Raw genomic sequence first — 57,671 nt, 5'->3', positions numbered from 1 at the left:
CGCTACAGGAGTATCTCCGTCCCCTTCCCATGTCACCAGTTCCTGACCATAGTTCAATAATATGCGTATGATTTCTCTTTCCTGCAATATGTCGGAGGTAAACGAAGTGGCCACTGTCGGCTCGTTGCTGCTTCCCACTCCTCTTTCTTCGTCCGTCAGGAAAAGATCCGCCGGAGACTCCTGCGGGCTGACAGTCACCGCCCCCTGTTTGGATGCAGCCTGCGCCTTTTTCTCTTGCGAACGAGCCTTGCTGATACGCATCTTGTTGAGCTCTGACAGCAACACCCGTTCCTCAATATCCAACAGCGTACTACACTGACGTATAAATAGAGAAACCTTGATTTCATCAGGAATCAAAGCGATGCTTTGCACAACCTCTCGGATAACTTCCGCTCTTTTGATAGGATCGTCATGTGCATCCTTAAGTAGAATATGAGTCTTGTAGAAGATAAAATCTTCCTGATGCTGTTCTATATACTCTTTGAAGGCTGCGGAGCCTACTTGCTTGACATAAGAATCGGGGTCATTGCCATCCGGGAAAAGCAAAACTTTTACGTTAAGTCCTTCCTCCAAAAGCATGTCGGTACCCCGCAAGGACGCTTTGATTCCCGCCTCATCCCCATCGTAGAGGATGACAACATTTTTCGTAAAGCGTGAAATCAGCCTTATCTGCCCCGTAGTGAGGGAGGTTCCCGAGGAAGCTACCACATTTTCTACGCCGGCCTGATGCATGGCTATGACGTCGGCATACCCTTCCACCAGATAGCATAGGTCGGCATCCATAATAGCCTTCTTCGCAAAATAGATACCGTAAAGGACATCCGATTTATGATAAATCTCGGACTCTGGTGAATTGACATATTTCGGAACAGACTTGTCGGTCTTGAGCGTCCGCCCGCCGAAACCTATCACCCGCCCCGTAAGATTATGGATAGGGAAAATAACACGCCCTCTGAATCTGTCGTACAGCGAATGGTCGTCTCGCTCTATAGCAAGGCCTATCTCTTTAAGATACTCACTCTGGAAGCCGGCCCTCTTAGCCTCATCTACCAAAGCCGTCCATTGGTCAGGAGAGTAGCCTAGCTCAAACTTCTTTATTATATCTTCTCTGTAACCCCTCTCCTTGAAGTAGGACAACCCAATAGACTGTCCTAACTCCGTCTCCCATAGATTTTCTTTAAACAACTTGCTTGCCCACTGGCTTAGCACAAAAAGGCTCTCACGTTTATCTTGCGCGGCAATCTGTTCCGGCGTACGTTCTACCTCCTCAATTTCGATATGGTATTTATTGGCCAGATAGCGGATAGCCTCCGGATAGGAGAACTTCTCCAGCTCCATGACAAACTTCACTGCATCACCTGCCGCGCCACACCCGAAACATTTGTAAATACCTTTAGAAACGGAAACGTGAAAGGAAGGCGTCTTCTCGTTATGGAAGGGACATTTCCCGATTAAAGAGGTGCCCCGTTTCTTTAAATCCACAAAATCTCCTACTACCTCATCAATACGGGCGGTATCTAGCACTTTATCTATGGTTTCTTTTGCTATCAAGATAATTCTCCTTTGATGTTCGACGCGCTTTTCCTCAAATTTAGAAATTATCCCCCATATTTAGGGCGAAATAACATTTTATAACACTTCTATGTGAAAAGTACTTACAAACATTTATTACTTTTGTTAGTAATATCAAAAACAACAAAATGGCTTTTCAAATAAAGAAAATATGCTGTATTGGTGCCGGTTACGTTGGTGGCCCTACCATGTCCGTTATCGCTAAGCAGTGTCCTGATATACAGATCACATTAGTGGATGTTAACGCTGCACGTATAGCGGCCTGGAACGACGACAATTTGGACAACATTCCGGTGTACGAACCAGGACTGGCTGAAATCGTAGGAGAGTGCCGCAACAGAAACCTCTTTTTCTCAACCGACATCGACAAAGCCATAGATGAGGCCGATATGATTTTCATCTCCGTGAATACCCCTACCAAAAATTATGGTAGAGGAAAGGGGATGGCAGCGGACTTGAAGTATATAGAGCTCTGCGCAAGACAGATTGCTCATGTAGCGAAAAACGACAAAATCGTCGTAGAAAAATCTACCTTGCCAGTACGTACGGCAGCAGCACTAAAAAGTATCTTGGACAACACGGGTACCGGCGTAAACTTCCACATTCTGTCCAACCCCGAATTTCTGGCAGAAGGAACAGCCATCAAAGACCTGCTCGAACCAGACAGAGTGTTGATAGGAGGTGAAAACAAAGATGCCATCCAAGCGTTGGTGGACATTTATGCCCGCTGGGTGGATAGAGATAAAATACTGACCACCAACCTTTGGTCTTCAGAACTTTCCAAGCTTACGGCAAATGCCTTCTTGGCACAGCGCGTCTCTTCTATCAACTCCATTTCGGAGCTGTGTGAAAAGACTGGCGCCAATGTGGACGAGGTTGCCAAAGCCATAGGTATGGACTCGCGTATAGGCCCTAAATTTTTGAAAGCATCTGTAGGGTTTGGTGGCTCTTGCTTCCAAAAAGATATATTGAACCTTGTATATATCGCCAGAAGCTATAACCTTCACAAAGTGGCGGACTACTGGGAACAGGTCATCATCATGAACGACCACCAAAAACACCGATTCGCCGACAACATTATCCAGACCCTTTTCAACACGGTCAACGGTAAAAAGATTGCCATATTAGGCTGGGCCTTCAAAAAAGATACTAACGATACCAGAGAGTCTGCATCTATCTACGTGGCGGACTATCTGCTCAACGAATTGGCCAACATTTCGGTCTATGACCCTAAGGTGCCGGCAGAAAAAGTTTTTATTGACCTAGACAACCTGAACTCTCGTCCTTCGGAAGAAAATAGAACCTTAGTAACCGTAGAGAAAGACCCTTATCTGGCCTGCAAAGATGCGCACGCCATAGCCATCCTCACTGAATGGGATGAATTTAAGGATTACGACTGGAAACGTATTAAAGAGCATATGATGAAACCGGCCTTCATCTTTGACGGACGTAAGCTGCTCAACCGTAAAGAGATGGAAGCTCTTGGATTTATTTATTATGCTATTGGAGAATAAAAAACATAAAAGGTCGAGAATATTTCCTCGACCTTTTATGTTTTATCCCTTAACAACCTTTAACCCAAAGCCTTTGAAGAATCATGTTTGATATGATCCAGCAATGTTGGGTTTAAGATATTACAGCTTTTCAGCATATCCCGGACAGGATATTTAGCTACCACTTCCTGCAAGGCTGCTAGATGTCGATCATGATGCAAATCCGTACCCACAAAATCATACATCCCCGATTTCAGAAGCGTCAATGCTGCCGATTTGACCTCTACACCGTAATAACGACTGATAGAAAGCAAATTCAGCTGCATAAGACATCCAGCATCACGGATTTGGTGATACATGTTGAAATTATAATGATAATAATTATAACGTTCCGGATGAGCAAGCACGGGCTTATAGCCTAATTTTTGAATATCTTTAATCGTTTGAAACAACGCCTTGGACTCGGAAAGATATGACATCTCAATCAGCACATATCCCCCAGGCATGACACATAAGTTATCACGCTCGATCAACGGCACAATGCCATCGTCAATCATATGCTCTGCGGCAGGAAAGATTTCCACTTTGGAATTTTGCTCCGCAAGAGCTCCTTTTAAAGCTTGATATGCCGTCTGTATAGTACTTTTGGTATTAGGATGTACACCATCCATTATATGTGGAGTACAGATAAATTTACTGAATCCTAAACTGTTAAGACCTTTTATCAACTCTAACGATTCATCAACAGATTTACTTCCATCATCAATGCCCGGCAACAAATGGTTATGAACGTCCACTTCTAAAAAGGCTAGCTTTCCAAGCAATCTCACCTTACTATCCGCCTCGCCTCTTTTTCCAAACAGTCTAGAGAAAAAATTCATACAGTTTTACATTTTCTTTATTCATATATCTTATTAACGACAACAAAACTCGTTTTGCTACATAATTTATTTTATTTATCTTAAGATATATATGGACAAAAATACAATTTTCATGCCATTGCTTCCCATAGGTTTTGTAGCAATATCTTTACAAAAGAGATAAAATTGCATAAACAAGTGTTCTTAGATAATCTGAGATGGATATTGAGTATATTTGCTCCACCATAAAATAAAAGAAATATGATTATAGCAGTAGATTTTGACGGAACCATTGTGGAAAATAAATACCCCGAAATCGGAAAACCTTTGCCTTTTGCCTTTGATACATTGAGACAGCTGCAAAATGAAAATCATATCCTTATTTTATGGACCGTCCGGGAAGGTCAATTGTTGCAAGAAGCTGTTGATTTTTGTGCCAGACATGGCCTCATCTTTTTCGCTCATAATGCCAACTTCCCTGAGGAGGACAGAAGCACAGCTCCCCGTAAGATCAATGCAGACCTCTTTATTGATGACCGTAACTTCGGAGGCATGCCTGATTGGGAGTTTATTTATCAAGCCATACACCAACACAAAGGTAAAAATTTGATTTTCGCAGAAGAATTAGTAGCAAGAGAAAATAAAAAGAAGAAAAAATGGCGATTATTTTAATGAAATGCCTATGAATAACAAACTTCAGCGTTGGGCTGCTTTGCTCTTTATACCATTTGCAGCCTGTAATAATATATCTAACACCAATACGAAAGTAGAAAAAAAAGATACCGTATCTCAACAAAATATCTTGACCAAAGTAGAAGATTTTTGGGAGAATTACGATTTTACTGATACTGCAAAAATCAAAGATCCCGATTATGGCGAACAAGCATTTGTAGATTTTATTAACCTTTTTCCTAACAGCTCTGAAGAATCTATTACAAAAGGTATTGACAGATGGATAGAAAAGTCTGTGACGGCAGGGAAGGAGGTTTTCAAATCCTTCGATAGCATTGCGGACAAATATCTTTATAATGTCAACTCACCTTATTATAACGAAAAATATTACGCCTTAATCCTCAAACAGTACATCCAGTCACCCGTAGTAGACAAACTACGGAAAGAAAAATATAAAATCCTATTGGATCTTATCAATAAAAACAATGTGGGTACTCCTGCCACAGATTTTACTTTCAAAACGCAGGAAAATAAAAACTATTCTCTTTACCGAATAAAATCCGACTATATCATTCTATTCTTCTACCAGCCGGGATGTCCTGTCTGTGAACAACACATTTCCTTGTTAAGGGAAAATACCCTATTCCAGGACTTATTAAAGAAAAATGTAACTATGTTGGCTATATATCCTGATGGAGACGAGAAAAAGTGGGAGAATTACAAAGAGAATATTCCTGTAAGCTGGATTAATGGGATGGACAGCAACAAAGACCTCTTGAATAAAAGATTGTATGATCTTAAAGCTTCGCCAACCATTTATCTGTTGGATAAAGACAAAAAAGTGATCTTCAAAGACGGAAACATTTCCGATATTCTGACGTATCTCCAAAGAAGATAATTTCCTTTTATAAAAAGATAAGGCCAACATAAAAAGTTGGCCTTATCTTTTATCTAAGAATAGTTCTTAAGCCTTTTGAAAGAAGGCTTTTAACTTTTTCCATATTGACTTATTATCGAGATGCTCTCCGTAACCATAGCCATAGCCGTAACCATAACTATAACCATACCCATATTTAAGCTTTTTAAAGTTCACTCCATTGATGATAAGATTCATGTTGGTCAATGTTTTCTCATCATGTACCTTTTGGATGGTTGCCAATTCTCTTTTATCCATTACACCGGAGCGAATCACAAACACTGACACATCTGAGACTCTGTTTACTATAGAACCATCTGCAACTATTCCTAGAGGCACACTATCTATCAATATATAATCATACTGCTCTCTTAATTGCTCTATAAGACTATCCAGACGTTTGCTCAACAGCAGCTCAACGGGGTTCGGAGCAATGATTCCCACAGGAATAATATCTAACCCAGGAAATCCCAAGCGGTCTTTATAGATAATCTGATCCGCTGTAATCTTAGAATCTGCCAGATAATGTGTCATACCCGTAGGCATCGGTACATTAGTACGGTTGGTTAATGTTCCTTTACGCAAATCTAGATCAATAAGGATTACCTTCTTTTTCAGGAAGCTTAAACTAACGCCAAGGTTAAGGATGGAAAAAGTCTTCCCTGCTCCTACATAAAACGAACTAAAAGTAATAACTTTGGCGTCTCTCTCACCAGCACTTAAAAACCCTAAGTTTGTCCTAAAAATACGGAATGCTTCCGAAATCTCGTCGACTCCCTGTTCAGAGACTATAATTCCCCGTGATGCAGACTTAACACTTTTCGACAATGGAATTTCGGCAATAACCGGAACAGAAGTACTGTTTTCCACATCACGTCTGCTATAAATCTTATTGTTAAAAATTAAGTCCAATAAGAAGATAATGGTAGGAATAATCAATCCTAATCCAAGACCTAATGCCACCTTAGTAAGTTTTGTTGGACTAACAGGAACATTAGGACCATATGCTGCATCTATAAATCGAATATTGTCATCCTCCATGGCTTGACTTATGGCATTCTCTTCCCTTCTGTTCAGCAAGAGGATGTATAGCTCCTCTTTAACTTTCTGCTGTCTTTCCGCAGACAGCATCATACGTTGTTTAGAGGGAAGACTTCTAGCTCTGTTGATAGCCTCATTTTCTTCTCTTTTCAGATTGGCGATTTTTATGTTGTAGCCCATGATGACATTGTCAAATGCCTTCAGGATGCCTTCGTGTATGATTCTTAAGGTCGTATTAAGCTCCTCGACCACAGGATTGGAAGAACTTCCTTCCATTAGCCTATTTCTCTTTAACAATAAGCTGTTGTATTCAGCTATCTGTGCTTCAATAGTTTGATCAAGAAGTCCTGTATTAGAAGGGATTAGTTCATCTTTGTTGGAAGCAATAAAGCGTTGACGCATATCTTCTACCAACTTTTTGGAAATTTCCAAATCCTTACTGCTAGATTTATATTCCCGCGTTTCTGACCAATACTGTTGCCCTGCTTCCTTAACATCGAGACCTAGATTGGAGGTTTTTATATTCTCTATACTTCCTTCTATGGATCCTAAATCTTGCTCAATAATCTTTATTCGTTCTCTAATAAAGTCCGCCGTGACTTCAGCTATTTTATTTTTATCTCTGATAGATTCATCATTATACATCTGCACAAGCCCTATCAAAATGTCTGCAGCTCTATCTGGAGACTGGTCCTTCAAGTTCATATCCAGCATAGCCACATCTTCCATTTGCTCAACTTGCAGATTAGCTAAGTACTTGTTGACAGCAACATCCAACGGAAGCTTCTCAACTATAATTTTTTTGTTGATGAACTTATTAATAGTTCCTGCATTGTCGGATTTTCGGACAATAATATTTCCTGCTGGTGTCTTCTGAATCTTATTTAGCTCGAGGTCCTGCTCAAACAATTCAGACTCTGTCTGTTGGCTAAAGCGTACTTTACCATTTGGCTGTATCTCTAATCCAAACTTGGTATAATTATCGGAATCGTTTACAAAGTCTACTCGGAGAGGAGAGTTCTTATAAAGTTCATTCATCCGCAGACCTTCCTTAATTCCATAATTAATGTGGGCATTAAGTTTTTCTACTGTCATACCCATTAAAGTTTTGGACTTCAACTGCAGGATTTCTGCATTTACATTTATCGTCGGCGCATAATAATTTTGCCGAGTAAGCTTCGCTACAGATAGTGTATTGCTAGTATTCGTTTTTACTAAGACTGTTTGTCTTTTTACATATGTAAAAGGAGAAGCACTGTAATTATAATAATAATAGCCACAGAAAACTATTAAAGAAAGCAAATACCACTTCCACTGTCTGGACAAATATTTCAACACATCCAAGACATTCAAACCCTTGTTATCCGATATCTGATTCATAAATGATTATTTAGTAGAAATTGCCCAAACTGTTGTTGCCACACTAATAACACTTAACACTGTACTAACTATTCTCCATGAACGCTCCTCATCTCCTCTAGGAAGCGCCGCTTTCGGCTCTACATACACGATATCATTTTGTTTCAAGTAGTAAACAGGAGAGTCGAAGAATGTAAGACTCTGGATATCATTCTTATAGATTTTTCTTACCCCATCTTCTTCTCGAATTACAACAATCTTATCTGCTGCGGCATTTCTGCTTAAGCCTCCTGCATCCGTGATAGCCTCTAACAAAGTTATTTTACCATCAGGAGCACTAATAATCTTATTTCCCGCTTCTCCTACTACAACAACTTTTAGATTCATCAATTCCACCTTCACAACAGGAGAGTTAATCAAATTGTTTGCAACCAATTTCTCTTTGATAAAATCTCTTAAACCATCCAATGTCATGCCTTCCACATGCAAAGTTCCCAACACCGGAAAATCAATATTTCCAAACTGATCCACCAGATATCCTCGCTCCATAGTTGAACTATTTACTGCTCCGCTTTCTGAAACAGTAAAAGCTCCTGCCTGATTATTAAAAGGTATAGCCAATTCAGGATTTCGAGCGCTCACTTGCACACTTATCCTATCATACTTCTGAATTTTCAATGGCGGAATGGGAGTTGCTTTGTATATAGAATCATACTGCACATCCTTGAAATAGACCACTTTCTTTGAATAAAGACAAGAGTTTAAACACATCAACAACGAAACTCCTATAAGTAAAACTAAACTTCTCATAGTTTATTTGTTATAATTCTGAACATGACTAAAGCATATTTGGGCGGCTTCCTTATCCGGAAGACAATGTAATTCTCCAATTTTAACTTTATCAATAATTACTACTAAAATATTAATTAATGTTGAATATAAGTTCAAATTCCAACGAATTGCCGAACAGCTTGGCAACAGTGCCAATAAGGCGTCCTTATCCTCTTTGACATAAAAAATATTGTGAGGAGCTTGTCTTAAACGAACCAAAGCCTTCAAAGGCCTACTCTCTGCTCGATAACATGGAGTCTTTCCACTCCATGGTGTGCCATAAACCCTTACCTCTTCATCCACTATACGTAAGGCTGGGTTGTCATCATTCAACAATTCAAAACCTTCATTATGTGTAAGCCATAGTTTGCTGTGTGTACTCTTTCCTGTACCACTTTTACCTAAAAAAGCATACCCTCCTTCGTCATTCATTACCACCGATGCATGAATCATCACACATTGATGCAACAAAGCCGATTGAGCAAAAGCCACCATACAAAACCAACTGATAAGTTGATTCTTAGGCTTATCTATTGGTCCGCAGTATATAACATTCTTTCTGAAATCTTTACTACTACGCATTTTCCACTGGATGGATGGATCGTTCTCTGTCTTGATAAGGATATAATACGCCTCCTCTGTCTCATAAAAAGTAAAATTATCTCCCCACACAATAGAAATATCACTCAACAATTTAGCTTTATCTCGCTCAAAAGGGAACTCTTCCTCCGTCACCGTCACACTGCAAGAAATAGGCTTATCAGACTGAAAACTTACTCTGAACGGCTCAAAATTGGGTAGCAACTCAGGCAGATTACATTCCGACGGGAAAGTAATATTCAACTGTAAGTCTGCTATACTGTAATATATTGATTGTGTCGTCACAAGCCTAAAATTTTAATTAAAGATTAATTTAACATAATATGTTTATTACAAAACAAGGTAACTTTTTTATCGTGTGTCACAAAAATAGCAATCTTCTTTTCTAACAAAGGATTGATTCTCTCTAAGAATAAATCAGTAGTCTCAGCATCCAAAGCCGAAGTGGCCTCATCAAACAACCATATTTTTTTGTCTCTCAAGATAGCTCTAGCTATAGCTATGCGCTGAGCCTGTCCTTCAGAAAGACCTAATCCAGACTCCCCTACGTAAGTTTCCAACCCCTCTGGTAAATCATAAACAAACTCGGCACAAGCATAATGAAGCACCTCTCTGATACGCTCTTCACTTACCATCTCATTCGTTGCGACAATATTCTCTCGGACCGTTCCTTTTAGCAGAGTATTTCCTTGTGGCACATAAGAAAAATTTTCTATATGCTCTATAGCTAATTCACTAACCGTACCGTCACCTGAAATTTTCACACTCCCCTGATTAGGTTTCAGCATGCCCAACATCAATCTGATCAGGGTCGTTTTTCCCTTGCCGCTAGCACCCGTAATCGCTACCTTATCTCCTAATTCAAAACGAGCATTAAAATCGTCAATGATACGTTCCTCACCGTAGCTAAAGCTTACCTCTTCAAATGATACATAATCGATTTGACCGAATTCGACCCCTTTCCGTTCTCTCTGAAATTCTACATTATTGAGATCCTTAACACGTTGTATTGCTACCTTGAAGCGGATGAAAGCAGGCACAAAAGCTCCCAAAGTCAAAATAGGGCTCTGAACTTGGTTCACCAGCTGCAAAAAAGCTGTCATCGTACCATACGTAATTACCCCCTGTTGAAGACGATAAACACCCCACACAAATGCCACCACATATCCAACACTCATAGCGGTACGCATTGCAGTCTGCGACAATAAAGAAAACCTTAGATGGGCAAGCTTAAGGCTGCTAAACGTATTTTGCTTTTCTATCACTTTACGAAGTCTTTTGGCAAGAATTCCCAAAGAGCGCAACACCGTCCGATAGCGTAGATTTTCCTGCATCACTACCCCCAACTCACTTTCCGAAGCTTTTACATCTTCGTTGAGCTTCTTCATTTTCCTAAAATAAATTTTGCTCAAAAAAAAGAGTGGTGTTATACACAAAATAATTATTGCCAACGACTTATCCAGCGTAAACAAAAAAATGAATGAAGCCAGAAGTTTTATAACGGTGATGACAAAAGCAATCCACGTAGAACTCAGCATCTGCACAATTTCCACACAGTCCGTATTAAGGCGAACTAGAATATCTCCTGTATCCCAGCGCTTTATAACACGCCAAGTGGAAAGCATCTGCCGCTGCAAAATTTTATACTGCACACCTTGCAACATCCGTATCTGCGTCTTCTGATTAACCCATTGACTAGAAGTTCGAAAGACTATGCCCAGCAAAACCAATCCTACCACGTAGCACAAATTCCATTGTAAAGAGCCTTCTTTAACGCCTAAAGCAATATCTATGGAATTTTTTGAAAAGAAAACAAAAAATAACGTACTTATAATGTTCAGTATCTCCAAGAAAAAATACAGCATCATCTTTCCTCTATATGCATTAGCTATAGAGAAAAGCCACCTGTTGTCTGTAAAAGAAATACCGAACATCCTTATCTTGCAAAAACTTTTGTGTACGCCTTATATAGAGGATACCAAAAAACTTCCTGAGGTACGATACGTAACAGAAATACTAAATGCGGCATTATTCTCTTAAAGACCGCATCACGCTTGGAATATCTCTCTGAACGCTTGACCTCGCCTTTTCTATAACGTATGTCATGAAAGCCAAAATTTCCACTATGTAAGATATCTTCCAACAACTTCTCTGTGCTCTTCTCCTCTGTTTCAGTATAAGGACTAAACTCTTTAGGAAGCCCCAACTTCAACACCAAGAAACTGTACATCAGCCGCATCCATCTTTCTAAGCCCAACTGTTTATAGATTTCTCTAAGCTTCTGTGCTTCTCTTTCATCGGGCTGGGTGATACTAAGCCTTGCCACATCACAAAACTGACGGAGCCCCACCCCAAAACCCATATAATGCTTTAGAATATGAGAGCTTGCCTGTACATGCGCCATAACAAAAGAGGGTGTCTGCACCTCTACATCTTTAATTCGAAAGCTCCTTCTCTTCCCTCCCTCTTCTTCCATTAACACAGCTAGGCGCTCCTGCACGAAAGGATTAAAAATATCTATCATCTTGGTGTGGTGTTCTACCTCAACTTTTCGGAAAAGATAGATCCTGCTATTATGGTCTCCTTTCTTTACCCTAATACCTTTGGAGGCCACCAAGGAGTTGGCCTTATGGAAATCTTCCTCCGACGCAAAATAAAGATCCAAATCGCCTCCTACACGCACCGAAGGTTTAATATAATTATTGCCTAGCCCTAACCCTTTTAACAACATGAAGTCTATGCCTTCTTGTCGAAATCCTTTGGTTAGGATATATAAGGCTTCCGAAAGCTTATTATTATTTCTTTCTATGGAATCTATGCGTGCCACCCACGACATCAAAAGTGCCTGTGGTGGATAATATTGTTCCGGCAGCAATAGTATACCCTCATATACTATTCCCTCAACCGTCTGTGCCTTAGCTACCTCCATAACAAGAGACCACTCCTCCGCCTGCAACGGGAATACAGACAAATCCTCTTGAGAGTTGTGCCACAACCCCATCCGAAGGAGCGTTAGGAAAGCTTCTCTTACTACGGACGTCATGTTGTTTATTGGATTATGAGTGCATTATCTTTGAAAAACTGGATAAGGTCAAGCATATCCTTCTTCAATTCATCATCCGACAATGCATCGACATCGTACTGCTCTCGCACCAATGCAATCATATCGTCCACCTCAAAATCCTTACCGTCCAACTGCTCCCAAAGCCAAGCGGCAGTTTCATTGAGAGTGTAAACCTTTGACATGTCGACCATGCCCTGTTCCGGAGACACAATCACATAATCTTTACCTACCTTACGGACTGTAAGTCCTTCCTTTAATCTCATAGCAATGAATATGTTAGAATATTTTACGAATCTTGAAAATCAACCAACGCAATGGCCGCAACAAAAACCAGCAAATCCCCATAAATACCTGTCCATTGCTGTTGACATCGACCTTTCCTTTCACTCCCTCAGCATATTTCACATATCCCAAGATGCTGGTACGCTCCACCTTTTCCACTTGAACTAAATTATTATCTCCCGCAAGCCAAACGTAATTGCCTCTCTTCCATACCAGCCTATGCAGGACATAACCCCAATCAATTCTAGCTAAGACAATCCTTCCCAATTTCAGGTCATCAGCAGTGATAGCAGACAACAACACCTTGTCCCCATGAGATAAAAAAGGCAACATACTATTTCCCTTGATGTGAAACATAACGTCCTTTCCCGACGCTAAAAAAACCTGCACCTCTTGGAAAAAAATGTCATTTTCTATTACCTTCTTTCCTATCCCATTTTCCTTGTTGTCCATATCAATTGTGCCAAATTAACAATTATTTTACAATATATTAACTGAATAGCCTGCTTCTTATGTCTAATTGTAGCTGTATCTTGATTTAATAAACTTATAAGTAATTCTATAGGATAGTATTATATATATTTAATGTCTTATCAATCATGGCATCCATGGTAAATACCGTATCGAAGCGGGTTTTGGCGCCTTTGCCCAACACCATACGTAAAGATTCGTCCTCACCTATTTGTTTGATTTTTTTCGCGAGATCTTTTGGATCTTCACGTTTACATAACAATCCGGAAACGCCATCCTGATTCACCCAGCTAACACCAGAACCCGGGATATCTGCCGTCACCACAGGTTTACCGCATGACATAGCTTCAATCTGCACTATCGCAAATGCTTCTGTCTTCATGATCGAACTCAGCACATATAAATCACAGGCATGGAAATAAGCGTGCGCTTCCTCTTCCGATAAAAAGCCTAATAGCTCAACCTTATCTTCTACCTTTAGTCGTACAATAAGATCTTTCAACGCTTCATGCAAGGGTCCCTTTCCGGCAATAATTACTTTATAATTGACCGGAAGATGTACTGCCGCCTTTATAAGATACTCATAGCCCTTATATTCCACCAACCGACCAATAGAATAAATCAAAAATTTATCCTTATACTTTTCCCGAATAGTTCTAATCTTTTCCTCCGGACAGGTTAAAGGATCTATCCCAATAGGGATATAGTCCATCTTGGATTGATAATCTTGGAGAAACGGCGATTGCTGTACGTATATTGGTGTAGTCCCTACGATATAATCAGCCCTTTTAATCAGCCAGTCTTGTAGCGGCTTATAAAGTTTCATCAAATTTTTCTGCTTCACAATATCGCTATGCCAATGAAGCAATACTTTTCCTTTGTAACCCGATAAGAAAAGCGCCAACGCCGCCATAGGATCCGGATGGTGTACATGGATAATATCATAGTCATTTGCTATACGTCTCAACCGCCAAAGCATGGAAGGAGCCAGCATCGTAGCAGCAACCTTCAACGCCGTAGGCATTACGAACACATTAGCATATGCATTAATTCTAATATCTCCCGCGGGATAATCTTCGGTAGAAGCACACAACATATCGCATTGAATTCTTCTTCGCGACAGCCCACGCATAATATCATACATCACCTTTTCCACTCCTCCGCGAATAGGATAAAACTTTCCTAACTGCAATATTTTCATTTCTTATCAGTCAATAAAAGGTTAAATAATTCTGCCCACGTATCTGCTTTAGGTTCGGCATATTCAATCTTTGGTTGAGCCTTCAAAAAAGAGTAGTCTCCAGTAATAAGTTTCTTCATCTTAAAAGCCAACTCTTCCGCAGATTCCGGATCAAAAAACGAAACTTGGACGGCTCCTGCAGAAGTTTCATAGGTATAAGGTAAATCCGCCAGAAGCATAGGCTTGTCATATGTTGCAAATTCCGAAATAGGAAGCCCCCAGCTTTCCACCTTGGAAGGGAATATAAGACAATGGCTTTTCTGATAATATTCTATAAGCTTATCTTTCGGCAAAAAACCTAAGAAATGTAGACATTTCAGATGTCCCCATTTCTTTTTAAGCCACTTTGCATACTTGTTTTCACTACCTTCCACTGTTATATATGCATCGAAGTCGGTAATTCCTTCTTTTTCTAACAGCTCTACGGCTTGGCAAATTACTTCAAAGTTCTTATGACTGTTGGGTGATCCCGCAAAGACAAAAGAGTAGTCATCAAAAAGATTACTACTTTCAGATTTCAAGGTCAGCGGTTGTCCTGGCTTGGCTACGATAATCTTAGCTTCGTCAATATCAAACATTGTGGACAACGCCGTCCTAAACCATTGTTGTTGGACTATAAGATACCTGTTCTTATGAATATTAGGTTTATAGATATATTTCGTGAATAAAGCAAACAAGGCAATTTTAGGAGCGAAGATGAGGTCATGCAACTTCCACTTATAGAAAGAATAGGCATTGTGACAATAAACTGCGCGACGCTCCGCAATAACATTCGGAGTCGTGTCATGTAAAGACAGCCACAGATAGACCGGGGCAAGCTCCTTAGAGATCTTTCGCATACTCACATACTCGTACCACAACCTATTGACCCATCTTTTCTTCGGCCACTTAGTTTCTATATACTCTATGTTAGGAAACAATGCCAAATTACGGTCATATACTATTGCAACAATACGATATTGTTGAGCTTTGTTAAATGCCGAAAGGTACTGAAGACACTCCCTCAGTATAGCCAATGTACCGGCTTCCAATAGGTTTACCGCAGAGACAACAATAGTTTTCTTTGTCATAATCAGTTCATCAAACCCTCAAAAAGAGATATCCATCGTTGCATAATTTTTTCCTCACCATAATTTTTTGAATTATCTATCGCTGCAAGCCCCATCCTTTTGCGCAAAACATCATCTTTCATAAGCAGAAGAAGCTTATCCGCAAATTGGTCTTGATTACCCTCTTCCACCAAAAAACCATTTTGGCCATCCTTAATTACATCTTTAGGCCCACATTTACACATATAAGACACCATGGGAACACCACACACTTGGCTTTCGAGAAGCACCATCGGCAACCCTTCATATCGCGATGTCATCACCAAAATTGAGCTGTTCAGATATGCCTCTTTAATGTTGCGCACCGGAGCAGCCAGCTCTATACTTTCTTGTAACCCCAGTCCATCAATCAATGCTTCAAAAACTTCCTTTAATGGCCCATGGCCATAAATCTTCAACTTCCAACCCGGTGCTTCACTGATTACACGTTTCCAAATATGGATAAGGTCATCAAAGCCTTTCTGATAATCATAACGGCCTACTGCAATAACCTGCTTATGCATCAGAGAGGATTTTTCATCCGACTCAAAGCTGTTGGCATTCGGAATCACCACAATATTATCCAATGCCCCCCAATAATTCTTGTCTTCTTCCGTCAGTACGACAAATCTGTCATACCGCTTTACTATTTTCAAATCTCTGCCGCTGCGAACCTTGTCAATCCAACCCATCAATCCCTTCCGCCCATATTGCAAACGCTTGAAACGTGAGAAATGTATCTCTACAACTTTCTTACTGCCATCCTTAATCTTTGGGACAAAACCAACATCATTATCAAACATCGAAACCACAATATCTGCCCTCAAGGATTTAAGATGAGACTCCAGAAGGCGGCGATGTTTCTTCTGCTTAAAAAAAAAGGACATAATGCGGAACAAAAGGCCTTTGTCCAAATCCTCTGTATAGTTTATTCCCAGGTCGATGCACTTTATGTCGGGATGCAAATCATAGAATGAAGGTCTTCCCTTCTGGTCAGTAGTAATAATAGTGACTTCATGTCCAAGCCGAACCAAATAATTAGCCTTGTTGGACAGCACGCGCTCCATCCCTCCCGAATTGAATGTTCCTAATATGGTGTAAACTATTTTCAAGATACTATAATTGAAATTTTCTAAATTCTAACTTCAATATTAACTATACCAAGCTTACTTGTTTTTCCGGAATAACTTGTTCTTCGTCCAGAAACTTATCTATAGAATAAAAAAGGGCATATATGAAAAATATATCCGTCGAAACTTTCACCCAGATTAAAAAGGTAAGAATCAAAAGGATTACAAAAAATTTCCACAAGTTAGGAACCTTATACATAAAGGCAATAGCGTTATACACAAAAAGCAGGGCAAACACCGAAAATCCGGTCAAGCCACAATACAATATAAACCTACAGTATCCAATGTCTGTCCCAAATTCAAAGTTTCCAAAAATACCCGTTCCTATTATCCAGGTTTTTGTATCCTCCGGCCATATCCACATTTCGTCGTTCAATTTATCTGTAGAGTCCGTACGCCACTCTCCGGTTTCAACCCAGTTAAAAAAACCTTCAAAAGCAAAACGTATATTCTCATAAAAATCTACATCTGTATAATATAAATAAGCTGTGATGGCTATAGCCAAGGTAAGTACAAACGCAAAGTTCAACCCTAGCTTTATCGAATCAAAGAAAACACGAACCTTAATAAGTCCTGAGAAAAAAAAGAAGTATAAAAAAGCAGGGAGAAGACCGACAAAAGTAGTCCGTGAAATGATATTTCCTACCAAAGCAACAAAGAAAAAAGCTACTAATATGAGAAGAGTTTGCTTTGTACTCTTTCGTATTTCGGTATCCTCACTAAGTAATACTCCGGTCATTAATAACACCACAGCAAAACGAACACCAGCAGAATCCAAAGCAGCACCAATACCGTATAGACGATTAATCTTCTTATAGAAGGATTGTCCTTGACTCACAACACTGTCTACGACCTGTTGTACCTCGGGAACAAAGTCAATCAGCAATGCCATAATGCACTGAAAGACACATACACCTAACATATAAAAGGTCAAATACTTAAAACTAAACACGCCATAATATGCACGAATGCATGCCCCCACAAAATATGCACTAAACATCCATATAGCATAACTCATAATGTAGGAAGCATAGGAATAGTCCTTTGTATTATTTATATCAGAAGAAATTAGACAGATGATGGAAAAGATCAATGCAATTAAAGAGGAGACTAGAACACTTATATTTAACTTCATTGAAACCACCTTATGGTCAAAGATAAACCAAAGCCCCCCCAATGCTGCCAAAATTATCTTTGTATTAATTTGCGGCGCAAACGAAAAACTTATCGGAAACAAATAAAAACTTGTAACAACCCCAAGAAGAAGCTTTATTATAATCCCCATAATTTTATCTATATATTATTCCATACATCACTCTCTGTACTAAAAAGTGGTAAAGTCTCAAAAACCAATATTGTCTATGATAAGCCATATATTGTAATAACTTAATCTTTTTTGATACTCGATTATTTTTCAAAATAAAGGAGTTAGCTTCACTATACCACTGCCCCCATTCTTCATAATTTTCTCTTTTATCCGAAATGAGCAAGGGTAACTTTATATTAAGCTTTAAATAGTTAACCCACTCTCTCCACTTTTCCTCCAAATAGCCTCGGCTCTGTGAAAAATAACTGTCTAATGCTTCCAAATTTAACGAAACTTCCTTCTTGTGTTTGTCACTATATATATTGGTAAGTGAATTTTCATTGGACTTGTCATAGAAATACATTGCCCTATCAATCATTTTGACCGAAGATGCATGACTAAACAACTTAAACATAACCAACATATCCTCCCCCATATTTATTCCATCCAGAAAGCGAATAGCATTTTGCTCATATAACTGACGGTTTACCATAAATAACCATAGATTCCACCTCATCACGCCCTTGGCCATCATTTCTATGGCACCTATTGGATCACACACCTGCGGCTGCTTCATCTCCCTTGCGTCTTTTTTCATCTTCAGCCACCAATTACACCCCACAATATCTATACTTTCTCCTTCCATTGAAGCAATAAACGTAGAAATACAATCCTCTACAATATAATCATCCGCATCCACGAAATATACGTACTGTCCTGAAACATGCTCGAGCCCCGTATTTCTGGCACTGGCAACCCCCTGGTTATACTCGTGAGTAAGCACAACATAGGAATAACCTTTCGCATGAAACCGCGTACTATATTCTTCTAAGACAACTTGCGAATTATCTGTACTGCAGTCATTTACTACCACCACTTCAATATGTGGATATGATTGATTCAAAATTGAATCCAACGATATAGACACAGATTTTTCTGCATTGTATACCGGTATAATTATAGAAACCGTTAGCTTATTCATTTCTATTTCTACCATGTGATCCAATCCTTCCTCCTGTTACAAATGCCAGAGAATTAGGACTGATTTTTTTCCAAACTTTAAATATTACAACACACAATATGGTACATACTACCGGAATTAAGAAATATCCAAGAAATTTCATGACTATTAAATCCTCTCCTGCTACCCTCACCCAAAAACCTTTTAACCAGTTGATTATATAAATTTCATGGATTACATAAACAAGGAAAGAAGCTTCAGCATACAACAACGAATACTTCTTTACATACTCATTTTGAGAAAGTTTTGAAAAAATATTAAATAAGCTCCAAACAGCGCAAAGAGCATAAATATTAAGTATATAGGGATGTAATGTTTCTCCATTCAAAAGAGTTGAGCAGAACAGCAGCACAATAGTCAAAAAACCAAAGATCCACTTATATCGTTTAGAAAAAGCCAATACATCCAAACGCAAATAAGAAAACATTGCCCCCATCCCAAAAAAAGCCATAGCGGTGGAACTCAGCCCAGGAATACCCGTATCTGGAAAGGCAACTAAAAGCAGTAAAAGAGGAATGATCCCATATACTTTTAAATAACGAAATAGATAGTAAAAAAAAGGCCAAATACATATCATGACTATTAAATCCCTCATATACCATAGAGGAAAGTTGACAGGATCTTTCCAATACCAATCAAAGAAATTTGTTTCTTTTAAATATAGAAAACCATAATCCACCTCTTTTCCCCATTGAATAAAGATTCTATTCTTTATCCAGAAGGCAAAAATTAGCATGGTATTCCAAAAAAAATAAGGAAAGAAAACTGTTCTAATCTTTTTTGAAAGGACACTTTTGTATATACTGAAGTTTAATTTATCAAGTCCCTTGAATACGTTGAAAAAATAATATCCCGAAATAAAAAAATAACAAGGTACTGCTACCGCACCAAAATTATGCGAAATCAACTCTGTAATAAAAACATACAACATGTTGCCCTCTGTAAAGTCCAAGCTAACGCGAGGATAATAAAGAGGAGTCATATGAATCACGACAACAAGATAAATCAAAGGAAACCGCAACATGTCTGCGATAACCGAAAAACTTGGTCTATTAATAGAATTATTATCCATGGGGATTATTTGCCTTCTATCTTGTTCATTAACTTAAGCCTCATAACTTAAGTTTTTATTACATATTAATTTCTCACAAAGAGCATTATTATATATGTTTTTTTACGTTGATTTCTAAAGCCTATTAAGTTATTGCATGATAGATTCTTTCTACTACCGCTATTTGATCTTCATTAAATTTCCTTGCAAATAGATAATCACTATCCATTAAGATATTGTAATCTTTCTCCTCCCAGATATGTATTCTTCCGTTATCCCACTGTATTTTTCTCATGCAGCCTATAGCTTCATCCGACTTATGGTAAATTTTATCCCTGAAATGAGAATTCCAACATATTGTATGTTTATATATTTCATCACTACAAAAGGTATAACGACAAAATGCTAATACCTCCGCCTTGTGGGCCAAAAGACACTTCACAAAATCATGTGTGACACTAACCCATTGAACTCCTTTCTTGAAAGAAATATCTGTATTTCTTAAATAATTTATCCATTCTTGAAATTTGATGAAAGCAGCTCTTACCCCTCTTTTTAACCAATATATAAAATTTTCATCTTCTGCTCTAAAGCTTCTTGGAAAAAGATGTATGCGATTCATCTTACGCTCCACCTCTTTGGCATAATCATATTGAGCAAATCCTATAAATTCCTTGCCGAAATGTTTGGCAAAAAAGGCATGAATATATTCTTGCGATTTTAGAGGCATATCCACGCCGGAAAGCAGATGGTAATAGCCATAATCTCTAACGACTGCAGCCTCGAACAACTTATATTCTGCCTCCACGATAGATTTATCTCCCCATCGAATATCTACACGGTCATCTAAAACAAATAGCTTTGCTTGATATGTAGTAAAAGCAGGAAGTTCTTTTATTTTTTTATCAAAGTGTATATAGATATCATTTCTAGAATCGTCTAATGCAGCAATAAGATATCTTGTCACTTCGAAATTATTATGGGCTAAAATCAAATACGCATGTCGCTTCATATCCTTGGCTCAACAAAATTTTCAAAGACTAAGTATTCACATTCTTATATCTTAGGAATCTATAAATATTCTGAGCTAACAGAAAAAACTCTCTACATATATTTATCTTCAAAAGTTTATACAAAAAATATATCCTTTGGGATTTAGAAAATAAACTATTCTTTTTCAGCACTGCAGGAAGACGCTCATAATAATCCCACCATTTGTCAAATTGTACGGTATACATTTTCCACGGTTTCCCTCCCGTATAATGGATATTACCATAGGATTGTATAGCTTCCCAATCTTCCTCCTTATAGTACTTCAAAAAGGTCTTTTTATATTGAGGCAGAAAAAATGTCCTAATACTATTATATATAGGTTGAATAGGCAAAATCTTACCTTGACAAACTTTATTAATTGCATCCTGATCAGGAAACAATAATCCCTCTACATTCGATTCCTCCAATAATTTTCTTACGACATTCTCTTCTCTTAGCTTTTTTAAATTTAGTATCAGAAAGCCAGAATTGATATATTCTCCAGGCTTTAATCCTAAATTGTTAATATATTCTTCCTGAAATGGAAGAGTGGCTTCTACCACTGCTGCCAAGTAATATCCATCTAAATTCGCTTGAAAAAAGAGCTTGGAAAGATCCGTCCTTACAATTACATCACTATCTAGATAAATAACCTTATCCTCATAAGGCAGTAAGTCCGGTAAAAGCAACCTATATAAAGCCGCTTCCGTAAAACGATTATTTATATTGACATTAAGATGCTTTTTTGATAGGTCTATAAAACTAAAACTCAATCTTTCTTTACTTATAGTATATAACATCTCTTTTATCTCTTCTGAAAGCGGTTGGGAAGAGAGACATATCACTTTCAGCTTGAAGTTCGGAGCAAGATTATCCAAGACAGAAAGTATGGTTGTTGCTGCCGGAACCACATAATTAGGAGTAAAAGCCAATACTATAGGTATATATGGAGGTATCATGTATTGCTGGATTATGATGATTTATTTAAATATTCTATCGAAAAAATAACGAACAATCATCATCATCCTATCTTTTAAGGATAGAAATCTGAATCTTTTAATCAATCCTAATTTAGTTAGTGGAAGCCATTTATACACCTGATTATAAAAATCATATCTGCACTTTATGTAAATCTCCCTTCTAGTAAAACTCTTAATCATAAAAGCCTCATCTCTGGAGGTTGGTGATGGAAACTTCAAATCAAATAACCATTGATAAAACTGATTATTTGCTTCAAGTTTTTTCTCTAACTGCGTGTTACTGCCTGAGAGGTGAATATTTGATCTACGAAAATTAAAAACAAACTCCATCGTACTGCAAACCCCATTGGTTGAAATATTATAAATCGAAGTAATATCGGTGCAAAACGCACTAGGAAAATCTACAAATCCTTTTTCTTGTATTACTTTAGTTCTAAACATATAATTTCCAATACATATAAGTATTGTTGCTCTTTTCCAATGATATAAAAATTCGGTGCTAGTACAATATTCTGGGATTAGACCATCTAACTCTAAAATATTATCGTGCTCATCAATCTCTCTCACCCTTCCCCTGAAAACGTCTACTTCAGGAAACTTATTTGCCAATTGTATCATTGTTGATAAATAATTTGGCGAGTAAGTATCATCATCTGCCGCCAAAACCAAATAATCTCCTTCTGCATGACGAATAGAATGATTCCATTGCTTTACCAAGCTTTCCCTTCCTATATTCTGTTGATTCCTATAATATTTTATCCTCGGATCATTATAGCTATTGACTATTTCCAATAAATTCTCCGGAGAGGCATCATCCACTACTATAAGTTCAAAATTGGTGTAATCTTGACGCAGAATACTTTCTATAGCCTGGGGCAAAAACTTAGCTTTATATGCAGGCAAAACAAACGAAACCTTCATCCTACTAGAATAAATATTGTTCTTTTCTAGTTACAACATCTAATATTACACAAAAAGACGCACTCCTTCTGCCTTCTATTTAATCTTAACTACCTATCAGTGCATTTCTCTTATTTTATTGAAATATCTTATACTTCTCCTTTAAAGGAAATGGAGCAACAGATAACAATTTCTTCTGCAACTCCATAATGGAAACATGCGGAACTGCTATGTCCTTATTTTTCTCAAATAGTTCCATCCATTTCTCTTCCGACTCCAAGATACTTTCGAAGTTTTCAAAACCAGAATAATTTGGAATTCCTACAGAAGCAAAATAATCCTCAAATTTAAACCCATCCGTATCTATATATCCATGTTTTATCCATAATGCAGGCCTATTATAGGCGTGAGGTACGATTAATCCATGCAAGGAGGACGAAAGAATATATTCACAGTCCAAAATCTGATTCATCACAGATTTTACATCTCTGGTCCTGAGATCAATTATATTGTATTTGCTCCCAAATCTTTCCTTAAAAAATTCGGTCTCCTTCCAATGTGGAATTATACCTAACTTATATCTTTTGTGTTTCTTCTCCGGAATCCATAAAGGCAATAATAATGCTGGATCGCCATAAACATCCGTCCCCCTGCCTCCCAATTCTTTCAACTTATTATTTGTTAAAGGCCCTCGTACAGCATACACTTCACCGCCGGAAAACTTTTCATGGTTATTCATAAAACCTGCCCCCCAAATCTTCGAATGTTTATCCGCCCAACAAAGTATAGAACCTACGCATACGTAAGTCGTCTGCCAAGGAAATACTACTTTAGAAATCAACTTTGGATTAACCTTAATTATAGCAGATAGAACAAGACGCACAAAATTCTTCAAAAAAGGGCCTCCCTCTTTATGTACAGTTTTCTTACCTGTTAACTCTTCAATTAAGTCTTTGTTCAGAATATCTCCGAAGTTATCAGCCTCCCAATATATTAAGTTGATTTTGTCCTTACCTAAGATTTTAGATATCATTATATTGAATTGTAGGTTAATAATCAATCAAATATTCCTATTTACCAATAGCATAGAAACTATTCATATTAGCTCCCTTTCAGAATCTACTCTATTTTGTTCGGCAGAATTACATTCCCTGCAGCTCTGTTAATCTTCTAAAATATTCAGACTTGTTCTTTAGCTCTTCGAAATTTCCTTGCGCAACAATTTTTCCTTTTTCCAAGAGATACAAACAATCTGCGGATTTTACCGTAGACAATCGGTGTGCAATAGAAATGATTGTTACCTTACCCTTGATAGACTCCAAACTTTCCTTAATTTCATTTTCAGTTTCCGAATCCAAAGCGGAAGTCGCCTCGTCCATCAATAAGATTTCCACATCTCTATACAATTCTCTGGCTATAGCTATACGTTGCTTCTGACCTCCTGAAAGATTGATTCCGTTATTTCCCAACATAGTATCCAATCCCTCCGGCAAGCTGTCTATAAAAGATCTAAGAGCACACATGTCGATGATCTTTTCCAGCTTGGCTCTTTTCTCCGGTGTAGGCTCATCCCAAAACGTTATATTTTCAAAAATATTTGCATTAAACACTGCCGATTCTTGAGAAATATATCCAATCTTGGACTTGAACCTTTGATTGTCGAAAGTTTTTATGTCTTTACCATTCAACAGATATTGCCCTCCATCAAATGGCAACAAGGTACATAGCACATTAATCAATGTTGTCTTTCCCGATCCGGATTCTCCTACAAAAGCTACTGATTGATTCTTCAGGATAGTAAGCGAAACCCCATCCAATACAATAAAATCATCATATTGAACCTTTATGTTTTGTAAATCTATACGCTCTATTTTATCTATAGGGTCTTGTCCTATATAAAAATAATCTTTATTTCTATCAAGATATTCCTGATAGTTCATGATATTCTCTATAGAGCCTGTAAAACCAAGATAGTTGTTCCAGTTATTTTGCGTGTCAATAACTTTATTCATGACTCTATAGAACAATAGAAGAATGATGATAACTCCAGAAAGAGGCGCGTCAAATACAGTTACGTGCAAAAGAATTACAACACATATAACAAGTACGGTCATTGGTTCTCGTAATGCTGTAAGCAAAGCTCCCAATGTCGATACTTTAATATTATTTCTTACCAGATCTTCCAACTCTCGCTGAAGACGGTTGAAAAACAACTCACTTCTTCCTGTTGCTTTGAAATATTTAAAGTGATTTATTACCTCTACGACCAACCCACCATAACGGTGATTGTTTTTGGTGATTTTTCGGGAAAATTCTTGCGTCTTTACATAGAAATACTTAAAGATGAAGTTCGTGATTACTCCTCCCAATATTACCAGTACCGAGAACTTCCAATCTATAAAAAATGCGAAAATAAGATAAACAATTATAAAGAGTCCATTTTTCAATGCTTCCAAGTATTCCACACACCCTCTCACCACTTGCCACACTTCATTTAGCAAAGAGTTTTGCATACGCCCCACATCCGCATTTACAAACTCTTTGTAGCTCAATTCCTTGACACCCTCTCCCAAGCGTGTACGCATTATTAATGCTACTTCATGCTGTGCTATAGCATTAAATTTATTAGCACAATAGTAAAAGATTCCTTTCAAAACAAATATGCTCGCTATCAGTATCAACATGTTTACCACATTGATATCCATATGCAGAAAGTTGAAAGTCTTTTCTACCCAATAAGCGATCTTATCATTGGTCTCATTGGTAGACATACTCTCCTTATCCGCCACCTGCAACAAAGGAATGAACAAGGTCATGCCGACACTATCCATTACAACCATCAGAAAGGAAAAAGTAAATAGGGCATATAATTTTCTGCCAATATATTGGTAGAAAAAATACAGTGTGGAAAACTTGTTTTTAAGAAACTCCTTCACAATAAAAAAATATAACCTAACAATTATTCAAATCGGATTGCACCATCTCTTTTACCATCTCTTCCAATGTGTACTTCGGCTCCCAACCTAACACACGCTTAGCTTTGGACGGGTCACCGATGAGCAGGTCTACCTCTGTCGGTCTGAAATATTCAGGATCGACCTTTACAACTACCTTTCCGGGCTCCAGCTGATACTGTGGATTGCTGCTGCTTCTAACTATTGCTATCTCCTTCTCATTTTCTCCCACAAAATCTAGTTCCACTCCCACTTCAGCGAAAGCCATGCGAACAAAGTCACGCACTGAGGTGGTTTTTCCTGTAGCTACGACATAGTCATCGGGCTTTTCCTGCTGCAACATCAACCACATCGCCTCTACATAATCTTTAGCATGTCCCCAGTCACGCTGCGCATTCAGATTACCCAGATAAAGGCATTCCTGCTTCCCCTTGGCAATGCGCGCCACAGCCATCGTAATCTTACGCGTCACGAAAGTCTCTCCCCGGCGTGGCGACTCATGGTTGAACAGGATACCGTTGCAGGCGAACATGCCGTACGCCTCTCTATAGTTGCGCGTAATCCAATAACCGTAAATTTTGGCGGCGCCATAAGGTGAACGTGGATAGAAGGGCGACGACTCGTCGTAAAAGCCTTTCGCATTCTTGTTGGCGGCCATCCCTCCGTAAAGCTCCGAGGTAGACGCCTGATATATTTTGGTTTTCTCCGTCAATCCAAGAATACGTATAGCCTCCAACAGACGCAAGGTGCCCACAGCATCCACATTAGCCACATATTCCGGCATGTCAAAGCTTACCTTCACATGCGACATGGCTCCCAGATTATAGATCTCATCAGGTTGCACCTCCTGGATGATACGAATGATATTTGTAGAGTCCGTTAAATCTCCATAGTGGAGTTTGAAACGCACATTTTCTTCATGAAGATCGACATACAAATGATCAATACGCTGTGTGTTGAAAGAAGAAGACCTTCTTTTTATACCATGAACCTCATATCCCTTCTCCAACAACAGTTCTGCTAAATACGAGCCATCTTGTCCTGTAACCCCTGTTATTAATGCTTTTTTCATTATGTATTGATCTTAATATTTTATACTATAAAAATTCTGCTTTCAGCATACGAGACAGCCCCTCCTCCAAGGTGTAGGGAGGAACGAATCCCGAATCCCGCATTTTCGTGGAGTCGTATTTGGTCACCGCACAGAATTTTTTCACTCTGACAGAACTTATAGGCAGCTTCTTTCGTGTGATAAAGGCTAATACGTCAAAACAATAGCCGCCAAGCATTCCCAAGGCGTAAGGAATCTGGATGGAAGGGATATGCTTCCCTAAGATTTTGCTCGTAAGAGCTACCAGATCCTTTGTCGTGAAGTCCGGCTTATCCACGTAGTTGAATACATGATATCCTTCCCTGTATTGCTCTATCAGAAACTGAATGAAAGCTACCACATTCCCCACATAGGACATGGACTTTTCGTTATTTCCCTTACCTACCATCATAAACTTGCCCGAAGCAATCTGATGCAGCAAGTTATATACGTTCCCGCGGTTTCGTTCTCCGAAAATCACGGTCGGACGAACGATATTGATGTTCCAGTCCTCATGCGTTTTGTACCACTCCTGTAGCACCTGTTCCGCCTCCCATTTGCTTTTGCCATAATGATTGAACGGATCCGCCGGGAAAGATTCATCCGGATTATCTTTATCCAACCCGTATATCGCTACCGAACTGGTGAACACCAAACGCTTAACACCGTTGGCTTCCATAGCCTTCAGCGTGTTGCGCATACCCTGCACATTCACATCGTAGTAAAGACTGACAGGAGTCACATCATCTCTATGCTCTGCCGCCAATAACACCACCAGGTCCGTATCCTTCAGCAAGGTAGTTATCTTCTCCTCGTCCAAAACATTCGCAATGTGCGTAATCTCTTTAAACAATTCACTTGGTGCCTTGTCAATATTTTTGAGGGAATATCCTTCTTGTTGACGCAGACGTTCTAGCAGTCTTGTGCCAACGAACCCCGAACCTCCTATTATTGCTACACGCATGTTTAATATTATTTAGGAACTAACTCTGTTGAAGTTTAACCGCATTCTTGCTATTCACCCAATAATTAAACAGCACCGTGATTAAGAGCCATAGAATAATATCAAACAGAATAACAAGATTATTACTAATATATTGAACTGTAATCAGATTGAAAATAGAGAAAAATAAGGAAAGTCCCAAAATAGTGAGCATAGCCCCCCTGTTAGAAAATCCACTTCGTAGAAGTTTATGATGAATATGGCTTCTGTCTGGCTTAAAAAGCGGTTTCTTTGTAAAAAAACGGATTAATATAACTCGGACAACATCAAAGATAGGCACAATAAGTGTAGAAAAAGCCACCACAATAGCTCCTTCAGCAAAAGGTTTTATCTCTTTCAGGTTCATCGAATAGCTTATGGTCAAGAAAGCCACCGTATAGCCCAACGTCATACTTCCCGTATCCCCCATAAAGATGCGGCGACGGCGTTTGGACACGCCGAACACATTATAGTAAAAGAACGGTATAAGCACTCCCGCCGTGATGAAGGCCAGAATAGCGTGCACCCAGGCCCCATTATAGAAGAATAAGCCTCCCATCACCAAACAGCTCATCATCACCAGGCCCGAACATAGACCGTCCAGTCCGTCAATAAGGTTGACCGCATTGATAATAAATACTGTGGCAAATACCGTCAGGGCTATACCTATCAGATGAGGCACCTTCACGATAAAACATACGCCATAGAGGTCATTTATCCACAGATTGGCCAGAGGGAACAGCATTACCGCCCCTATCTGGATTAAAAACTTCCACTTGTAATCGACGTTAATCAGGTCATCAGCTACCCCCATGATGTATAGGATAACCATACCGCAACACCACACCACAAACATAGGCATGATCACCCACGTAGCAAGCGATGTAGAAAAATACGTATAAAAATCAAAATTGAAGATGACGACCATGGTAAGGGCAAAGACACAAACCTGTATAGGCATAAAAGCTATACCTCCCAATCGCGGAATTTTGGTTTGATGTACCTTGCGGGAATCCAGCGGGTCAAAAAGTCTTTTTTTATAGGTAACAAGGAGGATATAGGGAATGATGGCCCTACTTAACAATACAGCTACAATAAAGGGGATAATGAGGAATAAATATTGCATATTATTCAATACTTACACATAAAGTACAATTGTGCAATCTCTAATCTATCTTTAGATAGAAATTGCACAAAAGTAATATTTAGATTCTATTCTTATTGGTTAGATGTATCTCAAAATTCAACTGAATGTAGCTATTATCAGACAGCGATTACACTCTACTTTGTTTTTTCCCAAACATCCCCTTCAGCTTCCCAAACAAGGACCTGTCCTCTTTCTTCTCTCCATAACCGTAACCATAACCGTAGCCATAACCATAACCACGTTTGAAGTCTACGTCGTTTATCACCACAGCCATGTTTTTCAGCTTGCCTTGCTGATAAAGCTCTTTAGGCACATTGAGCAAACGTCTGTCCAAATAGTTAGCGCGAGCAACATATATTGTTAAATCAGCGTATTCCGAAATCAGGATAGTATCTGTCACAAGACTTACCGGAGCCGTATCCACAATGACATAGTCATAATGCTCTCTACCGTAGTTAATAATATTGGCAAAATATCCATTCATCAATAGCTCCGCAGGGTTCGGTGCTATATACCCAGAATAGATAATATCAAAATTGTACGGTTCCGGCTTCTCTATCACAATCTGCGCAATATCAATCTCCGGATTAATCAAATACTGGGTAATCCCAATGTTGGTGTGCTGCAGATGCGACAAGCCCAAGTAGTCCAATACTCTTGGCGAACGAATATCTGCTCCTAAAAGCAAAACCTTCTTACCGGACATGGCCAGAATCTTAGCCAAGTTGGTAGCTATAAAGGATTTACCCTCTCCGGAAGTTGTGGATGTCACATAAATCACCGAAGAATCCTTCTTATGCCCCAACATAAAATTAATATTCGTACGCAAAATACGTATAGACTCAGCCAAGGAGGATCTATCGTTGTCCTCAATAATATTGTGTTCCGAAGATGGCACCTCTCCCAAAATAGGTGCAGAGAACGCATCCTCCACATCCTTTCTCGAGTGAATCTTATTATCAAGCATAAACTTGATGTATAAAATTAAAAATGGCAAAATAAGGCCAAGAATGAATCCTCCCAATAATATTATCGGTTTTTTAGGAGACACAGGAATCGAGGAGCCATAGGCTTCGTCGATTATCTTTAGGTTTGCAGGAGTTGCAGAAGCCTTAATCTCGGTTTCCTCACGCTTTTGCAACAAGAATAAGTATAAGGACTCAAAAATCTGCTGCTGGCGTGAAATATCTTTATAATCCTTCTCTTGGGTTGGAAGCTGCCCCAACTTACCGGTATATTTGCTGGTCTGCTCTTGAATAACGCCTACGTTTGTTTGCAACACATTTCTATAATTCTGAAGCGAAGAAATCAGGTTTCTCTTGACCTCATTAATATTCTTTTCGAGATTTTTTACGATAGGGTTGTCCGGCGTTGCCGACTTCAACAAGTCTTCTCTTTCAAGGACCAGCTCGTTGTAAGAACGTATAGTAGCCTCAATAGACGGGTCTGTCAACCCTATATTAGACGGCAGCAGCTTCATCTCATCCGTCACCGACTCACGCATCATGTCTGCCAAGCGCAGCTGCGTCTGATATTCTATCAGCTTACGCTCATTCGTCGCAGCACTCTCCATGTACATCTGGACCTCCGAACGCATATCAATCAGATTGTTCTGATCTTTATAAGTAGCAACTTTGCTATCCGACTGCGAAAGGTCCTTTGTAATCAACGCCAAACGGTTGTTAATAAACTCCGAAGTAGCCTTGGTAAGCTTCAGCTTATCTTCCTTGGCATCCAAATCGTACTGCTCGATAACCGAATTAATAATAAGTGCCGCCTTTTTCCGATTGGTATGGTTCATGGAAAGATTAACAATATAAGACTGCTTCTCTTTACCATTTGGGGTAATATTGATACTATTTAACAACCCATCCACCACATTCTCTAACGGCACAATATCTATCTCCAATTCACTTTCGAACTTACGGCCTTTTTGCGGCATAAGCATAATAGCCCCTACCGGCGTATTTATCTTCTCACCGAAAACATATTGATCTATGATTTGCTCTTTATCCGAGAACTTCACCTGACCATTATCTTTCGGCGTTAGTCGAAAAGTATAGGTTAAGGAATCAAGCTTCGGATTATCCTCATCCAAGAGGATAACCTTCACCGGCGATTCACTTTCCAAAAGTTCCGACTCCATAATCTTCCCTTTGGAATTATAGACTATATTTAGTCGGTTATTATTTACTACTTTCGTCAAGATCCGACGCGACTTCATCACATCAATCTGATCCGACACAAAAGCAGAGGTAGGACTTCCTCCTCCCGTCACAGAAAGAAGCTCTGACAGTCCAGCCATGTCTCCAGCCCCGGACTTTTCATCTTCCAATAATATTTTAGCCTGCACATTATATATCTTAGGGGCATATCGCAGGTAAAGAAAGGCTCCTGCCAGAAATACAACGACAGATAATATAAACCACTTCCAGTAATAAGCATACTGCTCAATATACTGTCTTAAGTTAATCTCGTTCTCTTCCTGTATATGTTGTGGATTTTCAGTATTCATGCAATATTAATTACGGACGATTAATGTGATTAAACCAATAATAAGGCTGGCCACAGACACAAAGACGGAGGTGTTCTGTGTGTATTTTGACGACTGTATACGCGCGCCGTTAGGCTCCACATAGATTACATCGTTTTGTGCCAGATAATAAACAGGCGAATTCAAGGCCTCCGGAGAAGTCAAATCTATACGGTGTACCTTCTTCTCTCCGTTCTGCTCACGGATAACGAGCACATTCTTTCTGACGCCGTTGATCGTCAAATCTCCGGCCAAGCCCAAAGCTTCCAATACCGTAATGCGGTCGTTGTTCACAGGAAACGTACCCGGATTTCTTACTTCTCCCAGCACAGTAACTTTAAAATTCCTCACCTCTATACTGACCCCCGGGTCCACAATAAAACGGCCTACTTCTCTTCGCAAATAATCCAAAGCCTCCGTCCTTGTCTTGCCGGCCAACTTAATCTTGCCCAGTTTAGGAAAATCTATATAGCCGTTGTTATCAATAGTATAGGTCGGAATAAAAGGATTCGTACCCTGCAACGTCCCAGCAGCTCCCGCATAAGAAGAAATAGGATTAAAAGGTTGAGTTGCTCTTATATCATCCGCTGTTACCGATATCGCCAAGATATCTCCCGGTTGAAGCTTCGGAGCGTTATTTTCATAGGCTGTAATCAAAGCTGCACTGTCCACACTTTGAAAATATACCAAGTCCTTCCGCGAAGCACAAGACAGACAAAACAAACTGATAAGAGCAAAACAAAGAAGTATTCTATTCATAACCGTTTTATAAAAAACATAACAAATATTAAACCACAATATTTATTATGTCACACAAAAGTAATGCTTATTTAGCATAAAATTAAAAGCCTGACATTTTTCTTTTAGGTAGAATAAAAACTATTTCCTAAAAAAAACATAATATATTAAGAAAGAACGTATTCCGTGTTCGAGAAAGACTATTCTATCTTTGTTTCGCAGTAACCAGACGCATGATAGTAGCCTTAATCCTTGCTCTATCCTCATCCGTCAGATTTGAACCCGAAGGAAGACATAATCCCTTGTCAAACAAATCTTCCGCCACTTTACCACCATAGTACGGAGCATCCGCAAAGATTGGCTGCAAATGCATAGGCTTCCACAACGGGCGCGACTCTATATTTTCTTCCAGCAAGGCCAAACGTAATTCTTCCCTTGTAAAGCCAGCCTCTTCCGGCTCAATAACAATGGCTGACAGCCAGTGGTTGGCAAAATACTTCTCATCCGGCTCGGAAAACACACGTACACCTTGCACTCCGGCAAACAGCTCTTTATAAAAGTCGTGCATAGCTCGGCGTGCCACCACACGATCCTTCAATACTTCCATCTGTCCTCTACCTATACCCGCACAAATATTGGACATCCTGTAGTTGTATCCTATATGCGAATGCTGATAGTGCGGCGCATTGTCGCGTGCCTGCGTAGAAAGGAATACGGCCTTATCTTTATCTTCCTGTGTATGACATACCAAAGCCCCTCCTCCGGAAGTAGTAATAATCTTATTACCGTTGAAAGAAAGCACACCGAATCTGCCGAACGTACCGCAGGCCTTCCCCTTATAGGTAGAGCCCAAAGCTTCCGCAGCATCCTCTATCAAAGGTATATCAAACTCCTTGGCTATTCCTAACACCTCTTCTACGTTGAAAGGCATGCCGTACAAGTGTACCGCAACGATGGCCTTAGGCTTCTTTCCTTTAGCTATGCGATCTTCAATAGCCTCACGCAATGCAACAGGACAGATGTTCCACGTATCAGGCTCAGAATCCACAAACACAGGCGTGGCACCCTGATAAACTATAGGATTTGCCGATGCCGAGAAAGTCATAGACTGACAAATCACCTCATCGCCATGACCTACCCCACACTCTATAAGCGCCAGATGCAATGCCGCCGTGCCCGCAGATAGTGCCGCAACTTTTACTTCTCCTCCCAGAAACTGCTCCAAATCTTGCTCAAAAGCATTCACATTGGGACCCAAGGGCGCTACCCAATTCGCTTCAAACGCCTCATGAATATATTTTAATTCATTACCTCCCATATGTGGTGAGGATAACCATATTTTTTCTGACATACTATTGTATTTATTTTCAAACTAAAAATTTCTTTGCTTTATAATCTTCCCCGGGTTTCCTACTACCGTACATCCGTCCGGCACATCCCTTATAATCACTGCCCCAGCACCTATGGTACACCACCTGCCAATCTTGATTCCCTGAATCACTGTCGCACCTATGCCAACGTGAGTACCCTCTCCCACAGAAACGGATCCGGCGAGGCTGGCATTGGGCGATATATGCACATAGTCCCCCAACACACAATCATGATCTATGGAGGCTGCTGTATTGATAATACAATGTTTTCCTATACGAGCATCAACATTGATAACTGCCGCAGGCATAATTACCGTCCCCTCTCCAATCTGCACATATTCAGAAACTATAGCTGTCTTATCTTGTATAATGCCAAAGGGTTTTCCACGAAGCTCCTCCACAACTTTCTTACGGATTGCATTGCTCCCTATAGCTACCACCCATCGCGAAGCACCATACAAAGGTAAGTTTTCTGTCTTCAAGTATATAGGATATTTAGCTAACAAATGCTCTCCCCCTTTGTTTGTGTCGATGACACCTTTTATCGTCCATGCTGTGCCCTTCGCCATATCCGCGATGACTTTAGCATGTCCGCCGGCTCCATACAGTATAAGGTCTTTGTTTTCCATATTCTACATTGTTTCATTGCCGGTAAACGGCTCTATCGTAACATGCCCTTCTGCTGAAATACCTTCTCGTTTGAACACCTTTTTAATCGTCATCAATATAATTTTGACATCCAACACGAAGGAAATATTATCCACATACCAGACATCGTAATCAAATTTTTGTTTCCAAGATATGGCATTACGACCATTTACTTGGGCCCAACCCGTAATACCGGGACGCACCTCATGCCTTCGGGCCTGATGTGTATTATACAAGGGAAGATATTCCACCAACAAAGGGCGCGGACCGATCAGAGACATATCCCCTCTAATAACATTTATCAGTTGTGGAATCTCATCCAATGAAGTCTTACGAACAAAAGCTCCAACAGGCGTCAAGCGCTCAGCATCCGGCAAAAGTTTACCTTCTGCATCACGCTTATCATTCATCGTCTTAAACTTTATAATCTTAAAAATCTTTCCCCCCTTGCCCGGTCTAGATTGAAAGAAAAAAGGCTTGCCTCCATTGGCAAAAAATAAGCCTATAGTGACAATAAGAAATACCGGAGACAATATCACAAAGCCTAATAAAGCAACAATAAAATCTATAACTCTCTTAAAAAAGTTCTTATACATGAATTTTATTAAAAATTTTTAAGTACTTAGACGATGCCACTTCTAAAGAATACTCAGATATCGCTACTGTCCTAGAATTCTGCTCTTGCTCTCTATGGAGATTTATATCCTTGGAATACTCGACAAACTTAGACACAGCCTTGTCGTCTAAGGAAGGAGGTAAAACATATCCAATATTCCTGTTTTCAATGACATCAGCTTGCCAACCGTAATGATTGATCAAAACAGGTTTTCCCGCAGCCAATGTATCAAAAAACTTATTGGCACTATTGGCCCATAGCTCTTGTATTGGGGCCACAAAAGAGCTTCCCATAGATACGGATGAATAAATTTTATCCAAATCTCTCTTACTTACCGGATCGGGAAAAAAAACATTCTTATTGAATAGTCCTCTTTTCTTCGCAATTTCAATAATTTCATTTTTCTCACTACCAGACCCCATAAGAATAAAACATATAGAAGAGTCTAATTGAATTACTCTTGATGCCAATTCAATTACATAATGAATGTTATTAACCTTTCCGAAGGTCCCGGCATACAATATAGAAAAGCGAGGCTCAACACCCAACCATTCTTTTAAATTAATTTTCTCGGTCATTGAAAACCTGTTAACCTCTGCTATATTCTCTACTACAAAGGGAATTTTCCGCTCTAAATACGGATATCTCGCTGTGATGGACTTCTTCATATCCACCGATAAAGGAACTATAATGTCCGATTTGTTGTATATAAGCTTTTCTAATAAGTATAGTACTTTTTGAACTAATCTATTTTTAACAGCACCAACAGCAATTACTGCCTCAGGCCAAACGTCCCTTACCTCAAAAACCAAAGGGGTTTTATGAAGTGTTTTTTTAAGCAACGCCGGTATGCCGATTGTTAAAGGTGTAGAGGTGGCTAATAGAAGATCTCCTTTTATTTTTAATAATCGCACACTAGCCAAAATCATAAACTTTAAAAAAGCTATACACCTCTCAAAATAAGACATAGAATTATCGTAAGGCAAATAAAGATAATGAACTTCTATGCCATCACACATTTCTACCTTCCATCTGGTGTTTTTATACTTTTCATTGGAAGTCGTCGTCACCATATAAACATAATAACCCGACTGAACAAAACTCTTAGCCAAATCATAAGACCTTGTTCCCCCATTTTCACTAGGTGTTTTGAAATATTGATGAAGATAGATTACTTTCATTTCAAATATCCTTCAAAAGTCTTTTTAGCAATATTTGACACACAATGCATTTCACTATATTTCAAAGCATTCACACACATTAAGTGGTAATCTTGAGGATTTAATGCAGATATCTTAGTAAACACCTCTTTATCGAACCCAACTCCGAAATTGTAATGTTCTAAATCAGAAAGAAGATTAGTTCCCTCCGATAAAATTTGTGGAATACCCTTAGCCAAGGACTCCAAAACTGACATAGGATAACCTTCTGACCTACTAGTTAAAATATGAAAGTCTGTGTTTCTTAAAACCTCTTCTTTTTTTTCTCCAAAGACTTCACCTTTAAAAAATATTATATCAAGAATATTTTTCTCTTTACATAGTCTCTCCAAATAAGTCTTATATGGGGAGTTGGGCCCATACAGATTTATTTGTATTTTTCTTCCTCTTATTATAGTTTGATCTAAAATAACTTGATTAATTAGCTTATCTAAGCCTTTTATTTCTGGAATGAATCTGCCAATATAAGTTATTGTTATAGTATCTAAGTCCTTTTTTCTCAAATCTGTCAATCTCAAGATGTCGTCCCCCTGAATTGAGTTGCCGCAAACAAAACTAGGGAAGTTTATAAATCTAGATAATTCCCTCTCTCTTTCAGTCAAGTAATGAATAGAAACATCCAAATTTCTAAACTTAATAATAAAGAAATAGAGAAAACTATATATTCTTTTCTTTAAACTATAATGATTACGAGAACTAAATGCTCCTCGTGGAGTCACTATTATTTTTATCTTCTTTTTTACCAGAACTAGTATCTTCAAATACTGTAAAAGAAAAAAACTATTTAAAACGACTATATTATAACTACTTAATGCACTTATATCTAAATCTTTATTATTCAAATTAATTAAGTCACACTGTATCCCAATAGCTTTAAACCCCTTTATCAAATTGGGGATGCTAAAGGACAAGCCACTCGCTTTATTTTCTTTAATTGCCGCTACCTGAGCTATTTTCATTTACCAGAGTTATTATTTTTAATATTTAATTCTTAATAATCCTTGTTTTAAACGCAACTCCTCTTTCTTACCTTATAATCAATCGATTCTCAAATTAGGTGTCCGTTTAATAGTTTGATCAAATAGATACTGGTTTTGAGTGTTTTTATTAAATTGAGACTGTAAAATTCTCACATTTTTAAATTCTACAATTATTTTATCGTAATATGTTTCGTTGTATAAAAAACTTGTTTTACTATTATCTATCCAAGTAGGATTATATATGTTAATTTTTCCTTCTGCAGAATTCAATTCATTTTTTTTTCTTGTTCCTAGAGTAGTAGCCAAAGCAACTGTAGAGCACTCATCAGTATGATTTATAATATTAACAGATACCTTATTTGAATTTTTTCTTTGAAGATTACTCAATGATACGATGATCCCATACCAACGATTATTAAACGTAACTATATCTAATAATTCTATATTCCTTATAACATCATTTGAGTTATTAGGTTCAATATCGATTCCTGCCATTGGATTATGACCAACAGTATTAGATATTATGCAGTTTTTTATTAGAATATTTATTCCAGAAATTATTGAAATGCCATTTCTTCTATTATAATCAAGCATCGAGTTCGTTATCTTTATATCTTCATTAGATTTTCCTCCCAATATGCTTCCTAAATAAATAGCATCTCCCCAACATTTTTCAATAATTGCTTTATCGATTAAAATATTTTTACTCCCTCTTATACTAATCCCCATTCCCCACTGACCTGAATTGTTAAAATGTTTCTCTCTATCTCCAATTATCTTCAAATTATATATTTTTACATTGCTAACAGCATGCAATCTAAGAATAGCATAATTTGTATTTCCATTTGGTTCCATTATTAATGATGATCCTTCTCTAAAAATCAGAGTCCGATTACTCCATATATTTAATCCTTTAACATTGACTTTAAGAGGAAAATTCGGAAACTTTAATACTTTGTATTTGTTTATAGCAGCCTGAATGTAATCTGTATAATCTACTGACCCATCCCTCTTATAGCCTTTTGGCAATATATTTTCGATTTCAAAACCTTCTTTATCAATTGCTAGTTGAACACTTTTTTGAAAGAACCTATTAGAATATTTAGTTGGAACCGGATGATATTTATACTCAACTTGAGCATAAAGGCCTAAAAAACTCAAATTGAATAATAAACACAAAAAAACATGTAGCCTAAACATCATATAATTATTAGTATTATTTATAAATCAGTTGAGGACTATTTCTTCTAAAAAACAGAAATAGTAAATATGGTCCTAAAGAATACCAAACAAAAGATCTAGTCATGTCCAAAAACTGTCCCCTAGAATACATCAAAAAAAAGGATAAAAAGCAAGAAAGCACAATAATGTAGATAGATTTAGTATCAGCCAATTTTTCTAATTTCACTAGACTACGCCCCAAAAAAAACAAGAATATTAGCCCAAAATATGCAAAGTTTATATATGCCTCAGCAATAAATGAAAATCCAACTCCCCCTCCTGTTTCAGCTGCCCATGGATTTATTTCTCTAGTTAACCATTGAGCATAGTTTGCATGAGTAATAGCCGGGTGTACTTCTTCATTAAAAAAATTAGGAAGTAAACTTGTTGTTGCCCACAGATACCCTGTGCCATAATCATAATCACGCACAATTGGAACCAATTCCATAGTATATCCAACAGTTTTAGCACTCCCTCCCATTTCTCGCAAAATAGCCATTTCTTGAACAGACTCTATAGTATATTTAACTAAATCTCCCACAGTTGCAGACTCAGGAGCATTTCTAAAATTTTTTATTAGTGGGAATACGACAAAAAGAAAAAACAATCCAATTATAGCTACTTTTTTAGTATTAATTTTGCGATATTGTTTGTCGTATAAAAAAGCAAAACCTAAAATAGGCATTATTGCGTGACCTCTATATCCTATCATAAATAGCATTATTGAATAAAAAAACAATAAGATTATCCAGATTCCACTTGTTTTTTTCTTTAGCTTAACATCGCACCAAAATAAAATTAAAATAGAAGGTACATAAAAATCCCTTAATATTTTTGGTATGGCATTAACCCCTACTCCCTTTTCTAAACTATAAATAGAATAGTAACCAGATTCCATTGCAACTTTCAAAGTTTTAAATAAATAATCAAACTGGAATCCTATTGAAATGAGTAATAAAGTCAAACCTATTCTTCGAAAAATTAAGATATCTTTCTGTTTTAATTCTAAAATAGTAGATGATGTCGGTTTTCTTAAGAAAGATATTGCACCAAAATATATAAATGAAAAAGAAAGAGCTATTAATAGAAGAGCCTTTTTCCTAATTGATTCATCCTGTATTGGTTCCATCAATACAAAGGTACGGGGATTAAAAATTTTAACCATAAATTCTCCTCCATTAAACAAAAAAGCAGCAAGGAGGAACAGAAAAATCACACTCATTACCGTACCCTTTTTTGTATATATATCTACAGTTTGCCACAAAAACTGTAATACTACGATGATACTTAAATAGTAGTCAAAATTTTTTTCTTCCTCAAAAAAAGCATATGTAAAAACAATCAAAAGAATAAAAACAAATTGAATGAGTATAGTCCCTGTTTTAAGCATAATTACGCCCCTTTATAAATATTTAATAATTTGTTAGCAGAGACACTGATATTTAAATCAGAAGTTTCAATTATACTTTTAGAGTTAAGCTTATGAAAACGATTATTAATCGGCGTATATGTTAATACTTCTTCAATAGCTTCAGCCCATGTCTCTGCCGACTCTTTAAGAGATATGATTTTAAACAAACTTTCTATTTTAATCACATCTCTTGGAATAGAACTTGAAATTATACTTGGTAAACCTGCTACTTGAGTTTCTATTAAAGAAATTGGCATTCCTTCATATAGTGAAGGAAATAAGAAAATATCAAAAAGGTTAGTCATCAAATCAGGTACATCGTCCCGCCCACCTGCAAAAACAAAATATTTTGTTAACCCCAAGCGGAAAACTTTATCTTTTATATTGTCTTCCAACTCACCAGATCCAACTAAAATAATTTTAAAATTATTGATTCTTTGTGTTAACCTTTGAATAATATCAACAATAAAATCATGATTTTTAGGAATACTAAATCTTCCAACATGTCCAATAACTCTATCTTCTTCCTTTATTCCAAATTCCTTTAGATATTTTGCTCTTAGATTAACATTCTTATCATTAAACTTTTCTACATTTATGCCGTTTTCAATTACTTTAAAACTATAATTGCCATACAAAGATCTTCCGGCTAAATTTGAGCAGGCCAAACGTTTGGTAGCGAATCTTTTAAGAAGAACTTGAGTAATCTTTAAATATGCTTTTCTAATAAGATTAGCTTTAAAATTTATTAAGGATTTATCGCTATGACTATGAGAAACTCTTATTGGAATGTTAGCTAACCAAGCCACAAACATTATTAGTCCTGAAAAATTCAGTAAATGCGAGTGCACAACTTGAAATTTATGTTTCTTAAAAAAGAAATACAAACGCACTAAAAACAAAATATTATTAGAAGAATCGATTCTAAAGATTTTAGCACCTTTACTTATCAAATCTTTATCAAAATAGCCTTCACTATTTTTTGTAGCAATAAATGAAGTTCTGACTCCCAATTTTTTATGGCACTCGAAAAGCTCCTTTAACCAAACTTCAACGCCACCTCTGTCAAGTTTTGCAACAATATGTACAACCTCTATTTCTTGCATAATGCTTTACTAATTAGTAATTGTGTAGCGGCTATTTGAACGATAAATACGATTATAAGACTGTAAACAACACCATTAATCCCAAATTTGCGGATAAAAACAAATCCCAAAACCAAGTTTAAAAGTAAAACAAAAGCATTTATAAAAGGTTGGGGTTTAAAGATTTTCATTGCTGTCATTATATAACCTAATGAAGACGCTAAATACATAAAAATGCCTGAGAACATAATCCATTGAAACAATTTATAATAATTAGCAATCTCTTTGTTAAATAATATAACTAAAATCTGCTTACCCCATCCAAAAGAAATTAAGAAAGTCAAAACACCAACGGCAAAACTAATTAAAATAAACCTCCTACTTAAACTTTTAAAGGCCCTATAGTTTTCTGTATCATAAAGTTTGCTCAATTTGGGAATAAAGGATTGTCCAACCGCAGCGATAATAAAATTACCCATAACTAATAAATAAGATAAAGTTGAATACAATCCTTGATAAGCAGTTCCTAAAAAATGCTCAACAAAATACTTCAATACGTTTGTATTTAAAGAAATTATAAGCATTACAACAGCCAAGGGTAAAGATGTTATAAATAATGCTTTAAGCTTTTCTATATTTAATTTTACTAAGGATTTTTCCCTAATAATAGGTCTACATAAATAATAATCATTATATAACACTACGAGAAGCACAAAAAACAAAGAGATTAACAATCCAATAGATAAACTATCAAAGATAAAATATCCTAAAAATGTTCCTAAGACTACTGCAACACCTTTTAAAATAAAAGAAATTGCAACATTCTTCATCTGCTCATTTAATTGTTGCCTACTATTAAAAATTTCAGAAAATCCTTCTAAAATTTTTAGAAAAACAATTATAAAAAGTTGAAATACATTTTTGGGATTTATTATTAAAGAAATTATTGCTACTATTACTATACTTAATAGACAAGAAATAACACGAAGAGTAAAAAAGTCTGAAAACCTCCATTTCCCAACTGAATCTGTCACTTGAACAGCTCTTAACTGAAGATTTGTAAACATAAAAACAGGAGCTACTATTGATAAATAAAGAGTAAAATTTCCTAATATTTCAACTTCACTCCATTTAGCAATTATAGTAAGTTGCAACCATTGTGCAAAAGCATAAAAAACGTTTCCTATTAACATCCAAGAAACGTTTTGCTTTAAATTACTCATCTTATTACTCCTACAGTTTGCTGTCTACATTATCCTTCAACACCCCTTTCACATCATACACAATTGCTGTAGTTTTCTTCAGGCCATCGATATTTAGATTCAAAAATTCCTTATGTGCTACGCCCAATACTATAGCATCATATTTGGCGTCAGGTAATTCATTTACAGATACCTTACCATACTCATGCAGTACTTCAGCCGGATTAGCCCAAGGATCATAAGTGGTTACCTTAAGACCATACTCTTCCAAAGCGGAAATAACATCTATGATTTTAGTATTTCTTACATCCGGACAGTTTTCTTTGAAGGTTACACCCAGCATAAGCACTTCCGCTCCATTTACGTTGATGCCCTTTTTGATCATGGTTTTTACCACCTGCGAAGCTACATACTCACCCATGGAATCATTAAGACGTCTTCCGGCAAGGATAATTTCGGGATGATAGCCGTGCTCCTGCGCCTTCTGTGCCAGATAATAAGGGTCCACGCCGATACAATGACCACCTACCAATCCCGGCTTAAAAGGCAAAAAGTTCCATTTCGTACCGGCAGCTTCCAAGACGGCATGCGTATCTATATTCAGAATGTTGAAAATTTTAGCCAGCTCATTGACAAAAGCTATATTGATATCACGTTGTGAATTTTCTATAACTTTTGCTGCTTCCGCCACCTTAATCGATGGCGCCAAGTGCGTTCCCGCTGTGATTACCGATTTGTAAATTTCGTTTACGACTTGCCCTATCTCTGGAGTAGACCCGGAAGTCACTTTCAAAATTTTCTCTACGGTATGTTCTTTGTCTCCGGGGTTAATACGCTCAGGAGAATAGCCCGCAAAGAAATCTTCGTTGAATTTTAATCCCGACACTTTTTCCAGCACAGGAATACATTCTTCTTCCGTAACCCCCGGATATACAGTGGATTCATACACCACAATATCGCCTTTCTTCAGCACCTTTCCTACCGTCTCTGAGGCTTTGTATAGAGGGGTAAGGTCCGGTCTGTTATGCTTGTCTACCGGTGTAGGTACCGTAACAATATAAAAGTCAGCAGTCTTTATATCCTCCAGCTCGCACGAACAGTATAGGCCTTTCTCATTTGTGATATGCGGATTATCCTGAACCAGTACCGCCTGTAGAATATCGTCTTCCACCTCAAGGGTCAAATCTTTCCCTTCCCGAAGCTCTTTAATACGTTTTTGATTGATGTCAAAACCTACAACAGGATATTTGGTGGCAAACAAACGGGCTAATGGTAACCCAACATATCCAAGACCTATTACTGCTATTTTTTTCATATTCTTTTTCTTGCTTTTAGTTAAAAATATTATTATTTCAAATTTTCCCAATACCACTTCACAGCCTCTTTCAGACCGTCACGGATAGCATGAGTAGGTTGATAACCCAACAAACGCTTAGCCTTGTCAATAGAAGCTAAAGAATGCGGAATATCACCTTGACGGTTAGGGCCATGAATCACTTCTACCTTTGCTATCTCCGGATCATATTCCGACAAAAATTCCTTCAGATAGCCTACCAGCTGATTCAAGGTAGTACGGTCTCCCACTGCTGTATTGTAGACGGTATTGACCGCCTCCGCATTGGTGGTAGTCATCGCCAGCTCATTCATCTGGATGACATTATCTATATACGTAAAATCACGCGAATAATCGCCGGCACCATTGATTACCGGACTCTCATGATTCATCAATTTCTTCACAAACAAAGGAATTACCGCAGCGTATGCCCCATTAGGGTCTTGGCGACGGCCAAAAACATTGAAATAGCGAAGACCTATGGTTTCTATCCCATAGATTTTGGAAAATATATCGGCATATAACTCATTCACATATTTGGTAATAGCATATGGCGATAAGGGCTTTCCAATCTTATCCTCTACCTTAGGCAGAGACTCCGAATCACCATACGTAGAAGAGGAAGCAGCATAAATAAAACGTTTTACCCCTGCATCCCTAGCCGCTACCAACATATTTAAAAAACCGGAAACATTCACCTCATTGGAAGTCTGAGGATCCTTTATGGAGCGAGGAACCGAACCCAATGCCGCCTGATGCAATACATATTCCACACCTTGAACGGCCTTTACACAATCTTCCGTATTACGGATATCTCCTTCTATTAAAGTAAAATTAGGATTATCGAAATGTTGCTCTATATTATGACGAAACCCCGTAGCAAAATTATCAAGAACAACGACCTTATAACCCTTATTTAAGAAATACTCCGTTAAATTGGACCCAATAAATCCAGCTCCTCCGGTTATTAATATTTTTTTCATTTTTTCTTAAGTAATACCTTATGTGAATATTGTTTAGGTTTTATTATTTCACAGATAGATAGATGTAAGATAGCGCTAAAATTAGCGCTGCAAAAAGATATCAAAAAAGTTTTATTTCTACACATTAATTTATATACTTGCTAATATATCGTCACCACCCGCCGCAGATACTCTCCATACCCGCTTTTGCGTAGAGGTTCAGCCAGCTTTAATAGCTGCTCTTTATCAATATAGCCCATACGGTAAGCTACTTCTTCTATAGCACCGATTTTGAGTCCCTGACGTTCTTCGATCACCTGCACAAACTGACCTGCCTGCATCAACGACTGTATGGTCCCCGTATCCAACCAGGCTGTCCCTCGGTCAAAGACCTGCACCCTTAGCTTTCCTTTCTGCAGATAGGTATTATTCACGTCTGTGATTTCCAGCTCCCCTCGTGCCGAAGGCTTTATGCTTTTGGCAATCTCCACCACCTCATTGTCGTAAAAATAAAGTCCCGGAACGGCATAGTTGGACTTAGGATGCTGAGGTTTCTCCTCAATAGACAAAACCTTCCTCTCTTCGTCAAACTCCACAACACCATAACGTTCAGGATCGGTAACAGCATAAGCAAAAACAATGCCGCCATCTGGATCAGCACAGGCCTGCAACTTCTTGGACATCCCTGACCCATAAAAAATATTGTCGCCCAGAATCAGAGCCACCTTATCTTTCCCGATAAATTCCTCGCCCAAAATGAAAGCTTGTGCCAAGCCGTCCGGCGAAGGCTGTTCCTTATATTCAAAGTGGCAGCCCAACGAAGAGCCGTCACCTAACAGTCTTTGGAAATGAGGTAAATCTTGAGGCGTTGAAATGATGAGTATCTCCCGGATTCCGGCCAACATCAGCGTGGATAAAGGATAATATATCATAGGCTTGTCGTACACCGGCATCAACTGTTTCGATACCGCCAATGTCAGAGGATGCAAACGCGTCCCCGATCCTCCGGCCAATATGATTCCTTTCATATCTTTTTTATTATTTACTGTTTTGTGAGTTAATCTTTGCCAACATACTCTGCAGACTATCCTTCCAATACGGAACTTCTAGCCCAAACGTCTGCTTAATTTTTGCTTTATCCAAAAGCGAATACTTCGGCCGCTTCGCCATAGTAGGAAATTCTTCCGAAGAGATAGGTCTTACCACACAAGATTTTCCTGCTAGCTCTTTGATGGCTACGGCAAAATCGTACCAAGAAAGCTGTCCCTCATTCGAATAATGATAGACTCCCGGCACCCATCTCTCTGCCTTGAGGATATCCCTTATCGCTGTCGCCAGGTCGGCAGCATAGGTAGGAGAACCCACCTGATCGTTTACCACACTTATCTCTTCCCTTTCATCCATCAGCCGAAGCATGGTCTTCACAAAATTGCGCCCATACGAGGAATACACCCACGATGTACGGATAATGATGGCGTCAGGACATATCTTCTGAATGGCTTTCTCCCCCTCCAGCTTCGTGATACCATAGCGGTTTATAGGCCGTGTTGGTGCCTCCTCATTGAGTGGCTCCTCCGAAAGTCCATCAAAAACATAGTCGGTGGAGATAGCAATAAGCTTTACCTGGTGATGCCGGCAATAGCGGGCAATTTCTGCACAAGCCAGATGGTTGACCTTGTCGGCCAGATCCGCTTCTTCCTCAGCCTTGTCCACAGCAGTATAAGCTCCGGCATGAATGAGGATATCCGGTGCATAGCCGGACAACAGCCCTTCAATAGCTTCCGTCTGTTCCAACGGCAGCTGCTGCCGGCCTAAAAAAACACAATCCCACAACGGCTCTCCTGACAAAAGATCTTTCAGCTCGGACCCCAGCTGCCCACTGGCTCCCGTAATCACTATTCGCTGCCTGTTCATCATGCTATCTGAATTTACGGGCATTTTTATCTTTTTCAGACAAAATCATCTTCTCACGCGGAATCTGCCAGTCGATATTTAAGGTTTCATCCAACGGAAAGACCCCATCCTCGGATTCTTTATTATAGAAATTATCGCATTTGTAGGAGAAAATGGCCGTCTCGGACAATACCGCAAAGCCATGTAAAAAGCCGCGAGGAATGAACAGCTGTCTTTTGTTATCTTCGGAGAGCTCCACGGAAACATATTGACCGTATGTAGGAGAGCCTTCCCTGACATCCACGGCAACATCCAACACTCTTCCCTGTATCACACGTACCAGCTTGGCTTGAGCGTGCTCCCCCCGCTGTTGATGAAGCCCCCGCACTACGCCATAGGTCGACCGCGACTCATTGTCCTGCACGAAAGAAGGAACATAACCCACCAACTCGGCAAATTTCTTCTCATTAAACACCTCGAAAAAATATCCGCGCTCATCTTCAAATACCGTAGGCTCCAAGATAAAACAGCCCTGCAGCTTCGTTTCCTGTGCTTTCATGCTTACTTATTGTATTGATTTTCGTAGTACTTCTGATATTCTCCGGAAGTAACGTTTTCCAACCATTCCTTATTGTTCAAAAACCAGTCTATCGTGATGGACAATCCTTGTTCAAAAGTCACCGACGGCTTATAGCCCAATTCCTTGTTGATCTTGGTGGCGTCGATGGCATAACGTAAGTCGTGCCCCGGCCTATCCTTCACGAAAGTGATAAGCTGCTCCGCCGTACCTTGCGGCCTGCCCAACTTCTCATCCATCTGGCGACATATCTCACGTACCAAATCTATATTCTTCCACTCGTTAAAACCACCCACATTGTAAGACTCCCCAACCTTTCCATGATGGAACACCAAGTCTATAGCACGGGCATGGTCAATGACAAACAGCCAGTCTCTTGTGTTGCTGCCATCCCCATAGATAGGTAGCGGCCTGCTATTTAGAATATTATTGATACATAGCGGGATAAGCTTCTCCGGAAAATGGTTAGGACCATAATTGTTCGAACAGTTGGTAATAACAGTAGGCAATCCATAGGTGTCATGATACGCCCGAACAAAATGGTCGGAAGATGCTTTCGACGCCGAATAAGGAGAATGTGGATCGTAGGCCGTCTCTTCCGTGAAAAGACCTTCCGCTCCCAAAGTGCCATATACCTCATCCGTAGAAACATGATGGAACTTCTTGCCCTCGTAATGCCCCTCCCACACGCGGCGTGCCGCATTCAGCAGATTGACCGTACCTACGACATTCGTCATCACAAAAGCCGTAGGATCCGCAATAGAACGGTCCACATGTGACTCGGCAGCAAGATGGATTACCCCGTCCGGCTTGTACGTGTCAAAAATAACATTTACCCTTTCCGCATCCCGAATATCTGCCTTTACAAACGTATAATTGGGCTTATTTTCTATATCCTTCAGATTTTCAAGATTGCCGGCATAAGTCAAAGCATCCAGATTGATAATATGATAGTCCGGATATTTATTGACAAATTCCCGGACAACATGCGAACCTATAAAGCCGGCTCCTCCTGTTATAATGATGGTTTTACTCATGTTATTCATGAAATGATATAATTTCAATTTCAGACGTCAAGCATTGAAGTTTACAACCTTGTATCTGAAACTTCTTTATTCCAAATGGATTTACAATCAAAAATCACACAATTATCAGACTGAAGTTTTTGTAGCTCTAAATCTTTAAAACAGTCATGTGCAACAGCCGCAATAATGGCATCGTACTTGTCTTCATAAATACGCTCTATATCCAACAAATGTACTCCATAGTAATCTTCCACCTCTTTCTTATCTACCCATGGATCACAGATAGCAGGCTGCGTCTCGTATTCCAATAGTTCCTTGTAAATATTGATGACGCTCGTATTCCTCACATCAGGACAGTTTTCTTTAAATGAAAATCCTAAAATAAGAATTTTAGCTCCTTTGACAGAAATCCCTTTTTGCAACATCAGTTTTTATGGTTTTCGAGGCAACAAAGGCTCCCATTTTGTTATTCACTCTTCTGCCGGACAGAATCACCTCAGGAACATACCCCAACTTTGTCGCTTTATAAGTCAAATAATAAGGATCTACAGAAATACAATGTCCTCCTACCAGTCCGGGTTTATATTTTAGAAAGTTATATTTTGTTGCTGCAGCATTCAATACTTCCGAAGTTTCCAAACCCATCTTATCAAAAATCAAGGCCAGCTCATTCACAAAGGATATATTAAGATCCCGTTGTGCATTCTCTATAACTTTGGCTGCCTCCGCTACTCGGATAGATTCCGCCTTATATGTACCGGCTTTTATGATGACACGATAAAGATTATCAATAAATACTGCCGCCTCCGGTGTAGAACCAGAAGTAACCTTTACCACATTTTCTAATGTATGTATCTTATCTCCAGGATTAATTCTTTCCGGAGAATAGCCTACATAAAAATCTTTATTGAGCTTTAAACCTGAATATTTCTCTAAAACCGGAATACAGTCTTCTTCCGTACAACCCGGATAAACGGTAGATTCATAAATGACCGTATCTCCCTTTTTCAGCACTTCACCCACAGTCTTTGAGGCTGCAAGCAAATACGACAGGTCGGGAGCATTAAACTGATCAATAGGTGTAGGAACAGTGATAATATATATGTTCGCTAGGGCTATTCTCTCCGAATCTGAGGTAATGATATATCCCTTCTCATGTGCTGTATCATCAGATATACGCATAACCCCCACCAAAGTCTCTTTTGAAACCTCTTGCGTCCTATCATATCCAGATTGGATCTCTTGAACTCGCTTAATATTAGTATCATAGCCTATTACAGGAAAATGTCTAGCAAACGCAACAGCTAAAGGAAGACCCACATATCCCTGACCGACCACAGCAATCTTATTCATACTTTAAAGTAATGAAACACAATGAACAAAAATACATTTATTTTCCTCATATTGACTAAATTTCCTGCAATAATAAAGCCGTCTCATATACAATGAAACGGCTTTATTCTCCTGAATTAGTAGATTTAAATTTTTTGAAGACAAGAGAGTAAATGTAAATCTACCTGTACAACAGCTTAGAGATATTTCTACTATACCACACTTTTTCTCAACGCATAAGGCGCTAGCTCAAAAATATTTGGCTTAGGCATTTCAATTACCTCCTGCGTCAAAGGCAATGCTTTCTTAAATTTCACTCTTTTGTTAGAAGCCGTAATGAGCTCGCCTTCAATAAATACACGTACACGTTTCAGGTCTTTTCTCAACACCTCGCGATCCCCACGTACACCTACAGAAAACGCGGTATGTGGCTCCACTGGTGCTTTAGCACTTATTCTGCCATGAGAACGAACCTTCAGCTTCGGTGTGTTTACTCTTACACTATCTATATGCAAAGTCTTGAAATCTCCCTCTACCGATAGTAGATCCAAAACAATCATTCCAAAACGTGCCGATCTGCTCGAAACAGAAATCTCAGGAAATTGACAAGAAACATTTAGTTTGATAAAATCATCAAACACTTTGCGTTTCTTTATTTCAGATAGGATAAATACTCCTAAGGTTAAAATTCCTGCAACCAATATTATAACATACACATTCATAGGTCATAAATTATTTTATACAAAGATGCCCAATAAAAAAACCGGGGTCATCAAAACCCCGGTTTTTTTGTCTTATTTTGTAGTTATTTCTTTACTTCTTCATTTTCTCGGCTTCCTTCTGAGCTACAATCTTGCGTAAGCCTGAGCTGGAGAAGCGATGATCACGACTGTTGAAGTAAAGCTCAATGCCTTTCTCTTCACAGTATTTTCTACCCGTAAAGTCACGGTCTTTATACTCTTCACCCACAATACGGACGTCAATTTTGAACGAACGCAAGATATCTTCCAAGTCTTGCTCCGTAGAGTAAGGTACAATCTCATCTACATATTTACAGCCTCTCAACTGGATGTATCTTTCTACCACCGTCTGAGTAGGTGCATTTTTCTCCGGCCGGTCCAAAGTAGGATCTATCTGCAAACCACAAATGAGATAATCGCATTGTCTCTTAGCCTCTTCCAGCATCATGATATGACCGGCATGCAATAAATCAAAAGTAGAGAATGTTATACCTACACGCGGCCCCGGATTATAATCCTTTCGAGGCTTTGGCTCCTCCTGCTTCAGTTCTTCGTTTTTTGTTTCTTTCATATTTTCTGATTCTTCCATATTTCAGGCAATTAGTTAATAGAGAATTTATAATAAAGGTGAATTAGCAGCCTCAAGCTCTTCATACAAGTGCTTCACATCCTGAGAAGCACTCTTTTCAACTACTAATATTGCATCTTCTGTATATACCAAAATGGTATTTTCAACCCCCAAGAACGACACCTGACGGTCTGTACCTATGGCCATATTTCCGTGACCGTCAACAGCATGTCCCTTCGTCTTTAGATAATCGTACATAGAATCAAACGACCCCATATCGGACCATACAAAATTCGAAGGAAGGACCTTAAGACGCTCACTGCGCTCCATCACGGCATAGTCTATACTCTTTGAAGGAATTTTTAACGATACTTCCAGCGGCAAGACGCCGTTTTCCGCCCCTTCAAAAGCTTCCTTCGCCGCTCGGTACACCTTAGGCTCAAAACGGAATAGCTCCTCCAAATAAATCGAAGCCTTAAAACAGAAAATACCCGAATTCCATAGGAAGTTTCCTTTCTTCAGAAACTCTTTGGCTGTATCCAAATTAGGCTTCTCACGAAACGACAATACGTCATTGCCCTCATATTCTATATAGCCGTATCCTGTCTCCGGTTTGGTAGGACGGATACCGAAAGTAACTAGATAGCCTTGCTCGGCAACCTTTACCCCTTCCTGCAGCACTTTCTCGTATTCCTCCCGATTTTCTATCAGATGGTCCGAAGGAGTAACAATCAAAATGTCATCCGGTTCACAGGCCATGGCAGCAAAAGCTATGGCCGCCGCCGTATTGCGTGGTGTCGCCTCTACAATAGTAGATGAACCGGCCGGCAAAAAGGCCTTCGCCAAGTCTACATTCTGCACACTGCCCACCATCAACATCTTATCTACTATTGGCTGATTGCGCAATACCGTAAGCTCAAATAAGGATTTGTTATCAAATAGCGGAATATATTGCTTAGGTCTCGACTTTCTCGACAATGGCCACAACCTGGACCCTACACCTCCCGACAAAACGACATTAACGATTTTTGACATATTAACTATTTTATTACTATTTGATTCTGTTCTAAAGCCTTCTTGGCCAAATCTTTTTTCATATATAACAATGCACTGGCCCTAGCATCGGAAAGTGCATCATGCGGGTCCAACTCCACTCCCATAATATCACACACCAAGCTCAGCTTGGTCTTCTCAAAACCTTGTTGCTTGTAAATTTTGCTCGTACATTCCCACGTCTCCGGCAATCCCAAATCTTCGTACACCAACCCATAATGCTGCATAGTCCTTTTCAGCACCTTGCGGTCCAACTCCTCATTGTGTGCCACCATAAGCTGACCATACAGCAAAGGCAGAATCTCCGGAAACAACTCCCCAAAGGTGGGTGCATGCATCGTATCCTTGGCCTTAATGCCATGCACTCTGGTGGTCTGCCACATATACTTGTTGTTTGGCGGCTGCACCAAACTATAAAACTCATTTACAATTTTGCCGTTAACCACACTCACCAGCCCTACAGCGCATACACTATTATACTCTGAGGTAGCTAATTCAAAATCAATCGCTGTAAATGTATGCATTAGACAAAATTAAAAGGAATAAATCATAAAGCAAATCCTTCACGTCCGAACTTTTTTAAGGATGTAAAGTTTTATCGATATATGACAATCCTAGTATCGATACTTGTCTTTCCATCTTTCGCGCAAAGCAGCTCTGAGCTTATCTTCTGACGCATTTTTGCCGGGATCATACAGCTTCAACCCACTAAGGCTTTCGGGCATAAACTCCTGCTCAACAAAGTTTCCCGGATAGGCATGGGCATATTTATAGTCTGTACCGTAGTTTAACTCCTTCATCAGCTTCGTCGGCGCATTGCGCAGATGCAGCGGCACAGGAAGATCTCCCGTCTCCTTTACCAGCGCCTGTGCCTTATTGATGGCCTCATAGGCTGCATTGCTCTTGGCCGAAGAGGCTAAATAGGTTACCGTCTGCGACAAAATGATTCTGGATTCGGGCCAGCCAATGACGTTGACAGCCTGAAAGCAGGTGTTGGCCAACAGCAAAGCGTTGGGATTCGCATTGCCTATATCTTCTGAAGCCAGAATGAGAAGCCTTCGCGCTATAAAAGAAGGATCCTCCCCCCCCTCAATCATGCGGGCAAGCCAATATACTGCGGCATTGGGGTCCGACCCACGGATAGATTTGATGAAGGCCGAAACAATGTCGTAATGCTGCTCGCCCGTCTTGTCATAGCGCGCCATATTCTGCTGTACCTGACGCAGCACAAAGTCGTTCGTAATGGCTATATTGTAAGGGACAGCAGCATCCACCACCAGCTCCAACACATTCAACAGCTTACGCGCATCACCTCCCGAGATGCGTAACAACGCATCGTATTCCTTGATGTCTATATTATCATTCTTGAGAAAGTCGTCCTCACGGATAGCCCGATTTATCAAGCCTATAAGGTCATCCTTGTCCAACGTCTCAAGCACATATACCTGACAACGGCTGAGCAAAGCCGAGATAACCTCAAAAGAAGGATTTTCTGTAGTAGCACCGATGAGTGTCACTAATCCCCGCTCTACCGCTCCTAGCAACGAGTCCTGCTGGCTTTTTGAAAAGCGGTGGATCTCGTCAATAAAAAGTATAGGCTGCTCCCCATTGAACTGTTGCAGCTGTTCAGCCTTATCTATAACCTCGCGAACCTCCTTGACTCCTGACTTGATGGCACTCAGACTGAAAAAAGGACGGCCCAACTCCTTCGCGATAAGATAGGCTAAGCTCGTCTTACCCACCCCCGGCGGTCCCCACAATATCATAGAAGGAACATTCTTGCGCTGTATGGCATTATACAGCACCGCTCCCTCGCCCAGCAAATGACGCTGACCCACATATTCCTTGATCGTGCGTGGACGCAACCTTTCCGCTAATGGTATCCGTGTGGCCATAAATTTATCCTTCTAAAGTTGTTACAAAGTTACACAAATGATTTGGCTCAAAAGTTGAGTTCTTTTTATACATTTGATGAAATATTTATAATATAATGAAATTTATTTTAACATTTTTTTACATGTTCTTAATAACAGCGAATCTTTTCGGGCAGCAAACCATGGACCCTTACGGCTTCGTCAACAAATACGATCCGCAATTCAATGGTATAGGACCCAAAGTATATATTCTGCCTTTGCCCCGCTCCTTGGAAGAAGAAATGAAAGATACCTATACCGAAATTGCGGCCTTCAAAGACACCATAAATCGGGGACTTATGTTTTCTGCCCTTCTAAAAGGATTTCATCTTACATCTAACCACCAACTTATAGAGGCCGAAGTAGCACTGGCTGCACCCGCAAAACTCATAGAGGAAAGAAAAACGCTGCATGACCACGGTGCTCTCTATGCCCTCTATAATCTCTTGGCAAATAAAGCTTTGGCCGCCAAAGAATTGGATAGTGCTGCCCGCCTTCTGGACTCGGCAGACCGATATAGCTGGTTGAGTAACCACACCTCCGACCGTCTGCTAATCCGCTCTAATAAAGCTGCCGTACTGCTCATGCAAGATGCTTTGGAGCAAGCATCAGCCTTGGAAAACGAACTTATCGCTTATTACTCTTCTCAAAATGACAATAACAGAAAGGCCGAACATCTAACACGTGAAGCTCTCATCTCTGCACACAAACAGGCTTATACGCTGGCAGAAAATACCATAATCCGACAGGTGTTTCCTATATACAATAAGACCAAAGACAAAAAAGGTAAAATACAAGCTTGGATTACTCTGGCTAACATTTATCACCTACAGAACAAACATACAGAGGCTCAGTGGTTTTTGCTACAGGCAAAAACAGAAGCTACAACACTGAAAAGCGCAGAACTCTTAGCCGTCATAAATTATCTTCTCGGATATTCTAAATCCGTGCAAAAAAACTATGCCGTGGCCGAAAAAGAGCTGTCCGTAGCCCTGCAACTCACGGAAGAACTGCAAGACAACTATCTGAAAATAGCCATCGTAGAGGAATTAGGTCGCACAAAAGTAGCTTTGGGTCAGTACGAGGAGGCCAAGTCGCTGTACACAGAGTACAAAAAACTGCGCACAGCCCTTTTCCGCTAACATTGTTACATTATCCTGATTGAAAAAATACCCAGATTTGATATCTTGTAAATAATGATTTATGAATAATTTTTACTTATTTTTAGCTGCTTATTAAAATAAGAGGTCTATATAAGAATGTTTCTTAACAACACAATCAATATGTTTAAAAATTTATTTGTTTTACTAGCTTTCGTTACGGTGTTGGCATGTGGCTCCAAACCAAGAGTTCTCTTGGATGAAGATACCACTACGCTCAAGCCGTCGAAACAACATGAAGTGATCGCGAAGGATGTTGTGAGCATACTTCAAAACTACAGTTACAAGAAGGTCGCTCCTAGCGACTCCATCTCCCAAATTGTTTTCGACAATCTGATAAAGTCATTAGATGAAGGGAAATACTATTTTACGCAGGCCGATATCGACGACATGTCGCAGTTCCGCAACAACATCAGTCAAGATATGGCCAAAGGGGATCTGTCTAGCGCTTTCTATATTTTCAACAAATTCAATCAGAGAGCGATAGAATGCCTAGAATATGCTTTAAAGCAAATTGACGCTGCCCACGACTTTTCTAAAGAAGAGAAATATGTAAGCTTCAGAGATAAGCTGGACTGGTTCAAGTCGGACCAAGAGCTCAAAGACCACTGGCGTAAACGCATCAAATTCGACCTGTTAAGTCTGAAACTTACCTCCGCCGAAGGAAAAGATGAGAGCGCCAAACATAAGGAAACGTTGAAGAAACGCTACAGCAACCTGCTGTCGCAGGTCAAAAAGACCAACTCCAACGATGCTTTCCAATATATCATGGCGGCATATACAGATGCCATAGACCCTCATACAACCTATTATAATCCGGCCTTTGCACAGCGCTTCAATGAAGATATGTCCAACACATTGGAAGGCATAGGAGCCCGTCTGCAGCTGGAGAACGACATGGTGACCATCAAAGAAATCATCGCCGGAGGTCCTGCCTACAAAGATAAAACCCTGAAAATCGACGACCGTATTATCGCAGTAGCGCAAGGCGATGGCGAGTTTGAAGATATCATAGGATGGCGCCTCGATGCTGCCGTAGCAAAAATTAAAGGCCCTAAAGGTACGGTAGTACGTCTTAAAATCCTCCCTGCAGGACAGGACATCTCGGCACAGCCCGTAATCGTAAAACTTACACGTGAAAAAATTATCATCGAAGAAGAATCAGCGAAGAAAACCATTAAAACCGTAAAAGGGGACGACGGCAAAACATATCGTATCGGCGTCATCACACTGCCTAAATTCTATATAGACTTCGAAGGTTACAGAAGAGGAGACCCTAACTATAAGAGTACCACACGCGATGTAAGCCGCATTTTGGACACTTTGAACCAAGAAAAAGTGGATGCTGTAGTATTAGACTTACGCAACAACGGCGGTGGCTCTCTCCAAGAAGCTATAGAACTTACTGGACTCTTTATCGAAAAAGGACCGGTAGTGCAGGTGCGAGGCGTCCGCAATGACGTAGAAGTGCATGAAGACCGCGATAATAGCGTGAAATGGTCTGGTCCTTTTGCAGTGTTAATAAACCGTTTCTCGGCATCAGCATCGGAAATCTTCGCCGGAGCAATCCAAGACTATGGTAGAGGCATAATCTTAGGATCTCCTTCCTACGGCAAAGGAACCGTACAGTCTGCCGTAGATATGGGCCGCTTTATCAGCCCTACAGACAAGTTGAAAATACGCGCCGCAGGAGCAACAAAAGACCAGGATACCCCTGTAGGCGCTCCCGAATTCGGACAGATCAACGTGACAATAGCCAAATTCTATAGAATAAACGGAAGCAGCACCCAACACAAAGGTGTACATCCCGACATAGAATTTCCTACTCAGTTTACAGCCGATAAATACGGAGAAAGCTCCGAACCAGCGGCTCTACCGTGGGATCAAATCAAATCCACAAACTACAGCAAGATCGCTGATCTAACAAGCATCAAAAACAAACTGAAAGAACTTCATGATGCTAGAATGAAAAATTCTGATGAATATAAATTCCTGTTGGAAGATATCGCTGAATTCCAAAAAATGCAAAATGAGGTTACGGAAATAAGCCTTAGCGAAGCTCAGCTCAAAAAGGAAAGAGAAGATAACAAAACAAAAAACAGAAACCGTATCAACAGATTGTTAGAACTACACAATATGCCTCTTTGGAAAGAAGGCGAACCTCAACCAAAAGTTGAGTTCGACTTTATCCTCGATGAAAGTTTAAATATTGTGAAAGATTTTGTCAATCTTCTAGCCAAGAAATAATCTCTAACACATAAACAAGAAAAAGGGAACAGTCTACTGTTCCCTTTTTTATTAACATCGTTCTTAACTCTCCGTATTCTTCTCTTCAATGGTTTTAGAGTACAACATAAGGAATAACTCTTGCCGGAGACATCCGCTTTAATTTTTGCTACTTCGTTGACACTTTATAAAACGTTCAGTACGATGCAATAAGTCTCCCTGCCCTATCGTGATATAGTTAATAAGTTAAGTACTGCCTTGCTTATCCTAACTACCCCTCACTTACAAATTCCTGCCATACCTTTCAGTAGCAATCCAATAAAATTGCATATAAACAACTAAAAAATCACCTATAACCGAATACGCTATTCAAGGTGCCCCTCAATGCACTATCTCTCTAAGACAGACAACACTCAGCTATTTAATAGATTCTGATTCTCTGTGTATTATAGTTTAAAGCTAAACGGAACTGTTTGAATTAGGAAAAATCTTTCACGATCTCAAATAAAGATAAATTCAAGAGCATATGTTTAGTAAGATAAATAAAGGAGGTTTAAATTCTTAGGTTAGAAAAGCACAATCCCAATATGTTAAGCAGGGAAATAATGGGATATATCTAGGAAGCGTTGTAAAACAAAAAAGCCTTATCGATATGGATAAGGCTTTTCTTGTTTAATAAGGGCAGGCACCGACCTACTCTCCCACCTGTTACGGCAGTACCATCGGCTCTGGCGGGCTTAACTTCTCTGTTCGGAATGGGAAGAGGTGATCACCGCCGATATA

At 39.1% G+C, this 57,671-nt stretch carries 52 protein-coding genes and 1 rRNA gene (1 of these 53 running past the window's edge); 5 read left to right on the top strand and 48 right to left on the bottom strand.

Annotated features, from left to right (window positions below):
- A protein-coding gene (gene dnaG, locus ABD873_RS06320; RefSeq protein WP_345066155.1) for a DNA primase crosses the window boundary here: on the bottom strand, positions 1-1,551 show its 5' portion. Its footprint begins 435 nt before the window's first position; only the first 1,551 of its 1,986 coding nucleotides appear in the window; its start codon is at positions 1,549-1,551; its stop codon lies beyond the left edge, outside the window.
- Positions 1,552-1,700: 149 nt separating this feature from the next.
- Here dnaG and ABD873_RS06315 point away from each other — a divergent pair, with 149 nt between their 5' ends.
- Positions 1,701-3,086: a nucleotide sugar dehydrogenase gene (locus ABD873_RS06315; protein WP_345066152.1), complete on the top strand. Its 1,386-nt coding sequence runs from the start codon at positions 1,701-1,703 to the stop codon at positions 3,084-3,086.
- Between the two features lie 59 nt (positions 3,087-3,145).
- On the opposite strand, the gene ABD873_RS06310 is transcribed toward ABD873_RS06315, so the two are convergent.
- Positions 3,146-3,946 carry a tyrosine-protein phosphatase gene (locus ABD873_RS06310; protein ID WP_345066149.1) on the bottom strand — a complete coding sequence of 267 codons (801 nt, stop codon included), beginning with the start codon at positions 3,944-3,946 and terminating at the stop codon, positions 3,146-3,148.
- Between the two features lie 240 nt (positions 3,947-4,186).
- On the opposite strand from ABD873_RS06310, the gene ABD873_RS06305 reads away from it, so the two are divergent.
- Both ABD873_RS06305 and ABD873_RS06300 read left to right on the top strand, forming a co-directional pair.
- Complete coding sequence (locus tag ABD873_RS06305; RefSeq protein WP_345066146.1) at positions 4,187-4,597, top strand: BT0820 family HAD-type phosphatase; 411 nt, start codon at positions 4,187-4,189, stop codon at positions 4,595-4,597.
- A 10-nt stretch (positions 4,598-4,607) separates the two neighbouring features.
- A complete protein-coding gene (locus tag ABD873_RS06300; RefSeq protein WP_345066143.1) occupies positions 4,608-5,495 on the top strand; it encodes a DUF5106 domain-containing protein in 888 nt (295 codons plus the stop codon).
- 66 nt (positions 5,496-5,561) lie between these two features.
- On the opposite strand, the gene ABD873_RS06295 is transcribed toward ABD873_RS06300, so the two are convergent.
- From ABD873_RS06295 to ABD873_RS06075, 45 genes are all read right to left on the bottom strand, one after another.
- Positions 5,562-7,934, bottom strand: coding sequence for a GumC family protein (locus tag ABD873_RS06295; protein WP_345066140.1), 2,373 nt, complete (start codon positions 7,932-7,934; stop codon positions 5,562-5,564).
- Between the two features lie 6 nt (positions 7,935-7,940).
- Positions 7,941-8,723, bottom strand: a complete 783-nt coding sequence (locus ABD873_RS06290) for a polysaccharide biosynthesis/export family protein (RefSeq protein WP_345066138.1) — start codon at positions 8,721-8,723, stop codon at positions 7,941-7,943.
- Between the two features lie 3 nt (positions 8,724-8,726).
- On the bottom strand, positions 8,727-9,629 hold the full coding sequence (locus ABD873_RS06285) for a hypothetical protein (protein WP_345066135.1): 903 nt from the start codon (positions 9,627-9,629) through the stop codon (positions 8,727-8,729).
- Between the two features lie 23 nt (positions 9,630-9,652).
- Entirely contained in the window at positions 9,653-11,278 is a 1,626-nt protein-coding gene (locus ABD873_RS06280) for an ABC transporter ATP-binding protein (RefSeq protein ID WP_345066132.1), read from the bottom strand.
- Positions 11,279-11,280: 2 nt separating this feature from the next.
- Positions 11,281-12,387, bottom strand: coding sequence for a nucleotidyltransferase domain-containing protein (locus tag ABD873_RS06275; protein WP_345066129.1), 1,107 nt, complete (start codon positions 12,385-12,387; stop codon positions 11,281-11,283).
- A gap of 5 nt (positions 12,388-12,392) precedes the next feature.
- The gene (locus tag ABD873_RS06270; protein ID WP_345066127.1) at positions 12,393-12,671 is read right to left on the bottom strand and encodes a PqqD family protein; all 279 of its coding nucleotides are present in this window, start codon (positions 12,669-12,671) and stop codon (positions 12,393-12,395) included.
- Between the two features lie 13 nt (positions 12,672-12,684).
- Positions 12,685-13,143 carry a S24 family peptidase gene (locus ABD873_RS06265; RefSeq protein WP_345066125.1) on the bottom strand — a complete coding sequence of 153 codons (459 nt, stop codon included), beginning with the start codon at positions 13,141-13,143 and terminating at the stop codon, positions 12,685-12,687.
- 106 nt (positions 13,144-13,249) lie between these two features.
- Positions 13,250-14,362, bottom strand: a complete 1,113-nt coding sequence (locus ABD873_RS06260) for a glycosyltransferase (protein ID WP_345066123.1) — start codon at positions 14,360-14,362, stop codon at positions 13,250-13,252.
- Positions 14,359-15,471, bottom strand: coding sequence for a glycosyltransferase family 4 protein (locus tag ABD873_RS06255; RefSeq protein ID WP_345066120.1), 1,113 nt, complete (start codon positions 15,469-15,471; stop codon positions 14,359-14,361). The genes ABD873_RS06260 and ABD873_RS06255 overlap by 4 nt, the downstream gene beginning before the upstream one ends.
- 2 nt (positions 15,472-15,473) lie before the next feature.
- A complete protein-coding gene (locus ABD873_RS06250; RefSeq protein WP_345066117.1) occupies positions 15,474-16,601 on the bottom strand; it encodes a glycosyltransferase family 4 protein in 1,128 nt (375 codons plus the stop codon).
- A 43-nt stretch (positions 16,602-16,644) separates the two neighbouring features.
- Positions 16,645-17,904 carry a hypothetical protein gene (locus ABD873_RS06245; protein WP_345066114.1) on the bottom strand — a complete coding sequence of 420 codons (1,260 nt, stop codon included), beginning with the start codon at positions 17,902-17,904 and terminating at the stop codon, positions 16,645-16,647.
- Between the two features lie 4 nt (positions 17,905-17,908).
- Entirely contained in the window at positions 17,909-18,907 is a 999-nt protein-coding gene (locus tag ABD873_RS06240) for a glycosyltransferase family 2 protein (protein ID WP_345066111.1), read from the bottom strand.
- Positions 18,900-20,018: an acyltransferase family protein gene (locus ABD873_RS06235; RefSeq protein ID WP_345066108.1), complete on the bottom strand. Its 1,119-nt coding sequence runs from the start codon at positions 20,016-20,018 to the stop codon at positions 18,900-18,902. Before ABD873_RS06235 ends, ABD873_RS06240 begins: the two co-directional genes overlap by 8 nt.
- Before the next feature lie 124 nt (positions 20,019-20,142).
- The gene (locus ABD873_RS06230; RefSeq protein ID WP_345066105.1) at positions 20,143-21,009 is read right to left on the bottom strand and encodes a beta-1,6-N-acetylglucosaminyltransferase; all 867 of its coding nucleotides are present in this window, start codon (positions 21,007-21,009) and stop codon (positions 20,143-20,145) included.
- Positions 21,010-21,037: 28 nt separating this feature from the next.
- Positions 21,038-21,988, bottom strand: coding sequence for a glycosyltransferase family 8 protein (locus ABD873_RS06225; protein ID WP_345066102.1), 951 nt, complete (start codon positions 21,986-21,988; stop codon positions 21,038-21,040).
- A 21-nt stretch (positions 21,989-22,009) separates the two neighbouring features.
- The gene (locus ABD873_RS06220; RefSeq protein WP_345066099.1) at positions 22,010-22,930 is read right to left on the bottom strand and encodes a glycosyltransferase family 2 protein; all 921 of its coding nucleotides are present in this window, start codon (positions 22,928-22,930) and stop codon (positions 22,010-22,012) included.
- A 115-nt stretch (positions 22,931-23,045) separates the two neighbouring features.
- The gene (locus tag ABD873_RS06215) at positions 23,046-23,942 is read right to left on the bottom strand and encodes a polysaccharide pyruvyl transferase family protein (RefSeq protein WP_345066096.1); all 897 of its coding nucleotides are present in this window, start codon (positions 23,940-23,942) and stop codon (positions 23,046-23,048) included.
- Between the two features lie 109 nt (positions 23,943-24,051).
- Positions 24,052-25,749: an ABC transporter ATP-binding protein gene (locus ABD873_RS06210; protein ID WP_345066093.1), complete on the bottom strand. Its 1,698-nt coding sequence runs from the start codon at positions 25,747-25,749 to the stop codon at positions 24,052-24,054.
- A gap of 112 nt (positions 25,750-25,861) precedes the next feature.
- Positions 25,862-26,935 (bottom strand): GDP-mannose 4,6-dehydratase, encoded by a 1,074-nt coding sequence (gmd, locus tag ABD873_RS06205; protein WP_345066091.1) that lies wholly within the window; start codon positions 26,933-26,935, stop codon positions 25,862-25,864.
- A 25-nt stretch (positions 26,936-26,960) separates the two neighbouring features.
- Positions 26,961-27,917, bottom strand: coding sequence for an NAD-dependent epimerase/dehydratase family protein (locus tag ABD873_RS06200; protein ID WP_345066088.1), 957 nt, complete (start codon positions 27,915-27,917; stop codon positions 26,961-26,963).
- Positions 27,918-27,936: 19 nt separating this feature from the next.
- Positions 27,937-29,061 (bottom strand): MraY family glycosyltransferase, encoded by a 1,125-nt coding sequence (locus ABD873_RS06195; RefSeq protein WP_345066085.1) that lies wholly within the window; start codon positions 29,059-29,061, stop codon positions 27,937-27,939.
- 148 nt (positions 29,062-29,209) lie between these two features.
- The gene (locus tag ABD873_RS06190; RefSeq protein ID WP_345066082.1) at positions 29,210-31,597 is read right to left on the bottom strand and encodes a GumC family protein; all 2,388 of its coding nucleotides are present in this window, start codon (positions 31,595-31,597) and stop codon (positions 29,210-29,212) included.
- A 6-nt stretch (positions 31,598-31,603) separates the two neighbouring features.
- The gene (locus ABD873_RS06185; protein ID WP_345066078.1) at positions 31,604-32,374 is read right to left on the bottom strand and encodes a polysaccharide biosynthesis/export family protein; all 771 of its coding nucleotides are present in this window, start codon (positions 32,372-32,374) and stop codon (positions 31,604-31,606) included.
- Between the two features lie 184 nt (positions 32,375-32,558).
- Positions 32,559-33,704, bottom strand: a complete 1,146-nt coding sequence (locus ABD873_RS06180; RefSeq protein ID WP_345066075.1) for an aminotransferase class I/II-fold pyridoxal phosphate-dependent enzyme — start codon at positions 33,702-33,704, stop codon at positions 32,559-32,561.
- A gap of 21 nt (positions 33,705-33,725) precedes the next feature.
- A complete protein-coding gene (locus tag ABD873_RS06175) occupies positions 33,726-34,352 on the bottom strand; it encodes an acetyltransferase (RefSeq protein WP_345066073.1) in 627 nt (208 codons plus the stop codon).
- Between the two features lie 3 nt (positions 34,353-34,355).
- Positions 34,356-34,967 carry a sugar transferase gene (locus tag ABD873_RS06170; protein ID WP_345066070.1) on the bottom strand — a complete coding sequence of 204 codons (612 nt, stop codon included), beginning with the start codon at positions 34,965-34,967 and terminating at the stop codon, positions 34,356-34,358.
- Entirely contained in the window at positions 34,960-36,168 is a 1,209-nt protein-coding gene (locus tag ABD873_RS06165; RefSeq protein ID WP_345066067.1) for a glycosyltransferase family 4 protein, read from the bottom strand. The genes ABD873_RS06170 and ABD873_RS06165 overlap by 8 nt, the downstream gene beginning before the upstream one ends.
- On the bottom strand, positions 36,165-37,166 hold the full coding sequence (locus tag ABD873_RS06160; RefSeq protein WP_345066064.1) for a glycosyltransferase: 1,002 nt from the start codon (positions 37,164-37,166) through the stop codon (positions 36,165-36,167). The genes ABD873_RS06165 and ABD873_RS06160 overlap by 4 nt, the downstream gene beginning before the upstream one ends.
- 78 nt (positions 37,167-37,244) lie before the next feature.
- Positions 37,245-38,348 (bottom strand): right-handed parallel beta-helix repeat-containing protein, encoded by a 1,104-nt coding sequence (locus ABD873_RS06155; RefSeq protein WP_345066061.1) that lies wholly within the window; start codon positions 38,346-38,348, stop codon positions 37,245-37,247.
- A 55-nt stretch (positions 38,349-38,403) separates the two neighbouring features.
- On the bottom strand, positions 38,404-39,798 hold the full coding sequence (gene wzy, locus ABD873_RS06150) for an O-antigen polysaccharide polymerase Wzy (RefSeq protein WP_345066058.1): 1,395 nt from the start codon (positions 39,796-39,798) through the stop codon (positions 38,404-38,406).
- 2 nt (positions 39,799-39,800) lie between these two features.
- On the bottom strand, positions 39,801-40,925 hold the full coding sequence (locus ABD873_RS06145; protein ID WP_345066055.1) for a glycosyltransferase: 1,125 nt from the start codon (positions 40,923-40,925) through the stop codon (positions 39,801-39,803).
- Positions 40,913-42,127, bottom strand: a complete 1,215-nt coding sequence (locus ABD873_RS06140; protein ID WP_345066052.1) for an oligosaccharide flippase family protein — start codon at positions 42,125-42,127, stop codon at positions 40,913-40,915. The genes ABD873_RS06145 and ABD873_RS06140 overlap by 13 nt, the downstream gene beginning before the upstream one ends.
- 10 nt (positions 42,128-42,137) lie before the next feature.
- Positions 42,138-43,421 (bottom strand): nucleotide sugar dehydrogenase, encoded by a 1,284-nt coding sequence (locus ABD873_RS06135; RefSeq protein WP_345066049.1) that lies wholly within the window; start codon positions 43,419-43,421, stop codon positions 42,138-42,140.
- A gap of 32 nt (positions 43,422-43,453) precedes the next feature.
- On the bottom strand, positions 43,454-44,422 hold the full coding sequence (locus ABD873_RS06130) for an SDR family oxidoreductase (RefSeq protein WP_345066046.1): 969 nt from the start codon (positions 44,420-44,422) through the stop codon (positions 43,454-43,456).
- A gap of 140 nt (positions 44,423-44,562) precedes the next feature.
- Complete coding sequence (rfbA, locus tag ABD873_RS06125) at positions 44,563-45,429, bottom strand: glucose-1-phosphate thymidylyltransferase RfbA (RefSeq protein ID WP_345066044.1); 867 nt, start codon at positions 45,427-45,429, stop codon at positions 44,563-44,565.
- A gap of 10 nt (positions 45,430-45,439) precedes the next feature.
- Positions 45,440-46,318: a dTDP-4-dehydrorhamnose reductase gene (rfbD, locus tag ABD873_RS06120; RefSeq protein ID WP_345066041.1), complete on the bottom strand. Its 879-nt coding sequence runs from the start codon at positions 46,316-46,318 to the stop codon at positions 45,440-45,442.
- A gap of 1 nt (position 46,319) precedes the next feature.
- On the bottom strand, positions 46,320-46,853 hold the full coding sequence (rfbC, locus tag ABD873_RS06115) for a dTDP-4-dehydrorhamnose 3,5-epimerase (protein WP_345066038.1): 534 nt from the start codon (positions 46,851-46,853) through the stop codon (positions 46,320-46,322).
- Between the two features lie 2 nt (positions 46,854-46,855).
- Complete coding sequence (gene rfbB, locus ABD873_RS06110; protein ID WP_345067381.1) at positions 46,856-47,908, bottom strand: dTDP-glucose 4,6-dehydratase; 1,053 nt, start codon at positions 47,906-47,908, stop codon at positions 46,856-46,858.
- Positions 47,909-47,958: 50 nt separating this feature from the next.
- Complete coding sequence (locus ABD873_RS06105) at positions 47,959-48,243, bottom strand: UDP binding domain-containing protein (RefSeq protein ID WP_345066035.1); 285 nt, start codon at positions 48,241-48,243, stop codon at positions 47,959-47,961.
- A gap of 43 nt (positions 48,244-48,286) precedes the next feature.
- Positions 48,287-49,249 (bottom strand): nucleotide sugar dehydrogenase, encoded by a 963-nt coding sequence (locus ABD873_RS06100; protein WP_345066032.1) that lies wholly within the window; start codon positions 49,247-49,249, stop codon positions 48,287-48,289.
- A gap of 191 nt (positions 49,250-49,440) precedes the next feature.
- Entirely contained in the window at positions 49,441-49,950 is a 510-nt protein-coding gene (locus ABD873_RS06095; protein WP_039053388.1) for a hypothetical protein, read from the bottom strand.
- Between the two features lie 91 nt (positions 49,951-50,041).
- On the bottom strand, positions 50,042-50,557 hold the full coding sequence (locus ABD873_RS06090; RefSeq protein ID WP_231561209.1) for an adenylyltransferase/cytidyltransferase family protein: 516 nt from the start codon (positions 50,555-50,557) through the stop codon (positions 50,042-50,044).
- A 27-nt stretch (positions 50,558-50,584) separates the two neighbouring features.
- Positions 50,585-51,571, bottom strand: a complete 987-nt coding sequence (locus tag ABD873_RS06085; protein WP_345066027.1) for a mannose-1-phosphate guanylyltransferase — start codon at positions 51,569-51,571, stop codon at positions 50,585-50,587.
- A 5-nt stretch (positions 51,572-51,576) separates the two neighbouring features.
- Entirely contained in the window at positions 51,577-52,113 is a 537-nt protein-coding gene (locus ABD873_RS06080; RefSeq protein ID WP_345066024.1) for a 3'-5' exonuclease, read from the bottom strand.
- 90 nt (positions 52,114-52,203) lie between these two features.
- The gene (locus ABD873_RS06075; protein WP_345066021.1) at positions 52,204-53,484 is read right to left on the bottom strand and encodes a replication-associated recombination protein A; all 1,281 of its coding nucleotides are present in this window, start codon (positions 53,482-53,484) and stop codon (positions 52,204-52,206) included.
- A gap of 122 nt (positions 53,485-53,606) precedes the next feature.
- On the opposite strand from ABD873_RS06075, the gene ABD873_RS06070 reads away from it, so the two are divergent.
- The gene (locus ABD873_RS06070) at positions 53,607-54,644 is read left to right on the top strand and encodes a tetratricopeptide repeat protein (protein WP_345066015.1); all 1,038 of its coding nucleotides are present in this window, start codon (positions 53,607-53,609) and stop codon (positions 54,642-54,644) included.
- Between the two features lie 141 nt (positions 54,645-54,785).
- Complete coding sequence (locus ABD873_RS06065; RefSeq protein ID WP_345066012.1) at positions 54,786-56,909, top strand: carboxy terminal-processing peptidase; 2,124 nt, start codon at positions 54,786-54,788, stop codon at positions 56,907-56,909.
- A gap of 659 nt (positions 56,910-57,568) precedes the next feature.
- On the opposite strand, the gene rrf is transcribed toward ABD873_RS06065, so the two are convergent.
- Positions 57,569-57,671, bottom strand: a 5S ribosomal RNA gene (gene rrf / locus ABD873_RS06060); the annotation flags it as partial.

This window comes from Sphingobacterium thermophilum (genome assembly GCF_039541675.1).
Taxonomy (GTDB): domain Bacteria; phylum Bacteroidota; class Bacteroidia; order Sphingobacteriales; family Sphingobacteriaceae; genus Sphingobacterium; species Sphingobacterium thermophilum.
The sequence above is the reverse complement of the archived record's forward strand: the minus strand, read 5'-3'. Positions and strand labels throughout refer to the sequence as shown.

Coding starts and splice junctions, on each gene's coding strand:
- ABD873_RS06315 (WP_345066152.1), top strand. CDS start 1,701: ATGGCTTTTCAAATAAAGAAAATATGCTGTATTGGTGCCGGTTACGTT.
- ABD873_RS06310 (WP_345066149.1), bottom strand. CDS start 3,946: ATGAATTTTTTCTCTAGACTGTTTGGAAAAAGAGGCGAGGCGGATAGT.
- ABD873_RS06305 (WP_345066146.1), top strand. CDS start 4,187: ATGATTATAGCAGTAGATTTTGACGGAACCATTGTGGAAAATAAATAC.
- ABD873_RS06300 (WP_345066143.1), top strand. CDS start 4,608: ATGAATAACAAACTTCAGCGTTGGGCTGCTTTGCTCTTTATACCATTT.
- ABD873_RS06295 (WP_345066140.1), bottom strand. CDS start 7,934: ATGAATCAGATATCGGATAACAAGGGTTTGAATGTCTTGGATGTGTTG.
- ABD873_RS06290 (WP_345066138.1), bottom strand. CDS start 8,723: ATGAGAAGTTTAGTTTTACTTATAGGAGTTTCGTTGTTGATGTGTTTA.
- ABD873_RS06280 (WP_345066132.1), bottom strand. CDS start 11,278: ATGTTCGGTATTTCTTTTACAGACAACAGGTGGCTTTTCTCTATAGCT.
- ABD873_RS06275 (WP_345066129.1), bottom strand. CDS start 12,387: ATGACGTCCGTAGTAAGAGAAGCTTTCCTAACGCTCCTTCGGATGGGG.
- ABD873_RS06270 (WP_345066127.1), bottom strand. CDS start 12,671: ATGAGATTAAAGGAAGGACTTACAGTCCGTAAGGTAGGTAAAGATTAT.
- ABD873_RS06265 (WP_345066125.1), bottom strand. CDS start 13,143: ATGGACAACAAGGAAAATGGGATAGGAAAGAAGGTAATAGAAAATGAC.
- ABD873_RS06260 (WP_345066123.1), bottom strand. CDS start 14,362: ATGAAAATATTGCAGTTAGGAAAGTTTTATCCTATTCGCGGAGGAGTG.
- ABD873_RS06255 (WP_345066120.1), bottom strand. CDS start 15,471: ATGACAAAGAAAACTATTGTTGTCTCTGCGGTAAACCTATTGGAAGCC.
- ABD873_RS06245 (WP_345066114.1), bottom strand. CDS start 17,904: ATGGGGATTATAATAAAGCTTCTTCTTGGGGTTGTTACAAGTTTTTAT.
- ABD873_RS06240 (WP_345066111.1), bottom strand. CDS start 18,907: ATGAATAAGCTAACGGTTTCTATAATTATACCGGTATACAATGCAGAA.
- ABD873_RS06235 (WP_345066108.1), bottom strand. CDS start 20,018: ATGGATAATAATTCTATTAATAGACCAAGTTTTTCGGTTATCGCAGAC.
- ABD873_RS06230 (WP_345066105.1), bottom strand. CDS start 21,009: ATGAAGCGACATGCGTATTTGATTTTAGCCCATAATAATTTCGAAGTG.
- ABD873_RS06225 (WP_345066102.1), bottom strand. CDS start 21,988: ATGATACCTCCATATATACCTATAGTATTGGCTTTTACTCCTAATTAT.
- ABD873_RS06220 (WP_345066099.1), bottom strand. CDS start 22,930: ATGAAGGTTTCGTTTGTTTTGCCTGCATATAAAGCTAAGTTTTTGCCC.
- ABD873_RS06215 (WP_345066096.1), bottom strand. CDS start 23,942: ATGATATCTAAAATCTTAGGTAAGGACAAAATCAACTTAATATATTGG.
- ABD873_RS06210 (WP_345066093.1), bottom strand. CDS start 25,749: ATGGTTGTAATGGATAGTGTCGGCATGACCTTGTTCATTCCTTTGTTG.
- gmd (WP_345066091.1), bottom strand. CDS start 26,935: ATGAAAAAAGCATTAATAACAGGGGTTACAGGACAAGATGGCTCGTAT.
- ABD873_RS06200 (WP_345066088.1), bottom strand. CDS start 27,917: ATGCGTGTAGCAATAATAGGAGGTTCGGGGTTCGTTGGCACAAGACTG.
- ABD873_RS06195 (WP_345066085.1), bottom strand. CDS start 29,061: ATGCAATATTTATTCCTCATTATCCCCTTTATTGTAGCTGTATTGTTA.
- ABD873_RS06190 (WP_345066082.1), bottom strand. CDS start 31,597: ATGAATACTGAAAATCCACAACATATACAGGAAGAGAACGAGATTAAC.
- ABD873_RS06185 (WP_345066078.1), bottom strand. CDS start 32,374: ATGAATAGAATACTTCTTTGTTTTGCTCTTATCAGTTTGTTTTGTCTG.
- ABD873_RS06180 (WP_345066075.1), bottom strand. CDS start 33,704: ATGTCAGAAAAAATATGGTTATCCTCACCACATATGGGAGGTAATGAA.
- ABD873_RS06175 (WP_345066073.1), bottom strand. CDS start 34,352: ATGGAAAACAAAGACCTTATACTGTATGGAGCCGGCGGACATGCTAAA.
- ABD873_RS06170 (WP_345066070.1), bottom strand. CDS start 34,967: ATGTATAAGAACTTTTTTAAGAGAGTTATAGATTTTATTGTTGCTTTA.
- ABD873_RS06165 (WP_345066067.1), bottom strand. CDS start 36,168: ATGAAAGTAATCTATCTTCATCAATATTTCAAAACACCTAGTGAAAAT.
- ABD873_RS06160 (WP_345066064.1), bottom strand. CDS start 37,166: ATGAAAATAGCTCAGGTAGCGGCAATTAAAGAAAATAAAGCGAGTGGC.
- wzy (WP_345066058.1), bottom strand. CDS start 39,798: ATGCTTAAAACAGGGACTATACTCATTCAATTTGTTTTTATTCTTTTG.
- ABD873_RS06145 (WP_345066055.1), bottom strand. CDS start 40,925: ATGCAAGAAATAGAGGTTGTACATATTGTTGCAAAACTTGACAGAGGT.
- ABD873_RS06140 (WP_345066052.1), bottom strand. CDS start 42,127: ATGAGTAATTTAAAGCAAAACGTTTCTTGGATGTTAATAGGAAACGTT.
- ABD873_RS06135 (WP_345066049.1), bottom strand. CDS start 43,421: ATGAAAAAAATAGCAGTAATAGGTCTTGGATATGTTGGGTTACCATTA.
- ABD873_RS06130 (WP_345066046.1), bottom strand. CDS start 44,422: ATGAAAAAAATATTAATAACCGGAGGAGCTGGATTTATTGGGTCCAAT.
- rfbA (WP_345066044.1), bottom strand. CDS start 45,429: ATGAAAGGAATCATATTGGCCGGAGGATCGGGGACGCGTTTGCATCCT.
- rfbD (WP_345066041.1), bottom strand. CDS start 46,318: ATGATGAACAGGCAGCGAATAGTGATTACGGGAGCCAGTGGGCAGCTG.
- rfbC (WP_345066038.1), bottom strand. CDS start 46,853: ATGAAAGCACAGGAAACGAAGCTGCAGGGCTGTTTTATCTTGGAGCCT.
- rfbB (WP_345067381.1), bottom strand. CDS start 47,908: ATGAGTAAAACCATCATTATAACAGGAGGAGCCGGCTTTATAGGTTCG.
- ABD873_RS06100 (WP_345066032.1), bottom strand. CDS start 49,249: ATGAATAAGATTGCTGTGGTCGGTCAGGGATATGTGGGTCTTCCTTTA.
- ABD873_RS06095 (WP_039053388.1), bottom strand. CDS start 49,950: ATGAATGTGTATGTTATAATATTGGTTGCAGGAATTTTAACCTTAGGA.
- ABD873_RS06090 (WP_231561209.1), bottom strand. CDS start 50,557: ATGGAAGAATCAGAAAATATGAAAGAAACAAAAAACGAAGAACTGAAG.
- ABD873_RS06085 (WP_345066027.1), bottom strand. CDS start 51,571: ATGTCAAAAATCGTTAATGTCGTTTTGTCGGGAGGTGTAGGGTCCAGG.
- ABD873_RS06080 (WP_345066024.1), bottom strand. CDS start 52,113: ATGCATACATTTACAGCGATTGATTTTGAATTAGCTACCTCAGAGTAT.
- ABD873_RS06075 (WP_345066021.1), bottom strand. CDS start 53,484: ATGGCCACACGGATACCATTAGCGGAAAGGTTGCGTCCACGCACGATC.
- ABD873_RS06070 (WP_345066015.1), top strand. CDS start 53,607: ATGTTCTTAATAACAGCGAATCTTTTCGGGCAGCAAACCATGGACCCT.
- ABD873_RS06065 (WP_345066012.1), top strand. CDS start 54,786: ATGTTTAAAAATTTATTTGTTTTACTAGCTTTCGTTACGGTGTTGGCA.